Origin of the sequence: Streptomyces sp. CB00316 (assembly GCF_001905595.1) — a bacterium.
Classification (GTDB): Bacteria; Actinomycetota; Actinomycetes; order Streptomycetales; family Streptomycetaceae; genus Streptomyces.
Genome location: NZ_LIXI01000009.1, coordinates 280785 through 336999, shown reverse-complemented (window position 1 = coordinate 336999; position 56215 = coordinate 280785). Strand labels below are relative to the sequence as shown.

The window sequence follows — 56215 nt, the reverse complement described above, 5'->3', positions numbered from 1 at the left end:
TGTTCTGGGTGATCGAGACGACCTGCGGCATGGCCCGGTGCTCGTCGTCCCAGCCGTACGCCTGCCGGTCGATGAGCTCGGGGGTGAGCTTGCCGTCCGGCGTGGGTACGGTGAGGAGCTTCAGGCCGCCCATCCGCTCGGGCGCCCCGCCTTCGTCCACGTTGATGTGGGCGGACTCGGCGCAGATGACCGCTCCCCAGCGGTCGGTGAGCGCCTGGAGGGCGACCACGTTGGCTCCTGTGCCGTTGAAGACCGGGAAGGCCTCCGCGGTAGGGCCGAAGTGGCTGTGCATGACGCGCTGGAGGTGGCCGGTGTAGTCGTCCTCGCCGTAGGCGACCTGGTGGCCGCCGTTGGCGAGAGCGATGGCCGCGAGGACCTCGGGGTGCGCGCCGGCGTAGTTGTCGCTGGCGAACCCGCGCACCTGCGGGTCGTGGTGGCGTCGGGCGTCGGTCCTCACGTTTGCGGGGTCAGCCACAGGCGCTTTCCGTTCACTTCGAGGGCGGGCTCGTCCCAGACGCCGGCGATGGCCTCGGCCAGCTCCTTGACGTCGGTGAAGCCCGCGAACTTCGCATTCGGGCGCTCGGCGCGCATCGCGTCGTTCACCAGTGCCTTGACCACCAGGATCGCAGCCGCTGCCGCGGGCCCGTCCTCGCCCCCCGCCTTGCGGAAGGCGTCCCCGAGCGCGAGGGTCCAGGCCTCGGCCGCGGCCTTGGAGGCGGAGTATGCGGCGTTGCCCGCGGTGGGCTTGCCGGCGCCGGCGGCGCTGATCAGCAGGTAGCGGCCCTTGTCGCTGCGCTGGAGAGGTTCCTGGAAGGCGAGCGAGGTGGACTGGACGGTGCGGATCAGCAACTTCTCCAGGGCATCCCAGTCGGCGAGGCTGGTCTCCTGGAAGCTGGGGCTGCCACGCCAGCCGCCGACGAGGTGGACCAGGCCGTCGATCCGGCCGAACTCGGCCTCGGTCCGCTTGGCCCAGTCCCTGGCGGCGTCGAGGTCGAACAGGTCGACGGTCTCCCCGGTGACGGTCGCTCCGCCGTGGGCGTAGCGGGCGGCGTCCACCGCCTCGGCGAGCCGCTCCGGGTTGGCGTCGCAGCCGACGACGGTCGCGCCGGCCTCCGCGAGGCGCAGCAGCGTCGCGCGGCCCGCGGGCCCCGCCGCTCCGGCGACCGCGATCACAGCACCTTCGAGCACACCCGTCCCCTCACCCCTACCGATTCCGTTCATGGCCACCGCCTCCTCGGGAGATGCGTTCACGCGGCTGCCTGATCGGCGCTCGCGGCGGTAATTCCCTTGGTGGAGGCAATCACGTGCTTCAGCTTCTTGGCGAGCGCCTCATAGAACATGCTCAGGGGAAACTCGTCCGGAAGCACGTCGTCGACGAGCTTGCGAGGGGGTTGTGTGAGGTCCAGGGCGTCGGGGCCCTTGGCCCAGGTGGATCCGGGGTGCGGGGCGAGGTACTCGGAGACGAGGTCGTACGCGGCGAACCAGTGGACCAGCTTGGGGCGGTCGATGCCGTCGCGGTAGAGGGTCTCGATCTCGGCGCAGAGCTGGTTGGTGACCTGCGGGGCAAGCTCCCAGTCGATCTTCAGCGTGTTGTCGGTCCAGCGGACGACGTCGTGCTTGTGGAGGTAGGCGAAGAGCAGCTGGCCGCCGAGGCCGTCGTAGTTGCGGACGCGCTCGCCGGTGACGGGGAAGCGGAACATCCGGTCGAAGAGGACCGCGTACTGGACGTCACGGCCGTGCGGGTTGCCCTCGGCCTCCAGCTTCACGGCCTCCTTGAAGGCGGTGAGGTCGCAGCGCAGCTCCTCCAGGCCGTACATCCAGAACGGCTGGCGCTGCTTGATCATGAACGGGTCGAAGGGCAGGTCGCCGTGGCTGTGGGTGCGGTCGTGGACCATGTCCCACAGGACGAAGGCCTGCTCGCAGCGGCTCTGGTCGCCGATCATCTCGCGGATGTCCTCGGGCAGCTCCAGGCCGAGCAGTTCGACGGAGGCCTCGGTGACGCGGCGGAAGCGGGCGGCCTCGCGGTCGCAGAAGATGCCGCCCCAGGTGAAGCGCTCGGGGGCCTCGCGCACGGCGATGGTCTCCGGGAAGAGCACCGCGGAGTTGGTGTCGTAACCGGCGGTGAAGTCCTCGAAGGTGATCCCGCAGAAGAGCGGGTTGTCGTAGCGGGTGGCCTCGAGGTCGGCGAGCCACTCGGGCCAGACCATCTTCAGCACGACGGCTTCCAGGTTGCGGTCCGGGTTGCCGTTCTGCGTGTACATCGCGAAGACGACCAGGTGCTGGAGGCCGTCGACGCGGTTGCGCGCGGGCTGGAAGGCGAGCAGCGAGTCCAGGAAGTCGGGGACACGGAAGCCGTCGGCGGCCCAGCGGCGCAGGTCGGTGACGAGCGCACGGTGGTAGGCGGCGTCGTGCGGCAGCAGCGGGGAGAGCTCCTCCACCGCGCCGATCACGCGCTCGACGACGCGCTCGACGGTCGCCGGGGACGGGGCGCCCTCGGCCTCGAAGTCGATGGAGCCGTCCTTGGACTGCCAGGGGCGCATCTCCTCGACGGCATCCCTGAGCGCGGGCCACGCCGGGTGCTCGACCACCCGCGGGGCAGTAGCTATCGCGCCGTCGGCGACATCGTGCACAAGAATTTCCGTCATAACACTTCCTCCACGGGAGAACCTCGCGTGGAGCCACCGTAGCCGCGCAGGGTTACTTCACACAAGTGAAGCCCTGAAAATTATCCTGCCGACCCCCTATGGTCACCGCTGTTTTTCCTGTCATACGCCGGGAAGGCGCACAGTTACGTCAGTCCTTGCTCCGTCCGGCCCAGCGGGCCCGCACGGCGGCAGACATCCGCGGCCCCGGCCGTTACCCTCACCGGTGCCGTGATGCCGTATCCCCGTCCGTATCTCCGTACGGGCAGGAGCAGTTGGCGGGCAGCCGCCGACGGGAACGAGGTCGCCTTGTCCTTTCGCACCCTGGGTCATCGTGGAGTGATGGGCGTCGAGCCCGAGAACACCCTGCGCTCGTTCGTCCGCGCGGAGGAGGCGGGGATGGACGCCATCGAGCTGGATCTCCACCTCAGCAAGGACGGCGCGCTCGCCGTGATGCACGACGCCGCCGTGGACCGTACGACCGACGGCACCGGGCCGATCGCCGGAAAGACCCTGGCGGAGCTGCGTGAGCTCGACGCGGGGAAGGGTGAGCGGATCCCGGTCTTCGAAGAGGTCCTGGACGCGGTGAAGGCGCCGCTCCAGGCCGAGATCAAGGACGTGGCGGCGGCCCGGGCGCTGGCGGAGGTGATCCTGGCGCGGGATCTGGTGGGGCGGGTGGAGGTCTCCTCGTTCCACGACGAGGCCGTCACCGAGATCGCCCGGCTGGTGCCGGGGGTACGGACGGTCCTCGTCGCCAGCCGCTGGGGCGGGGACATCGTGGAGCGGGCCGAGGCGGCGGGCGCGGCGACGCTGGCACTGAACATCCGCCGGCTCACGCTGGAGGTCGTGGAGCAGGCGCACGCGAAGAGCGTCACGGTGATCGGCTGGGTGGTGAACACCCAGGACCACCTGCGTTTGGCCCGGGCGCTGAACCTGGACGGCGCGACCACCGACTTCCCCGAGATCCGCCGCACGGGCCGCTTCACCGCCTGAGCCCCCGTGGTGTGCGCCCAGGGTCTTGCGTTTGGATCAGGCCGCGAGCCCGGCATGATCCGAACGAGAGGCCCTAGCGGTCCTCGATGTTCTTGACCAGGAGCTCGAAGGCCAGGTCGTCGCGTTGCGGGATGCCGAAACGCTCGTCGCCGTACGGGAACGGCGTGAGCTGCCCCGTACGCCGGTAGCCGCGCCGCTCGTACCAGGCGATCAGGTCCTCGCGCGCCGAGATCACCGTCATGTGCATCTCGGCCACGCCCCAGCTCTCCCGGGCCGTGCGCTCCGCCTCGGCGATGATCACCTTGCCCAGGCCGCCGCCCTGGGCGCCGGGGCGGACCGCGAACATCCCGAAGTACGCCGCATCGCCGCGGTGTTCGAGCTGGCAGCAGGCGATCAGTCCGCCGTCGCGCTCGACCGCCAGCAGGCGGCCCGCGGGAGCGTTGATGACCGCGCGCACGCCCTCCTCGTCGGTCCGCTGCCCCTCCAGAAGATCGGCCTCCGTGGTCCAGCCGGTGCGGCTGGAGTCGCCGCGGTAGGCGGACTCGATGAGCGCCACCAGCGCCGGTGCGTCCGCGTCGGTCGCGTCGCGGAAGGTCAGGCGGGCCGAGCCGGGGGGCGTGGCGGTGTCCATGGGGGAACGCTCCGTTCTCTGCTGCTCTCTGCGTGCCTCGCACGTGCGGGTCGAGAGTAACGCGACCCGGAGCGCCCCTTCCGGGCCCCGGCACACCCCCCTTCACTTCCCTGCGCGCCGGGTTCGTCGGCCGGGGCCTGGGCATCGACCAGAGCGGTGCCGTACGTCGCTGTGCGTCCATGGGGGGAGGTTCGCGTGCACGGAGGAATCCTGGCCGGCTGGCTGATGGTGGCGTTGTGCGGGGTGAGCGGTGCCTACTGCCTGGTGCGCGCCCGCACCGGCACCCCTCAGGAGTGCGGCAACGCGCGCGGCGAGGCGCTGATGGGTTTCGGCATGGCGGTGATGGCGGTCCCCGCCGCGGTGCTGACGCCCCCGGAGTGGGCCTGGGCGGTCTACGGGGCGGTGTTCGGCGCCGCCGCTCTGCGGGCGCTCCGGTCCGCGCCGCGCGGTGCCCACCATCTGCACCACCTGGTGGGATCGCTGGCGATGGTCTACATGGCCGTGACGATGGCTCCGGGGGCGGCGGGCGCGGGCGGGCACGCCGGGCACGGGGCGGCGGCGGGAGGCCCGGGGGGCGTCCCGCCGCTGACGGGGGTGCTGCTCCTCTACTACGCGCTGTACGTGCTGCGCTCCGCCGGGCACCTCGTACCGGCGGCAACGGGCGGGGCGAGCTTCGCGGGCGGCAGCGCGGAGGGGGTCGTACGCGGCGGCGGGGGCGGTGTCGGGGGCGGCGCGGCGGGCGGGGGACCGAGCTGACGACGGCCTGCCGGCTCACGATGGGCATCGCCATGTTCGCCATGCTTCTCACCCTGTGAGACAGATCGCGAGACAGAGGGCTCCCGAACCGTGGTCTGCGTCACTTGCCGGGCACAGCCGTACCCGTGGATCGCCCGCCCCTCATAGGCTGGCGCCATGCTGGTCTCCCTCGCGCTGCTGCTGCTCGGTGCACTGACCGCTCTGGTGACCCCGCGCCTGATGGCCCGGGCCCGGTGGCCGGAGCGGGAGCCGGTGGTGGCGCTGTGGGTGTGGCAGTGCGTGGTTGCCGGGGTACTCGTGTCGTTCGCGCTCTCCATGACCTTCAGCGCGGCCGCCGCCTGGCAGGCGGTGCGCGGCCATGTCTTCGCCCCCGCTCCGCACGCCGTGGTCGAGGCGTACGCCCTGGCCGCGTACGGACCCTGGTCGGCGGTCATCGCGGTGCTGCTGGCCCTGGGCGGCCTGTGGAGCGGCGCGATGCTCCTGCGGGAGATCCGGCGCGCGCGGCGGCGGCGCAGGCAGCGCCGGGCGGAACTGCTGGTCCGCTCCCCGCTGCTGCCGGGCGAGGAGCCCCGCGCCGAGCGTCTCGTGGTGCTGGAGGGTGAGCGCCCGGACGCCTGGTGGCTGCCCGGTTCGGCGCCCCAGCTGGTCATCACCACCGCCGCTCTCGGACGACTGAAGGGCCGTCAGCTGGATGCCGTGCTCGCCCATGAGCAGGGCCACGCGCAGGCCCGGCACGACTGGCTGCTGCACTGCTCCTCGGCGCTGGCCATCGGCTTCCCGCAGATCCCGGTGTTCGCCGCGTTCCGCGACGAGATGCACCGGCTCGTCGAGCTGGCGGCCGACGACGTGGCCTCACGCCGCTTCGGCCGGCTGACGACCGCGCTCGCCCTCGTCGGGCTCAACGAGGACCGCGGGGTCTTCGGCCCCTGCCCCACCCCGGACGCCCAAGTCCCGCTGCGCGTCAACCGGTTGCTGGCCCCGGTCGACCGGCTGACGGCGGGCCGCCGGCTGCGCCTGACGGCGGCGGCCGCACTGGTCCCGGTCGTCCCGCTCGTGGTGGCCTTCGTTCCGGGACTCCGCGCTCTGGGTTAGCCACCCGGCGGTGATGTCCGCGAGGATCACCCCATGCACTCCCCCCACATCACCCGGACGGACCGCTCCCCCCTCCCTGCGGCCGCCCTGACCGCGGGAACCGCGGGCCTCGCCCTGTTCGCGGTGCTCCTCGCCCTGGTCGCGGCACAGTGGTCGCCCCTGATGGCTCTGGACCGTACGGTCGCCGATTCCCTGCACCGGCACGCGGTGGCCGAGCCGGGACTGGTCCGCGCCAACCGGGTGCTGACGGACTGGTTCTGGGACCCTTGGACGATGCGTGCGCTGGTCGCGGTGGCCGTGGTGGCCCTGTGGTGGCGTGGGGCGCGGCCGCTCGCCCTCTGGGTGGCCGCGGCCAGCCTGTTCGGCTCCCTCCTGCAGCAGGGCCTGAAGGCCGCCGTGGACCGCGAGCGCCCCCGCTGGCCGGACCCGGTGGACTCGGCCCACTTCGCGGCCTTCCCCTCCGGGCACGCCATGACGGCGGTGGTGGGCTGCGGGCTGCTCCTGTGGCTGCTGCGGCTGTACGGAGCGGGGCCGGCGCTGTGGGCCGGTGCGGTGGCCGTGGCGGTGGTCTCGGTGATCGGGGTGGCGGTGACCCGGGTGTACCTGGGAGTGCACTGGCTGACCGATGTGGTGGGCGGGGCGCTGCTGGGGGTGGCGGTGGTGGCGCTCGCCGTCGCCGGATACGCCTGGAGCGGGTCCAGCCGGGCGCCGGAGGCCGGAGTGTGACCGATGTCCCGCCCCGAACCCCGTTGTGTGAGGGATATCCCGTCCCGCAGGGGGTCGAATCATCGGATCGGGGCCGTAGCCTTGTATGCATGTCCCCGATGTCGTCGTCGTCCGTTTCCACGCGCTCCGCCACAGAGGTCAACGCGGACATCCGCGGCCTGTGGCAGCGCTCGGGCGGCTATTTGTCCCCGCAGGACGAGGCGGAGTACCAGCGTCTCCTCGTGGAGTGGGCCGCCGCGACCGGCGGCAACGCCCGTACCGCCGTCTGAGCCCGGGACCGGAGCCGCTCTCCGGGAAACACACCTGATTCCGGCGATCCCCCGCGTCGCCGGATCCAGGCGCGGCATACAGCATGTCCCGGCCCGGCTCATCGGTCAATGAATAATCTGCGGCGCCCGCACGCACGCGCGGGGCCGACGCCCGCCGGGCGGGAAGAACCGCCCGGCGCACGCCGGCCCTGTGAGTGCGGGACGGACCGAAGAACTCCTCCTGCCGACGGATCAGCGGGCGAAGTAGTCCGGCTGCGTCTGCACGTTGAGCTCGTCCATCTTGACCCGGTCCGCCGGGTCGGTGCGCCGGTCGTTCAGCTTCAGCACGTCGAAGCCCTTGGCGATGTCGCTGGAGTAGATGTAGCCGTTGTAGTAGTACGCCGACCAGGGGCCGGCCGTGGTGACCCGGTCGAGCGTGACCGGGCCGCGCTCGAAGAAGGCGATCTCCTTCGGCTCGGCCGAGTCGGTGAAGTCCCAGACGGAGAGGCCGCCCTGGTACCAGGCCTGGACCATGAGGTCGCGGCCCTTCACCGGGATGATCGAGCCGTTGTGGGCCACACATACCTCGACGTCGGCCTGGTGGCGGTCGATCTTGAAGTAGCTGCGGAAGACCAGCTTGCGCTCGTCACCCTTGCCCACGATGTCGTAGATGCCGTCGGCACCCCGCTTGGGCCCGATCTCCTCGTTGCAGGTGGCCGCGCCGCCGCCACCGAGTTCGTCGGTGAAGACGACCTTGTTCGCACCCTGGTTGAAGGTGGCCGAGTGCCAGAACGCGAAGTTCACGTTGTCCTGGACCCGGTCGATGATCTTCGGGCGCTCCGGGTCCTTGATGGAGAACAGCAGGCCGTCACCCATGCAGGCACCGGCGGCCAGGTCCTTGGAGGGCAGGACCGTGATGTCGTGGCAGCCCGTCGTCTTGGAGACGCCCGGGTTCTGGGGCGCTCCCGGGTTGCCGCCGTCCGGGAAGAGGTTCGAGAAGCTGACGAGCTTGGCCTTCTGCGGCTTCTTGACCGGCACCTTGATGATGGAGATGCCGTCGTGCGGCGGCTGGCAGTCGGGGAACGCCTCGTTCGGCGAGTACGAGGAGACGTAGATGTAGATGTTCTTCTTGCCGTCCGGCACGAGGGTGTGGGTGTGCGAGCCGCAGGCGGTCTCGACAGCCGCGATGTACCGGGGGTGGCGCTTGTCGCTGATGTCGAAGATCTTCATGCCCTCCCAGGAGGACTTCTCCGTGGCGGGCTGGGTGACGCTGGAGCAGGAGTCGTCGCTGCGCGAGGAGTCGGTGGACAGGAACAGCAGGTTCCCGGAGACCGAGATGTCGTTCTGCGCGCCGGGGCAGAGGACCTCGGAGACCGTCTTCGGCTTCTTCGGGTTGCTGATGTCGTAGATGACGAAGCCGTCGTAGTTGCCGACGTAGGCGTACTTGCCCTGGAACGCGAGGTCGGTGTTGGTGCCCTTCAGGGCGCCCTTCGGGACGTTCGCCAGGTGTTTGATGTTCGAGCTGTGGACGATCTCGTCCACGCCGGGTATGTCACCGCCGCGGATCGCGGCGCGGGCCTCGGCCTGCTGACTGGTGGTCACGGAGCCACGTTCGACCGGGGCGTCGCCCGGATCGGGCGTCGCGGCTGCGGGTGCGGCTGTCAGCAGCGCGGCGAAGAGCCCGGCCGCGGCTGCTGCCACGCCCAGACGTCTGCGCCGCACGCGGGTGGTGTGCAACGAGATCACTGCGTCCTCCCTTGTATCCGTTCGGGGTTCGAACGGTTCACGGACCCCGGCAGTATCGTCCCTCACATGTACACATCAACAGATGGCAACAGAGACGTAATGAAGTTTTTGATCTTTGCCCCCGCGGAAGCGTGCTAGGAACGGTCTGCAACACACCTATCTGGCACAGGAGGTCGCCGTGTTGATTCACCGTCCGTCCGCCCGGCCCCGCGCAACCGTCCTCGCGGCAGCGGTGATTGCCGCCGCTCTCGCCCTGGGCGGCTGCGACGGCGACGGCGGCGACACGAAACCGGCCGCGGGCAAGGACGCAGGTCCGGGGGTGGTGGCACCCGGCAGACCGGGCGAGCCCGCCCGGACGCTCACCGCCGAGGAGGCGGCGAGGGAGGCGGGCAGGGACACCGCGAACTCCGCCGACTTCCGCTATGCGCAGATGATGATCGAGCACCACTCCCAGGCCCTCGTGATGACCGAACTCGCCCCGGAACGGGCCTCCGCCACAGCCGTGAAGAGGCTGGCCGAGCGCATATCCGCAGGCCAGAAGCCGGAGATCGGCGCGATGGAAGGTTGGCTGAAAAGGAACGGTGGCGAGGACCGCAAACAGCCCCACGACCATGCCGGGATGCCTGGTATGGCGACCGAGGCGCAGCTGAAGGAGTTGCGCGCGGCGAAGGGCAATGCCTTCGACGATCTCTTCCTGGAGCTGATGATCACCCACCACCAGGGGGCGATCACCATGGCCACGGAGGCGCTCTCCGAGGGGAACGACGTGATCGTCGAGGAGATGGCGAGCGATGTCGTCGCCCAGCAGACGGTGGAGATCAACCGGATGCGCACGCTGATGACGTGAGCGACGTACATCCCGCACTGGAGTGATCCGGCCGCCGGACCGAGTGACCTGACCGCGGGCCTCCCGCGTTCCGGCCGTCGGTGCGATGCTGGAAAGCACCCTTCGGGAAGAGGTGCGCCGTGCTCCGTGTCGCCGTCGTCGGTTCCGGCCCCAGCGGGGTCTACACCGCCCAGGCCCTGCTGAACCAGTCGCTCGTGCCGGAGGTCCGCGTGCACGTCCTGGACCGACTGCCCACCCCGTACGGCCTGGTGCGGTACGGGGTCGCCCCCGACCACGAGAAGATCAAGTCGCTCCAGAACAGCCTGCGGGCGGTCCTGGAGGACGAGCGGGTCACGTTCGTCGGCCATGTGCAGATCGGCGGGGTGGGCGGCGTCCCCCCGGCCCGTCTGGCGGAGCTGTACCACGCGGTCGTCTACTGCGTCGGGGCCGCCGCCGACCGCCCGCTGGCGGTACCGGGCGAGGATCTTCCGGGGAGCTGGTCCGCCACCCGGTTCGTCTCCTGGTACAGCGCCCACCCGGACATCGCCCCCGACGGCTTCGCCCTGGAAGCCCGCTCGGCCGTGGTGATCGGGGTCGGCAACGTGGCGGTCGACGTGGCCCGGATCCTGGCGCGCGGCGCGGACGAACTGCGCGCCACGGATGTGCCGAGGGCCGCGCTCGGGGCGCTCGCCGGCAGCCGGGTGCGCGAGGTGCACATCGCGGGCCGGCGCGGCCCCTCCCAGGCCCGGTTCACCACCAAGGAGCTGCGGGAGCTGGGGGCGCTGCCCGGGGCGCGGGTCGTCGTCGACCCGGCGGAGCTGGCCATGGACCCGGCGTACGCGGCCCAGGAGGGGCTGCCGTTGCCCGCGGTGGTGCGGCGGAACCTGGAAGTGCTGCGTGGCTGGTCGGCGCAGCGGGAGGCCTCGGTGTCCGATGCCGTACGCCGGATCCGGCTGCGGTTCTTCCTACGACCGGTCGAGCTGCTGGAGCGCGGCGGGCGGGTCGCCGGGGTACGGTTCGCGCGTACGGCTCCGGACGGTGCCGGGGGCGTGCAGGACACCGGTGCGTACGAGGACGTCGAGGCTCAGCTCGTGCTGCGGGCCGTCGGCTACCGCGGGGTGGAGCTGCCCGGCCTGCCCTTCGACCCGGTGCGCGGGACGGTGCCGCACGTGGCGGGGCGGGTCCTGCGGGACGGGGTGCCCTCGGCCGGGGAGTACGTGGCGGGGTGGATCAAGCGGGGGCCGACCGGGGTGATCGGTTCGAACCGGTCCTGCGCCAAGGAGACCGTCGCCTCGCTGATCGAGGACGCGCCCCTGCTCGCCCGCCGGTCGGCCGCGGAGGACCCGCTGGCCGTGCTGCGGGCGTGGGGGCTGCGGCCGGTGGAATGGGACGGCTGGCTGTCGATCGAGCGCGCGGAGGCGGCCCTGGGGCGTTCGCTGGGACGGGGTCCGGTGAAGATCCCCGACTGGCAGGGGCTGCTGGCGGCGGCGCGGGGCGAGGAGGAGTGAGAGCCCCCTGCTCCACTCCGGGCCCAGGCCCCCCGCCTTACTCCCGGGTCGCCACCACCAGGCGGGCGCGCGGGGAGCCGTCGGGGCGCTGCCCCAGGTCGGTCAGGGCCATCAGCCGCACGCTGAATCCGGCGTCGGTGAGGTCGTCGAGCACGTCGGAGAGCCGGAACGTGCGGTAGTACATGATGAACTTCGGGCGCCACAGGGCGTTGCGCACCCGCATCGCCGCGTCGAAGCCGAGGAGCGACCAGTAGGCGCGCGACCCCACGGCCGGCGGGGCGCCGATCGGGAAGACGAACCGGCCGCCCGGTCGGAGCGACCCGTACACCTCGGCGAAGAGACCGAAGCGGTCCGCGGGCAGGAAGTGGCCGAACGCGCCGATGCTCAGGGCCAGATCGAAGGCCGGGGCGAACGGGAGCGCCAGGGCGTCGGCCCGCACCCAGTCGACCGTCGGTCCGGCGTCCCTGGGCGAAAGCGCCGCACGGGCCTCGGCGAGCATCCCCGCGCTGAAGTCGACCCCGGCCACCCGCTCCCGGCACACCTGCCGCAGCACGCCCACGCCCGCGCCGGTCCCGCAGCAGACGTCGAGGCCGGTGCCGAAGGGGCCGAGCGGCTCCAGCGCCCGGGTGACGCTTTCGAGGACCCGGTCCGGGGTCCGGTAGGGCGTGTGGTCGAACTTCGGGGCGAGGAGGTCGTAGCCGCGCTCGGTCGACGAGAGCGCCTGGACGGCCAGCTCGCGGAGGGTGGGTCCTTGTTTGGTGACCATCGCGGCCAGCCTAGCGAGGCGGCGGGCGGGCCGGAGGCCGGAGTCGCCGCTCCTGGCGGCAGGATGGCGACCGGACCTGCGGGTGGAGGCTTCAGCGGTCGTCGGGCAGCCGGCGCCTGAGGGTGATCGCGGTGTTGACGTCGTAACTCTGGTTCCAGGTACGGCCCGCGCCGGACCTCCAGGTGACGTGGGTCGTGGACCCGTCGGTGCGTACGCCGTCCACGGTCATGGCCTTCTCGCCGTCCCGCACGTCACCGCGGCGCAGTTCGCCCGCCGGAACCGTGACCGGTCCCTCGTCGGACGCGTTCTCCGTCTCCTCGGCCGCCCGGACCAGCGCGGCCGCCAGCTCCCGGGCGGCGGCCGGGGTGCACGACCAGCGCAGCTCGCCCACCGGGGGCGTCAGCGTCACGGAGACACGGGGATCGGGTCCGGCTTCCCCCGGGGCCACCATCACCGGCACGTCGTGACCGTCGGCGTCCGTGATCCCGCTGCGCATCGTCTGCTCCTCGTGCCCGGTCCGGTGATATGTGCCGCTCCAGCATCTCAGCTGAGCCGCGGACCGCTGACCAGCGGAATTCGATTGTGCCGGACTCCGGTCGCCCGTAGCTTCACCCCCTGTGAATCCTTTGCTGCGTACCGACCGCCTGTTGCTCACCCCGTACACGCCCGCCGACGAGGAGGAGTTCGTCGCCCTGTTCCAGGACGCCTCGGTCTCCCGGTGGATGGGCGACGGGCCTTCCACGGAGGCCGAGGACCGGGCTCTCTTCGGCCGGATCTTCACCAAGGTCTACGCCGAGAACCGCTTCGAGGTCTGGGCGGTCAGGGTCGGCGGCGAGCTCGTGGGGCACGCCGAGATCAAGCCGACCGAGGCCTCCGGCGGGCACGAGATCATCTACGCGCTCGCCCCCGGCGCCTGGGGCCGTGGCCTCGGTACGGAGCTGGCGCTCGCTCTCGTCGGGCACGGGTTCGGCACCCTCGGACTGGCCGAGGTGCACGCGACCGTGGCCGCCGAGAACGCCGCCTCGCTGGCCGTGCTGGGCCGGATCGGCTTCGTCCACGTCGGGGACATCCAGGAGGACGACGGCAGCACCACGTGGCTGCTGACCTGCCCGCGTGGGTCCGCGCCCGCCGAGCGCGCGGCGCGGGCCGCACAGGCTCCGACCGGGGGCAGCGCGACGGCGGCGCCGTAGGCGTCCGGGCCGGCGAGCGGTGCGGCGAGCGGTGCGGGCGGCAGCGTGAGGTGCCGGGGGTGAACCGGACGAGCGCCCCGGGCGCCAGGGGTGTCCGCCGGAATGACCGGACGCGCCGGGAGCGTCCCCGGGCCACTGTCAGTGGTCGGGTGCAGACTGTCTCCCATCCGGCACAACGGCGTATCGGGAGGTCTCCGCCATGACCGAAGTACTCCTCACCGTGGGCACCCGCAAAGGTCTCTTCATCGGCCGCAGGCGCGAGGGGAACTGGAAGATCGAAGGGCCGCACTTCAACGCGCAGGCGATCTATTCGGTGGCCGTCGACACCCGTGGGGCCACGCCCCGGCTGCTGGCGGGCGGTGACAGCGCGCACTGGGGGCCGTCCGTCTTCCACTCCGACGACCTGGGCGAGAGCTGGGTCGAGCCGCGGCTTCCCGCGGTGAAGTTCCCCGAGTTCACCGGGGCGTCGCTGGAGCGGGTCTGGCAGTTGCAGCCGGCCGGTCCCGAGGCCCCGGACGTGGTCTACGCGGGCACCGAGCCGGCCGCGCTGTTCCGCTCCGAGGACCGGGGCGAGTCCTTCGAGCTGGTCCGCCCGCTCTGGGAGCACCCGACGCGCTCGAAGTGGGTGCCGGGCGGCGGCGGGGAGGGGCTGCACACCATCCTGACCGACCGCCGGGACGCCCGTGCGGTGACGGTCGCGGTCTCGACAGCGGGCGTGTTCCGGACGAAGGACGGCGGGGAGAGCTGGGCCCCGGCGAACAGGGGCGTCTCAGCGGTGTTCCTGCCGGACCCGGACCCGGAGTTCGGCCAGTGCGTCCACAAGGTCGCCCGGGACGCCTCCGATCCGGACCGCCTCTACCTCCAGAACCACTGGGGCGTCTTCCGCAGCGACGACGGAGGTGACAGCTGGAGCGACATCGGCGCGGGCCTGCCCTCCGACTTCGGGTTCGCCGCCGTGGCGCACCCGCACCGCGGCGACACGGCGTACGTCTTCCCGATCAACGCCGACGCCGACCGGGTCCCGGCGGAGCACCGCTGCCGCGTCTTCCGGACGACCGACGCGGGGCGCACCTGGCAGCCGCTCACGGCGGGCCTGCCGGGCGAGGAGCACTACGGCACGGTGCTGCGCGACGCGCTCTGCACGGACGACGCGGATCCCGCCGGGATCTACTTCGGCAACCGCAACGGCGAGTTGTACGCCAGCGCGGACGACGGCGACAGCTGGCAGCAGCTCGCCTCGCACCTGCCGGACGTGCTCTGCGTCAGGGCGGTGACTCTCGGCTGAGTGGCCGGGCAGGGCCGGGGGCCCCCGGCCGGCGGCAGTTGATCGGAGTGGTCGTATCACCAGTAGAGTGCGGCGCGTGGCAGCACGACCGTTGAAAGAGATCATCGAGCCGGGGTGGGCCGACGCCCTCGAACCCGTCGCCGAACGCATCGCCGCTATGGGCGACTTCCTCCGCGCGGAGATCGCCGCGGGTCGTACGTATCTGCCCTCCGGGGCCAACGTACTGCGGGCGTTCCAGCAGCCGTTCGAGGAGGTGCGGGTCCTCGTCGTCGGCCAGGATCCGTATCCGACGCCCGGGCACGCGATCGGGCTGAGCTTCGCCGTGGCGCCCGATGTCCGCCCGCTGCCGGGCAGCCTGGAGAACATCTTCCGGGAGCTGCACGCGGACCTCGGCCTGGCGCGGCCGTCCAACGGCGATCTCACTCCGTGGACCCGGCAGGGGGTGCTGCTGCTGAACAGGGCGCTGACCACCGCGCCGCGGCGACCCGCCGCGCACCGGGGCAAGGGCTGGGAAGAGGTGACCGAGCAGGCGATCAAGGCTCTGGTGGCCCGGGGCACGCCGCTGGTGTCGGTCCTGTGGGGGCGTGACGCCCGCAACCTCCGCCCGCAGCTGGGCGACTTCCCCGCCATCGAGTCCTCGCACCCCTCGCCCATGTCGGCCGACCGCGGGTTCTTCGGCTCGCGTCCGTTCAGCCGCGTCAACGAGCTGCTGGAGCGCCAGGGGGCGCAGCCGGTCGACTGGCGTCTGCCGTGACCCACTCCCGGCCCTCTGCGGCCACCCCTGGGACGTATGTCATCGGGGTCGACTCCGGCGGGTCGGGGCTGCGGGTGGCGCTCGGCCGGGTGGACACGGACGGGCCGCTGTTCACGGCCGTTGGCGCCGTGCCGGTGCGGACGGGGGCCGGGGGGATCGACGCGGCCCATCTGCTGGAACAACTGCTGCCCGCGGTGGCGGGGCTGCTGGAGCGGGCAGCCCGAAGTGACGGCGGGCGTACGGGGGATGGCCCCGCGACGGTCGCCGCCCTGGCGGTCGGGGCCGCCGGAATGGCCACGCTCGGCGGGCGGTTGCGGGCGGAGCTCCCGGGCGCGCTCGCGGCGGCGCTGGGCGTACGCCGGATGGCGCTGGCCGCGGACGCGGTGACGGCGTACGCGGGCGCGGTGGGTCAGCGCCCCGGGGCGGTCGTCGCGGGCGGCACGGGCATGATCGCCCTCGGCACGGACCTCACGTCGTGGCACCGGGCCGACGGCTGGGGTCATCTTCTGGGTGACAGTGGCGGCGGTGCGTGGATCGGCCGGGCAGGGCTCGAAGCGGCGATGCGTGCCCATGACGGGCGGCGCGGCGGCTCCCCCGCCCTGCTGGCCCGGCTGCACGCCGTGTTCGGAGCTGCCGAGGATCTGCCGGGGCTGCTCTACCCGCGCTCCGACCGCCCGGCCGTGCTCGCCTCCTTCGCCCCCGAGGTGGCGGCGTGCGCCGGAGCGGACGAGGTCGCGGCGGGCATTCTGCGGGAGGCGGCCGGCCATATCGCCGAAGCGGCGGCGGCCGTCTGTCCGACTGCCGGCCCGCAGGGCGACGAGGACCGCGAAGTGGCCCTGACCGGCGGGCTGTTCCGGATGGGTGAGCCCCTGCTCGGACCGGTGCGCGAGGAGCTGGCGCGGCTGGATCCGCAGGCCCGGGTGACCAACGGGACGGGCGATCCGCTGACCGGCGCACTCCGGATCGCGCGCGCCCTGGCCCTGGACGATCTGCGGCTGCCGCACCACCCGACGATGCTGTTCGTTCCGGCCGGGGACGGGCCCCTCGGACACGTGGGAGCGGAGGCACGGAACGGTGAGCCGGAGCCCGGCGGCGTACCGGCGGACGGGCCGGTGAGCGGGGCGCTGGACAGACCGACAGACAAGGACACTTCGCCAGTACGCCACTCATCGGACATAAGCGGATAGTTAACGCTCGACCGGACCCTCCCCGAACAGAGGAGCATCCAAAACCAGTAGCATGCGGCGCCATGAGCACCCCCACTGGGCCCGCTTCCGGCCTGCCTGTACGAATGCCGCGACCTCGCCAGTCCGGACGGCACCGCCGCCCGGAGCCCGTGGTCGCACCTGACGGCGCTGCCGCGCTCGTTCTCGCCGTTCCCGGTACCCCCTCCCCGGCCACGCGCAGTCTGGCCGAAGAGGTGATCAGCATCGCCCGTTCCGAGCTGCCCGGCCTCAACGCCCGGATCGGCTATCTCGACGGTGACGATGCCGAGTACCCCACTCTGGCCACCGTTCTCGCCCACTGCGCCGCCGAGCGCGTCCAGCGCTACGAGCAGGCCGTAGCCCTCGGCCGGGAGGCCGCCGAGCCCACCGGTCCTGCCGCCGTCGTGGTCCCGCTGCTCGCGGGTCCCGACAGCGCGCCGATCCGGCGGATACGGCAGGCCGTGATGGACAGCGGCACGCAGGTGGAGCTGACCGACGTGCTCGGTCCGCACCCGCTGCTCGCCGAGGCCCTGCACGTCCGGCTCTCGGAGGCCGGGCTGGCGCGTGCCGACCGCGCGAGGCTGTTCACCGTCGCCACCGCCGCCGACGGCATCGTGCTCGCCACGGTGGGCGGCGAGGAGGCCGTACGGGCCGCCGGGATCACCGGCATGCTGCTGGCCGCCCGGCTCGCCGTGCCGGTGATGGCCGCCGCGCTGGACGTGGAAGGTTCGGTCGCCTCGATCGCGCAGCAGCTCCAGGGCTCCGGCTCCGCGCAGCTCGCGCTGGCGCCGTACCTGGTGGGTCCGGAGGTCGACCCCGGCCTGCTGGACGCCGCCGCCAAGGAGGCGGGGTGCGCGACCGCCGAGCCGCTGGGCGCCTACCCGGCGATCGGCAAGCTCGTGCTGTCGCTGTATGCCACGGCGCTGGGCATCACGCCCGCGACCCCGCAGGGCGCCCAGGTGCACTGACCCGGGTCGACGGAAGCGGCACGGACGCACGGAAGCCGCGGCCCGGACCGACGGATCTGCATCGATCCTCCGGTCCGGGCCGCGGCTTTCCTGCTGCCTCTCCGGCCCCCGGTCAGCCGAGGACGACGCAGGAGACCGCCGGGACCTCGACGGAGCCCGCGTGCTGCGGGATGCCGGTCTCCGCGTCCACGGCGAACCAGCTGACGTTCCCGGAGCGCTCGTTCGCGGCGTACAGCCACTGGCCGCTCGGGTCGAGGGTGAGGTCGCGGGGCCAACGCCCGCCGCAGCCGACGGTGGCCACCAGGGCGGCCTTCTCGCCGGTCTCGTCGAGGGTCAGGACCGAGATGCTGTCGTGGCCCCGGTTGGCGGTCCACAGGAAGCGCCCGTCGTGTGCGACGACCACCTCGGACGGATAGGCCCGTACTGGGCCGTCGGCGGACCCGGGACCGCTGCCGGGCCCGGGCTCGGTCTCGGTCAGCACCGCAACCTCCCCCAGCGGCTCCGGACGGCCCTCCTCCGCATCCCAGCGGCAGACGGTGAGGGTCGTCACCAGTTCGTTCAGGACGTAGGCGTAGCGGCCCGAGGGGTGGAAGGCCAGGTGGCGCGGCCCGGTGCCCGGGCGAAGCGACGTCTCGCCGTGCGGCTTCAGGGCGCCGGTGGCCGGGTCCAGCGCGCCGACCCGCACCGAGTCTGTGCCGAGGTCCACGCTGACCACCCAGCGACCGGAGGGGTCGGGCAGCACCTGGTGGGCGTGCGGGCCCTCCTGGCGTTCGCCGTCGGGGCCGCTGCCCTCGTGCTGGACGACCGAGGACGCCTCGCCGAGCGATCCGTCGGCGAGGACGGGCAGGGCGGTGACGCTGCCGGATCCGTAGTTGGCGGTGACCAGGTGGCCCGCGGCGAGCGCGAGGTGGGTGGGACCGTCGGCGTCGACCGGCCGTACAGGGCCCAGGAGGGCCGGTACGTCGCCACTGACGTCGAAGGCGGCCGCCGAGCCCGGAGCGCTCTCGCCGACCGCGTACAGGGCCTCTCCGCCCGGTCCCAGCGCGAGGAACGAGGGGTCCGTCACGGCGTCCGACGAGCCGAGCACCGTCAGCGCCCCGGTGTCGCGGTCCACCTCCGCGACGGTGACGCCCAAGCCACCCGCCGAGGTGAACGACCCCATGAATGCCCGCCCGGTGCTGCTGCCGCCCATCGCACTACCCCACTTCACCGTCGCCGTGATCTTCCGACCGACGGTAGCAGGCGGCCCGGTCGCAGGTCTGGACCAATTCGCAGGACGGTCGGGCGGGGCACAGGACGGTCCCACAACGACGTGGGCGCGCAGGCCGGGCTCAGGCGGCGATCGGCGCCCGGGGCGGGCTGTGCAGGGGCGTGGCGAGGTCGGCCAGTGCCCGCTCCAGGCCGTGCAGATGGGCCAGGGCGGGGTGATCCACGGCGGCGCCCGGCTGCACACCACCCGCGCGCTCCGCCCCTCGCGCCTGTCGGCTCTCCTGGCGCAGGAGCTCCTCCACCGCCTCCTCCACCCGGGAGCAGGCCGCCGAGAGCCGGGCGTCGTGCGAGGCGGCCGGGTCCGCGGCGATGGAGGCCAGGCCGCGCACCTCGCGTACGCAGTCGTCGAGCAGGGCCAGCACCTGCCGCGCCCGCGCCTTACGGGCCTTCAGCGGACTCAGGGGATGCACCAGCGGAGCGAGCGAGAGCCGGACCCGGCCGAGCAGCACCTCGAGTTCGGCGACCCGGGGGGCGGGGTCGGCGCTCAGGGAGCCGGCGAGGCGCTCGGCGGCCTCGGCCGTGCAGGCGTGGACGCACCGCAGGGCCTTGCGGATCCACGCGTCGGTGACGGCGTGGGTCGTGACGGGCAGGACCACCAGCACGGCCAGCACCGCGCCGAGCGCGCCCACGGCCGTCTCGGCGACCCGGAGCCAGAGCAGGGAGGCGTCCAGGACGCCCAGGGCGCCGTAGAGCACGCCGACCATGACGGTCACGAAGAACATCATCCAGCTGTACGAGACCGCCGCTGTGTAGAAGATCCCGAAGACGGACACCGCGACGATGGCGGCCGTCGGCACCCCGGCGCCGTCGAGGGGGATGGCGACGTGGAATCCGGCGGCGATACCGATCACGGTCCCCAGCACCCGGCGGAAGCCGCGTACGAGGGTCTCACCACGCGAGGTGGTGTTGACGAAGACCCACCAGGTGGCGCCGACCGCCCAGTACCAGCGCTGGTCGGAGAGCACCTGCCCCAGACCCAGCGCGAAGGCGCCGCCCAGAGTGGCCTGGACCGCCTGCCGGGTGGTGATACGGGCCAGTCCGCGGCCCTCCGGAGGGGCGGGCACGGCCACGACGGGCAGCCGCCGCTCGTAGCACCAGAAGCCGAAGCGGACGGTGGAGGAGACACCGAGGGACAGCAGGACGGCGGCGTACAACTCGGGCAGCTGCCCCGGCACCGTGTGCAGGAACTGTGCGGCGAAGAAGGTCATGAACGCGAAGACGCCCAGCGAGTGCCCGCGCGGCCCCCAGCGCCGGGCGTAGACGCCCGCACCCATGACCGCGAGGAAGACCAGGTCGCGGGCGGCGGGCTGGTCGTGCAGCACGGCGGCGACGGCGAGGACCGGGAGCCCGGCGACGGGGAGCAGCGCGGTCGTGACGGCCTGCTGCCGCACCGTGGCGTCCGTGACCGTGAAGAGGGCCAGCAGCGCCGCGAGACCGCCGGTGATGGCGGCGACGAGCGAGTGCCCGACGAGCCCGCACAGCGCGACCGCGAGCCCGATCCCGATGACGGCCCGGCTCGCGAACCGCAGCCGCACCCTCCCCGGGTCCGGTGCCACGAACACCCTCTTCAGCACACTGCTCCCCTTCCGCGTCTCCCGTGGGCTCCGCGCGCTCGGCATGAAAAAGGCGCCACGGAAGTCCGCGGCGCCATCGACAGGACCATAAGAGCATCCCGAGGCACTATGGATCAAACGGGGGCGGAATCCATGGGCCAATGGCACAGCCCTCTCCTGTCCCGGTGGGCCAGAAAGGGACCACTGGACCACCGGGACAGAGAGCGCCGCGAGACTGCCGCGAGCACGGCCCGCGCCGCCCACGCCCCTCCCCCGGGCCAGGCCCTACCTGAGGGCGCTCATGAAGAGGAGGGAGAAGACGGCGACAGGAACGGCGAGCGCCAGGACCTCAGCCGTCCGCAGCGTGCGGCCGAGAAACCTGGTGAGCGCGATCAGGGAAAGGAGCGCCCACGACATATTGATGACGAAAAGTACCAGGCGGAGGTTTTCCTCGACCAGACCACCGACAATCGATCCGGCCAGAGAAGCGAATACCACAATACCCACGGGAATCCACCCCAGAGGAAGAAGCGCAAGCCCTCTGCCTCGCGCACCGCCTTTCCGCGCTTTATGGTCGCGGACCTCCGCCACGATCATCAGCGCAACACTGAGGAAGGGCAGCAGCACGTAGACGAAAGTAGGCACTACGGATCCTCACTTCATTCCCGGTTTCCGGGGTGGCGATGAGGGATGCCCCACCGCCACCCGGCGAAAAGGCTCAAGACGCTTTTCTACTGCTTAGTGATCGATATCCTCCCATAGACCCACACCGTGAGTTTCACCCCGCGGTTGGGGAAGGAACTGAGCACGCGCTGGATGTTGACCGCGACCCAGGTCGCGACTCCGGCGAGAATTCCCATGACCGCCGCCAGAATTCCGGCGGACGCGGCACCGAACAGGGCAGCCGATACGCCCCAGGCGGTGGCCCCGCCGATGATGTTCCAGGAAGCCTTCCACGCCCGGACCCGGCTCAGTTTGATGGTGCACCGGCCGTGCCAGAAGGAACAGCTCCTGGAGTTCTTGTTGTACTTGGCCTGGACCTTCCTGCCTTCCAGGTCGTACAGGTTGACCGGGTCGGCGGGATAGCCGTACGCGTTCGCGCCGCCGCCGTGGACGGGGTCGGTCGTAGGAGATCACCCGGCCGAGCGCGTCGCTGGTGCGGCGGACGGTGGCGGTCCGGTTGCCGACGGTGGCCGCGGCGCCGTTCACCGGATCGTAGGTGACCGTGCGCGGCGGTACCGCTGCTCCGGTGCCGCCGGTCACCTTGGCCGAAGTCAGACGTCCTGCGGCGTCGTAGGTGCTCTCGGTAGTACGGGTGGTGCCGTAGGCGGTCTCGGTGACGATGGTGGGGTCGCCCCACCGGTCGTACTGGGTGGTGGAGACCGGCAGTTCGTCGGGCTGGCTGCCGCCTCCCGTGATCTTGGCTGCCGGGCCCGTGGTGCAGGCGAGGTCGGCCCACTCGGGGCGTCCCTGGCAGGTTCCGGTGCCGGTGGCGGACCAGTAGGTGGTCACGCGGGCCCCGGCGTCCGAGCCGTTGGACTTGGGCAGCGTCGTCTTGATCACGCGGCCCTGGGCGTCGTAGCTGGTGCTGTGGACCGGATTGAGGCCCGTGGGGTCGGTGACCGTGCCGGTCTGCAGCCCCTTGACCCAGTCGTAGCGGTTCGCGGTGGTACGCACGTCCCCGTCGGCCGGGTAGCCGTCGGCGAAGGCGCCGACCCGGGTGCTGGTGAGCTGGTCACTGACGACGGCGGTGCCGTCGGTGGGCCGGTTCTCGTCGTAGCGGTTGACGGTGTGGGTGCGGGCGGCGACCTGCGTGCCCACGGGCACATCGGGGCTGTCCGCGTCTCCGCCGAGCTGCTTCGTCAGGGTGACGAGGTGCACGGGGCCGTACTCCTCCAGGAACCGCTGGCCGTCGTCGGAGTAGACGGAGACCGTACCGAGAAGACGGGCGCGCTCGGCGGGCGAGTCGGCGAGGATGCCGAGTTCGGTCAGGGTGTTGACCTGGTAGTCCCCGGTGCCGAGGGCCAGTTCGAGGTTCGTGGCGTTGATGGCGAAGACGGTATTGCCGAAACGGTCGTGCTGGTTGACCGTCAGGTGCCGGCCGGGCAGACCCGTGTTGACCGTGCGGCCGGAGGCATTGGTGTAGGTGACGGTCGCCGTGTCGTAGTCGTCGACGGTGAGGCCGCCGCCCGCGTGGGAGCCGGGCACCCGGTCGGCCGGGAAGACCGCGGTGGCGTCAGTGGGCGCGTCGGCCTGTCCCCACTGCGCCGACCGTATCTGTCGGTGACGTACAACACGCTGCCCTCGGTGCCGACCCTGGTGGCCCCCGCCGACAAGGGCGCCACCAACGACACGACTCCGTCGCTTTCGGCGAAGGCGCTAGACGGTCGGCTGGCGCCTCCTGCCCCAAGGCGAAGACCTGGCCGGAACCGGCTACCAGAGTCGCCTGGCATGCCAGGGTGAGCCCCAGAACCACTGCGACCGGACGCCGGCGCCCCGCCGATGGCGGCGGGGAAAAGGGCCGCGCAGACAGGGCGCTACTGTTCCACCAGCGCCTGCGTAAGGATTTCGACACATCAACTCCTCATAGGCGGCAAGGTCCTTCACCTCGCCGCCACAAAAGCCTTACACAGTGCACACGGCACGTCACGCGCCTTTCCTCGGCGTCGGCGGGGCCGGGGTAGGGGCGTTCGGCAGTATTTGGTCGCATTGACCGACCGAGCCTCGGCACAAGCCCTCAGCAAGATCGACACGATTCGGTCAGATTGCCGACGTTGGAGCTGGCCGCAACTCGTAACCAATTCTTCACTAAGATTTCGGCGGCCCCGGCCGAGGAAATGAATCGGGCCACCCGCCCCTTACCTCCTTCACATGTAGGACACCTGCTGGGCCATCGGTACAGTCGAGACGGCATCGGACGGACCAGAAGGAGACCGAGGGACCATGGCCGTGGACGCTCTCGACACCCGGATCCTGCGGCTGCTGATCGAGCAGCCGCGCACCAGCGTGCGGGAGTACGCGCGCATCCTCGGGGTGGCCCGCGGCACCCTGCAGGCCCGACTCGACCGGCTGGAGCGGGAGGGGGTCATCACCGGCACCGGGCCGACCCTCTCCCCCGCGGCCCTCGGCCACCCCGTGCTCGCCTTCGTCCATCTGGAGGTCACCCAGGGGCATCTGGTGGAGGTCGGGGACGCGCTGGCGGCCGTCCCCGAGATCATCGAGGCGTTCTCGACCACCGGCGGCGGGGATCTGCTGACCCGGGTCGTGGCCCGGGACAACGGGCATCTGGAGGACGTGATCCAGCGGCTGATCCAGCTGCCGGGTGTGGTCCGGACCCGGACGGACGTGGCGCTGCGCGAGCGGGTGGCGCACCGGGTGCTGCCCCTGGTCGAATCCGTAGGGCGGGCGGTGGTCGGCCAGGCCCGCTGAGGCACCCGCCGAGTCCGCTGCGGCATGCTGGGAGCCATGATTCCGCGACCCGGCCTCCATGTGATCTTCGACCTCGACGGCACACTGGTGGACAGCGAACCGAACTACTACGAGGCGGGGCGCCGGCTGCTCGCCCGGTACGGGGTGAGCGACTTCAGCTGGGAGGACCACACCCGCTTCATCGGGATCGGCACCCGGGAGACCCTGACCGCCCTGCGCTCCGAGTACGGGATCGACGCCCCGGTGGACGAGCTACTCGCCGGGAAGAACGCGCTCTACCTGGAGCTGGCGGGAGCGTCCACCGAGGTGTTCGGGCAGATGCGGGCCTTCGTGGAGCGCCTGCACGCCGCCGAGGTTCCGATGGCTGTGGCCTCGGGCTCCTCCAGGGCCGCGATCGGGGCGGTGCTCGCGGTCACAGGGCTCGACGGGTACATCCCGCTGTACGTCTCCGCCGAGGAGGTCGCGCACGGGAAGCCGGAGCCCGACGTGTTCCTGGAGACGGCCCGGCGGATGGGGGTGGAGCCGGCGGAGTGCGTGGTGCTGGAGGACGCGCCGCCGGGGGCCGCGGCCGCCCGCGCGGCGGGGATGCGGTGCATCGCCGTCCCTTATGTTCCCGCGACCGCCTCCGACCCGGCGTTCAAGGCCGCGGATCTGCTGTTCGCGGAGGGCCAGCCGGCCTTCTCGGCGGAGGCCGCGTACGGCTGGCTGCGGGGCGAGGCCTGGCCGGGTGGCCGCTCCTGAACGTGCCGGGCCGTCAACCGCGCCTCGGCGGAGGGCCGTCGGGACATCGGCGGCTCCGCGGACCGATATCCTGAACATGTCGTTCACTCCGCCGTGCACGGTCCCTCAGGGGGCAGGCCGCCGCGCGATGGACCGGCAGTCGGAGCGGGCCACGATTCGAGTTAGGTGAACAGGTGCTGGTAGCTGGTCGGTACCGGTTGATATCCCCCATCGGCCGTGGCGGCATGGGCGAGGTGTGGCGCGCCGCGGACGAGGTGCTGGGACGCGCCGTGGCCGTGAAGCTGCTGCTGGGCGACCAGGCGGACGCCTCGTCGACCGCCCGGTTCCGGCTGGAGGCCCAGACCGCCGCCCGGCTGAGCCACCCGCACCTGGTGGCCGTCTTCGACTTCGGGGCCTGGGAGGACCGCTTCTTCCTGGTGATGGAGCTGGTCGAGGGGCAGAGCCTCGGTGATCTGCTCGCCGCCCAGGAGCGCGTCCATCCCGAGCAGGTCGCGCGGATCGCGGGGGAGGCGGCGGCCGGTCTCGCCGCCGCGCACCGCCAGGGCATCGTCCACCGGGACATCAAGCCGGGCAACCTGATGCTGGACGCGGACGGTTCGGTGAAGATCGGCGACTTCGGCATCGCCCAGTTCGTCGACGACCCGTCGACGGCGCTGACGACGGCCGGGCACATCGTGGGCACCAGCCTCTACCTGGCGCCCGAGCGGGCTCTGGGACGTACGGCGGACTCCGCGTCCGACATGTACTCGCTGGGCTGTGTCGTCTACCAACTGCTGCTCGGTCAGCCGCCGTTCAAGTCCGACACCGCGACCGCCACGCTGTACCAGCATGTCGACACCCCACCGGTCCCGCTGCGGCAGCGCGGTGTGGACATCTCGGCCGCCTTCGACTCGTATCTCCTCGGCCTGCTGGCCAAGAAGCCCGAGGAGCGGCCCACCGCGCAGCAGGTCTCCGACTGGTTCCGCACCGACGCCTGGCGCGGCCGCCCGGAGCCGCTCCCGATGCCGAAGCCCGCCTCCCGCCGGGCCGCCCCCTCCCCCACCCCTTCGCCGTCGGTCCCGGCCGCCCCCGTGGGCCCTGCGACGTACCGGCTGCCGCAGCCCACGGGGCGAAGGCGCTCCACCACGTCCCGCTCAACCCCGGCCCGCCGCCGCAGTACACGGGAGGCGATCCGCCGGCGTCCGAGGGTGGCGAGCGCCATCGCGGGGACGGCGACGTTCCTGGCGGCCGTCTATGTCGGGATGATCCTTTTCTCGCCGGACTCCAGCTCGGCCGGAACCCCCGCCCCCGGCCCCTCCTCCGGCCCGGCCTCGCAGGAGGTCCAGGACGGCGGAGAGCAGCCGGGAGAACAGGGGCAGCAGGAGGACGGCGAGCGGGACGAGCAGGACGACTGAGTCCCGCCCGCGGTCACCAGCGGCCGTGGACCTCCGCGCGGATGGACCGGTCGTACAGCTTCCGTACGGCGTCCAGCGTGGACTGCGGCAGCGGCGGCAGGGCGGCGGCCGCCGCGTTGGCGCGGGCCTGTTCCACCGAGCGTGCGCCGGGGATCACGCTGGTCACGCCCGGCTGCTGGATGATCCAGCGCAGCGCGGTCTGCGCGGGGGCGGCGCCCTCGGGAGCCAGTTCGGCGAACTCGGCCGCGGCCTCGATCCCCGTCGCGTAGTCGATGCCGGAGAACGTCTCGCCCTGGTCGAACGCCTCGCCGTGCCGGTTGTACGTACGGTGGTCGTCGGGGCCGAAGACCGTGTCCTTGGTGTACTTGCCGGAGAGCAGTCCGGAGGCGAGCGGGACGCGCGCGATGATGCCGACGCCCGTCGCGGCGGCCGCCGGAAGTACCTCGTCCAGGGGCTTGAGGCGGAACGGGTTGAGGATGATCTGCACGCTCGCGACGCCGGGGCGGGCGATGGCGGTCAGCGCCTCGGCGCAGGTCTCGACGCTCACCGCGTAGGCGGCGATCCGCTGCTCGTCGACCAGGGTGTCCAGGGCGTCGTAGACGGCGTCGGAGGAGTAGACGCCGCTGGGCGGGCAGTGCAGTTGTACGAGGTCGAGGGTGTCGGTACCGAGGTTGGCGCGGGAACGGTCGTTCCAGATACGGAAGTTGTCCAGGACGTAGTTCTCCGGCAGTTGGTCCGCGCGGCGGCCCATCTTGGTGGCGACGAAGACGTCCGCGTCGGGGCGGTTCTTGAGGTAGCGGCCGATGAGCTGTTCGCTGCGGCCGTCCCCGTACACGTCCGCGGTGTCGAAGAAGGTGACGCCGGAGTCGACGGCCGCGTCGAGGACGTCGAAGGCGTCGCTCTCCTCGACCTCACCCCAGTCGCCCCCGAGCTGCCAGGTTCCCAGTCCGACGGCCGAGACATCACGGCCGGTCCTGCCAAGTGTGCGCTGTTCCATGAGGATCATGCTATTCCGCTTCTCGCGTCGAAAGGATCGTCGAGAGGTGGGGGGCGTAGACGAGGATCGTGCGGAAGTCGTCGGCGGTGCCGTCATCTGAAGTCGACGTGGCCCGCCGTGCGGTTCGCTCCCGGCAGCGGCAGAGTGGAGATATCGGCCCGGTGGCACGGCTGAGCCACACCGGACAGCACGGCGCGACCGGGCATTGCGGGCGGAGGGAGCACGGCATGCGGAACGACGGCGTACCGCGGCCCCGTTTCGACGGCGTACCGCGTCCTCACTTCGTCGTGCAGATCCACGACGCGCGGCGCGTGCACTTCGACTTCCGCCTGGAGGTCGACGGCGTACTCAAGTCCTGGGCGGTCCCCCGCGGCCCCTCGGAGAACCCGAGCGACCGCCGCCTCGCCGTGGAGACGGAGGACCACCCTCTGGAGTACCGCGAGTTCGAGGGGGTCATCCCCCAGGGCGAGTCCGGCAGCGGCACGGTCATCGTCTGGGACCAGGGGACCTACGAACCGCTCGGCCACGACGGGGAGGGGGACACCGTCCCCTTCGCGAAGTCGCTCGCCCTCGGCCATGCCACGTTCTGGCTGCACGGCTCCAAACTGCACGGCGAGTTCGCGCTCACCCGCTTCCGGGTGGGCGACGAGCCGGAGAGCGGCGGCCAGGAGGCGTGGCTGCTGATCAAGGCCGACGACCGCCTCGCCGTACGCGACCGGCCCGGCTCACCGGACCCGTACCACGCCCGGTCCGCCCGTACGGGACGCACGCTGCGCCAGGTCGCGGTGGCGGCGGCCCGGGGGGACGGGGACTGAGACCCCCCGCGCCCGGGTCCGGGGTCCTCCACGTGCTCCCGCCGGAGTCCAGCAGCTCCGGCAGGGCCGGACCGTGGGCCCGCGCCGCCGGAACGCCCGGAGCGGGGGCGCACAGGGCGTCCAGCGCGGCGGCGTCCTCGGCCTCGGCGTCCTGCCCGCGCAGGGGGCCCGCCACGAGGACCAGGCGGACGGCCAGGGCATCGCGGCCCTCGTCGCGCAACCGGCGGCGTACGCGGTCCAGTTCGGGCGTACGGAGCAGGGGGCGGCCCGCCAACAGCTCGGGGCACTCGTGCGCTCGGCGAGGAGGCCGAGGCCGAGGCCGAGGCCGAGGCCGAGGCCGAGATGGCGTACGCGGGGATCGGGGTGGCGGACCAGACGGCCGAGCAGCTCAGGGGAGCAGGTCCGGGCGTCGAGGTGCCGGGCGAGGAGACCGGCGTCGGCGCGGGCGAGGGCGGCCTCGATCGGCTCCTGCGGGGGTGTGGTCACCCGGAGATCGTAAACACACGGTCCGTGGGGCGGTCCGGGCTGGCCGGGGGCCTGGTTCCGTCCCGGCCCCTCCTGGTCGATGATGTCGGTCGACCGGGGCCACCATCCCTGGGCAGAGCACCGGCCGTCCGTCGACAGGTGGAGAAGGGTTGTGATGCGGGATGTCAGCGGATCCGGCGGCGGACAGGCGCGCGGGCGAGGACGCCCAGGTGATCGTGGTGGGGGCGGGCCCGGCCGGCTCGTCGGCCGCGTACCACCTGGCCCGGGCGGGTGTGGACGTGATCCTGCTGGAGAAGGCCCGCTTCCCCCGGGAGAAGGTGTGCGGTGACGGCCTCACTCCGCGCGCGGTGCACCAGCTGATCCGGATGGGCGTCGACATCTCGGCGCCGGGCTGGACCCGTTCGCGCGGGATGCGCTGGGTGGCCGGGGAGCACCGGGTGCACATCGACTGGCCAGCGCTGGGCCGCTACCCGGACTTCGGGCTCTCCCGCAGCCGCCACGACTTCGACGACATCCTGGCGCACCACGCGGTGGCGGCCGGGGCCCGGCTGTACAGCGGCTGGAAGGCGGAGCGGCCGCTGACGGACCGGGCGGGCCGGGTCACGGGGGTCGGCGCGACCTCGGACGCGCCGGACGTCCCGGGGCCGGTGGACTTCCGCGCGCCGGTCGTCGTCGCCGCCGACGGGGCCTCCGCCCGGCTCGCCCTGGCGCTCGGCCTGGAGCGGGACCCCGGGCGGCAGATCGCCACGGCGGCCCGCCGCTACTACCGCAGCCCCGAGCGCTCGCAGGAGGAGTACCTGGAGCTCTGGGCCGACCTCCGCTTCCCCGACGAGGGGCCGTACCTCCCCGGGTACGGCTGGATCTTCCCGATGGGCGACGGCCGGGTCAACGTAGGCCTCGGGGCGCTCCCCCACCGCCGGCACGGAAAGGCGGACCTGCGGGCCACCCTGGACCAGTGGCTGGCCCGGACGCCGCAGGAGTGGGGGCTGCGCGAGGAGAACGCCGAGGGCCCGGTCCGGGGCGCCGCACTGCCCCTCGGCTTCAACCGCCATCCGCTGTACGCCCGCGGACTTCTGCTGGTCGGCGACGCCGGCGGCATGGTCAGCCCCTGGAACGGCGAGGGCATCGGCCAGGCCCTGGAGGCGGGCGAGGTCGCCGCGGAGGCGGCCGCACTCGCCCTGGCCCACCCCGAGGGCCCTCGCCGCGAACAGGTACTGCGCGGCTACCCGGTGGAGATGAACCGCCGCTGGGGCCGCCACTACCGCCTCGGCAACGCGGCCGCCGACGTGGTCTTCAGCCGCTCGGGGTTCCAGCCGGTGCTCAACCGGTACGTCATGAACTCGCCGTTCCTCCTGAACACCCTGGCCCGGCTGCTCACCGACCTCACGGACAAGCCCTCGCGCGATGCGATCGACCATGTCCTCAACACCGCGTTCCGCATCGTCCCGGCGCCGCGGCCGGGTCGCGTCCCGGGGCGGTTGAGGAGAGCAGGGCGGTGAGGTGGTCCCCGCTCCTCCGTGGAGCTCACGCGCGGCCTCCTCGATCGGATGATGCGCTCATGGGAATTCTTGTGCGACCGCCACCGTCCCTTCGGCAGACCGGACCCGGACCGCGCCGTCCGGTCGGCGGACCGGGCAGCGTACGGTTTCGTCGTCCGCCGCCCCCGTTATGTTTTTCGCGGTCCTGCAACGGGGCCGCTGGCCTCCGGGCCCGGCATGACTGTGTCCCCCTGTCGAACGGATGACCTGGGGGGTGGTGTCACCGGGCCCGGGAGGTGCCGTCGGAGACGCTGATGAGAGGTCCGGCCACCGCCCGGTCCGGCGCAACGCCAAACAGCTCGCGGGCGGCAGGTCTGTATAAGGTGGATGCGCGCGTACGACACCGAAGCCGAGGCCAGGCAGATTCAACTCCCCTGGAAGGGTGCAATGTTCGACACCGCCAACGTGGGCGTCTTCCTCGGCATGGACGTCGGCAAGAGCGCCCACCACGGGCACGGGCTCACCCCGGCCGACAAGAAGGTCTTCGACAAGGCCATGCCCAACAGCGAGCCGAAACTGCGGGCGGTCTTCGACAAACTGATTGCGAAGTTCGGCACTGTGCTGGTGATCGTGGACCAGCCCGCTTCCATCGGCGCCCTCCCGCTCACGGTTGCCCGCGACGCCGGCTGCAAGGTCGCCTACCTGCCCGGACTGGCGATGCGACGGATCGCCGATCTCTACTCGGGGAGGCCAAGACCGACGCGAAGGACGCCGCGGTGATCGCGGACGCGGCACGCACCATGCCGCACACCCTGCGCTCGCTCGAACTCACCGACGAGATCACCGCCGAGCTGACCGTGCTCGTCGGCTTCGACCAGGACCTCGCCGCCGAGGCCACCCGCACCTCCAACCGGATTCGCGGCCTGCTCACCCAGTTCCACCCCAGCCTGGAGCGCGTCCTGGGCCCCCGCCTCGACCACCAGGCCGTCACCTGGCTCCTGGAGCGCTACGGCTCCCCGGCCGCCCTGCGAAAAGCCGGCCGCCGCAGACTCGTCGAGCTCATCCGGCCCAAGGGCCCACGCATGGTCCAGCGGCTGATCGACGACGTCTTCGACGCCTTGGACGAGCAGACCGTCGTGGTCCCGGGGACCGGCACCCTCGACATCGTGATCCCCTCCCTGGCCGCCTCGCTGGCCGCCGTCCACACCCAGCGCCGGGCCCTGGAAGCCCAGATCAACGCCCTGCTGGAGGCGCACCCTCTTTCCCCGGTCCTGACGTCGATGCCCGGCGTCGGCGTCAGGACCGCCGCCGTCCTGCTGGTCACCGTCGGCGACGGCACCGGCTTCCCCACCGCCGCCCACCTCGCCTCCTACGCCGGCCTCGCCCCGGCCACGAAGTCGTCGGGCACCTCCATCCACGGCGAACACGCCCCACGGGGCGGAAACCGGCAGCTCAAACGCGCCATGCTCCTCTCCGCCTTCGCCTGCATGAACGCCGCCCCCGCCTCCCGCACCTACTACGACCGCCAGCGAGCCCGCGGCAAAACCCACACCCAGGCCCTCCTCCGCCTCGCCCGCCAACGCATCAGCGTCCTGTTCGCCATGCTCCGCGACGGCACCTTCTACGAACCCCGCACCCCCGAAGCAGCCGCCGCATGACCCTCGGCCTTACCTGTGGTCGCGGTGGGAAGCTGACTCCCCCGAAGGCCCCCCCATGAATTCGCCGCAGGGTATCGAAGCCCCTGACGCCCTGGTCGCGTCGTACACGAGGAACGGTGGCGAAGAGGAACGCACCTGGATCGCCCGGCTGCCCGCGCTGGTGGCGGAGCTGCTCGACCGATGGGAACTGGAGCGCGACGGCGGCACCGGGTCCGGCGAGGCCTCACTGGTGGTGCCGGTGCGCCGCACGGACGACACCCGCGCCGCGCTCAAACTCCAGATGCCCCGCGCGGAGACGACCGCCGCGCTGATCGGGCTGCGGGCGTGGAACGGCGACGGCATCGTGCGGCTGCTCGACCACGACCCGGAGAGCGGCGCCGTGCTGCTGGAACGCCTGGACGGCTCACGCACCCTGGCTTCCGTCGAGGACGACGACGTGGCCATGAGCACCTTGGCCGGACTCATGGCCCGGCTGCACTCCGTCCCGGCGCCCAAGGGCCTGCGCGGCCTCGGTGACGTCGCGCGCGACATGCTGGCGTCCGTGCCGGCGGCCGTCGCCGCCCTGCCGGACCCCGAGGACCAGCGGCGGCTGCACGGCTGGGCGTCAGCAGTCACCGAGTTGGCCGGCGAGCCCGGCGACCGGATGCTGCACTGGGACCTGCACTACGACAACGTGCTCGCCGCCGAGCGCGAGCCGTGGCTGGCCATCGACCCCGAACCCCTCGTCGGCGATCCGGGCTTCGACCTGTGGCCGGCGCTGGACACCGGCTGGGAGAAACTCCACGCCACCGGGGACGCTCCCCGGGTGGTGCGGCGCCGCTTCGACGTGCTGACCGAGGCGCTCGGACTGGACCGCCAGCGCGCGGTCGGCTGGACCCTGGCCCGGCTGCTGCAGAACACGCTGTGGGACATCGAGGACGGGCGGACCACCATCGACCCCTCCCAGACCGCCGTGGCCGAGGCGCTGCCCCGCCACTGAACACTTCACCACCGAGCGCGACACACCCCCAACCGCACCAAACCCAACATGGGCGCCTTGACCAAAGACATAGAGGCCCCCCACACACAGCCGCACGGCGGGCGGAGGGCGGACGGCGGACGACCACCGGAGGAACGGACCGATGACGGGCACCAGGATCACCGCGCGGGGGCTCAACCGCTCTACGCTCGCCCGGCAGTTGCTGCTGCGGCGCGAACCTCTGGACGCGGCCGAGGGCGTACGTCGCGCGGTCGCGCTCCAGGCCCAGCAGCCGGCCTCGCCGTACGTCGCGCTGTGGAACCGGCTCACCGCCTTCGACCCGACCGGACTCGACACGGCGTTCACGGACCACCGCGTGGTCAAGGCGACCATGATGCGGCTCACCCTCCACGCCGTGCACGCCGACGACCACCCGGCCTTCCGGGAGGCCATGCACCCGGTGGTGCGCGCCTCCCGGCTGGGCGGCCGCTTCACCGCGTCCGGGCTGACGGCGGCGGACGCCGACGCGCTGGTCCCCCGGCTGCTGGAGTTCGCGGACCGGCCCCGGACCACCGCGGAGTGCGAGGCCTGGCTGGGCGACCAGCTGGGGGGGACCGCCGAAGGCCGGGGCGTGGTGGGGGCTGCGGCAGTACACGCCGCTGCTCCACGCGCCCACCGCCCCGCCCTGGTCGTTCGGCCACCGCCCCTCGTACATCGCGCCCCGGACCGGACCCCTGCGTACGGATCCGGAGGCGTCGGCCGCGTCCCTGCGCACGCTGGTCCTGCGCTACCTCTCGGGGTTCGGACCCGCCACGGTCGCGGACGTGGCGCAGTTCGCCATGGTCACGCGGGCCAGGGCGCGGGCGGCGCTGGCGGACCTCGCCGGGCGACTGGAGCGGCTGGAGGGTCCGGACGGCGCGCAGTTGTTCGACCTGCCGGGGGCTCCGCGGCCGGACGGGGCGGAGCCGGCACCGCCCCGGCTGATGGCGATGTGGGACAGCGTCCTGCTGGCGTACGCGGATCGCGGCCGGGTCCTCCCGAACGCCTACCGCAGGACCGTGATCCGCGCGAACGGCGATGTGCTGCCGACGCTGCTGGTCGACGGGTACGTCGCCGGGGTGTGGCGCCCGGTCGCCGGGGGCATCGAGGCGACCGCGTTCCACCCCCTGCCCGACGAGGCCTGGGACGGGCTGGCCGCCGAGGCCCGGTCACTGGTGCGGTTCCTCGCCGACCGTGAACCGGAGGTCTACCGGCGCCACGGCCACTGGTGGAGCCGCCTCCCGGAGGCCACCGTGCGGGTGTTGCCCGGGGGGTGAGCTGTACGGGGCGGGGTCGCGCCGCTCGGGTCCGTCATGCCTGTTCCCGCGGTCGCCCGCACCACGCCGAACACCACTGTCCGCAAGGGCGGTTGTCCGGGGGAGCCTGATCCGAGAACCCGGGAACGGATGCTCTACAGCCCTGTAGATTGCCTTCTGCCGGCCCGTCAGGGATCCGGATGACGCCTCTTCCAGTCCGCCCCAGAGAAAGCAGCAGCCATGTTCGGGATCGGCGAGCTCACCATCCTCCTCCTGGTCATCGTGGCGGTGCTGGCCGTGAAACGACTCCCCGATCTCGTGCGGTCGGCCGGAAAGGCCGCGCGCATCCTCAAGAGCGAGAAGCAGGCGCTCAAGGACGAGGAGGGCGGCCCGTCCCAGCCCGCTCCCCGCGTGATCCGCGGGGAGACGAACGAGCGGGACACCACTCCCTGAGGCTTCCCCTCCGGGGCACCGTCGGGGCGCCGTCGGGGCGCCGTCGGGGCGCCGTCGGGGCGCCGTCGGGGCGCCGTCGGGGCGCGGAGAACGGCAAGGCCCTGGTGCCCGGTGTGGCCGGATTCCAGCGGGGGCATCGGGAACTCCCTTGCCGCCCCGCGCAGTTCTGCTGGCGGTCCCGCCCGGGGCCGACCGCCGTCGTGGCGGGAGGCGTTCAACGTCAAGACAGTGGCCGATCTGGCCAACTTGAAGTACGCCCGCTGGGCCCAGGCACTCGCCGCGTTGGACACCGGCTCGTCCTGATCCGCCGGGCCCGGCCCGCCGGAGCGATCCGGCGGGCCGGGCCGCAGGGGTCACAGCGGCGTCGTCGCCGCCTCCAGGACGAGGAAGAGCGCGACGGCCGCGTTGAGCGCGGAGAGCGCGGAGACGGTCGTCCCGGCGGCGGCGACGAACGCGGCGGCCCCGGCCGGGGTGAGTGCGGGCGGCCAGCCCCGGTCCGGTGGCACCGGGCCCAGCAGCGCGGCCACCCGGCGCGGCACCGGGCCCGCGGCGGCGAAGCCCGCCACGCCGGCGGCCCGGGGTCCGGGGCCGGAGATGAGCGCCGCCTTGCCGACCGCACGGGCCGTCAGCCGGCGGTCGCCCGTGACCCGGGCCGCCTCCTCGTCCGCCCAGCGCTCGGTGGAGTAGACGAGGGCCGCCTGAAGGGGTCGCAGCAGCGGGTTGACGCACCCGGCCAGCCGGGTCGCGAGCAGCAGTCGGTGGTGGCGGCCGTCCAGGTGGGCGCGTTCGTGGGCGAGCAGCGCCCGGCGCTCCGCCGGGTCCAGGGCGGCGAGCATGGCGGAGGAGACCACGACCCGGCCCGGCGAGCCGGGCAGTGCGTAGGCGTACGGCACGTCGTCGGGGAGTACGGCGAGGTCGCCGCCGCCCGGCAGGCCGGCGAGGGTGCGATGGGCGCGGGCGCGGAAGCGGTAGTGGCGGTGGACGGTGAACCCGCAGGCCATCGTGACGGCGACGAGCGCCAGGATGGAGGCCTTGCCCGCGAAGGCGTCGTGCGGGACGGCGTCCCGTACCTCCTCGTCGGACCAGCCGTCGGGCAGCGGGTTGCCGGGCAACTGCGCGGTGCCGACCACCACCAGCAGCCCGAGACAGACCAGGCTGCAGGAGGCGAGGATCACGGCGACGGTGGTCAGCAGGCGTGCGGCTCTCCGTGGATGCAGGTGCTGCTCGGCCAGCCGCGCGATCGGCAGCGCGGTCAGGGGCAGGACCAGGGGCAGATACACGAAGACGCCCATCGTCAGCCCTCCGGCCGGTCCGTCGGCGCAGCCCCGGGTCCACCGGGTCCACCGGGTCCATCAAGGCCGCTTCCGGGGCCGCTCCCGGGCTCGCTCTCCGCGAGCAGCGAGCGCAGCAGCTCCTCGTCGTCCGCCGACAGGACGGAGACGAAGCTGGAGAGCACGGCATCCCGGTCGCTCTGCCTGTCGAGGAGGCGGCGCATCCGCAGCGCGGCGAGGCCGGCCTCGTTCGCCACGGGCTGCCACAGGACAGGGCGCCCCCGACCGGTCCGGGTGACGGCCTGCTTGGCGTGCAGGCGGGTGAGAATGGTGATGACAGTGCTGTACGACAGGCCGCTGCCGAGCCGTCGCAGCACCCAGGCGGCGGTCACCGGTTCGGTCGCCTCGCCCAGCACGGACAGCACCTGGGCCTCCAGCTCGCCCTGGCCCCGCCTGCGGGCGGGCGTTTCCCGTTCGCCACTGGCTCCTTCGGAGTCCACCGTCCGGCCCCCCTCTCGTTCCGCTTCGCTCTGCCACCCGGTCCCTGCCGTTCATCTGCCGGGCGACCGGGAAATCGTATCCAGCCACCGGCCCTCCGGTGACACCTCCGACGCCTTCCCACCTGGCCCGGAAAATCTACAGTGTTGTAGATTTTACGGTGGTGCCGCAGAGTGTCCGCACCGTCACCACACAAAGGGAGAACACCATGGGCGTGAGTCTGGCCAAGGGCGGAAATGTCTCGCTGACCAAGGAGGCTCCGGGGCTGACCGCGATCCTCGTCGGCCTCGGCTGGGACGTCCGCACGACCACCGGCACCGACTACGACCTCGACGCGAGCGCGTTGCTCTGCGACGAGTCGGGCAAGGTCCTCTCCGACGCGCACTTCGTCTTCTACAACAACCTCAAGAGCCCGGACGGTTCGGTCGAGCACACCGGCGACAACCTCACCGGCGAGGGCGAGGGGGACGACGAGATCGTCAAGGTCGACCTCTCCGCGGTGCCGGGTACCGTCGCCAAGATCGTGTTCCCCGTCTCGATCCACGAGGCGGAGGGCCGCGGCCAGAGCTTCGGCCAGGTCCGCAACGCCTACATCCGTGTGGTGAACCAGGCGGGCGGCGCGGAGATCGCCCGTTACGACCTCAGCGAGGACGCCTCCACCGAGACGGCGATGGTCTTCGGCGAGCTGTACCGGCACGGCGCCGAGTGGAAGTTCCGTGCGGTCGGGCAGGGTTACGCCTCCGGGCTGAGCGGCATCGTCGCCGACTTCGGCGTGGGTCTCTGACCCCGCTCCACCGCCCGGACACACTCACCTCACCGAAACCAGCGAAGGCGAGAAGCATGACGATCAACCTCTCCAAGGGCCAGCAGGTCAGCCTCACCAAGTCCGGCGGCGGCGAACTCGGCGTCGTACGGATGGGGCTGGGCTGGAAGTCCGCGCCCCGCAAGGGCTTTCTGGCCCGGCTGACCGCCCGCGACATCGACCTGGACGCCTCGGCCGTGCTCTTCGCGGGCAAGGACCCGCAGGACGTGGTCTTCTTCCAGCACCTCACCAGCGACGACGGTTCGGTCCAGCACACCGGTGACAACCGGGTCGGCGGTGCGGGCGAGGGCGGTGACGACGAGTCCATCGTCGTCGACCTGCGGCGGGTGCCCGTCCACGTCGACCAGATCATCTTCACGGTGAACTCGTTCACCGGCCAGACCTTCGAGGAGGTCGAGGCCGCCTTCTGCCGTCTGGTCGACGAGAGCACCGGCCAGGAGCTCGCGCGGTACACGCTGACCGGCGGCGGGCGGCACACCGCGCAGATCATGGCCAAGGTCCAGCGGGCCGGTTCGGGGTGGCAGATGACCGCCATCGGCGCCGCGGCCGACGGGCGTACGTTCCAGGACCTGATGCCCGCCGTCGCCCAGCACCTGTGACAACCACGCCGTGACCACGGCCCGGAGGGCCGCGGGGACCCTATGGCCCTGCGGCCCCCGCGCCGCGGGCGCCCCACAGCGACACAGCGACACAGCGATCGAGGGACAGTATGGGCAGGCCTTCCCCACTCGGGGACGAGGACAGATCCGACTACGCGGAAGTGGTCGACGAGGTGCTCGCCTCGACGGAGATCCAGCGGCTGCTGGAGGAATCCGGCGTCAGCTCCGGCCAGTTGCGGATCCGGGCCCTGGCCTCGGTGGCGCGTACGGCTCCGGCCGCCGCGGCGGAGTACCGGGCGTACGCGGCCCTGCGGCGCGCTTCGCACGGCCGGCGCGTCGACGGTGGCCCCGGTCCCCTGTCGGGTCCGGGGCACCAGGAGCGGCCGGGCGCCGGTGCCCTGGCGGTCCTCGGGGTGCTGACCCCGATCCTGGCCGCCGTCGCCGCGGCGACCTTCCTCCTGCTGGGGTACGGGCTCCGGCTGACCGACAGCATGGCGGCCCTGGCCGACACCCTCGTCCGGGTCGGCTGGGTCAGTCTGGCCATCGCGGCGGCCACCTCCCTGATCAGCCTCGCCGCCGTCTACCGCACCGCCGCCCTCCGGTCGGCGCCCGGCTCACCGCCCCGGGTGAACCGTTCGGCCGACCTGGACCACGCCCGGGAGACCTGGCGCACCGCCCTGCGGGACAAGGCGATCCGCCCGTACCTGCTCGGCGAACTCACCGAGGCGGGACCAGGGGCGGCGCCCGGCGGCCCGCGCTTCACCCCGCCTGCCTTCGCGGGCCCCGACTTCACCGGCCCGGGCTTCTCGGGGCCCGGTCACGGCACTCCTGGCACCGGATCACCCCAGCTGCCCGACACCCGGCGCTGAGGCGCGCGAGCGGTGGCGGGCCGCATCGACGAGGGCGGCCATGACGCGGGGGTCGTCGCCCATCTCCGGGTGCCACTGGACCCCGAGCACCAGGCTCTCGTGGTCCGGGAGTTCCAGCGCCTCCACCGTTCCGTCGGGGGCGTGGGCGGAGGCGATCAGGCCGTCGCCCAGGCGGTCGACGGCCTGGTGGTGGTAGGCGGGCACCGTGGTCTGCTCCGGGACGGCCGCCGCGTACGCCGTACCGGGCACGGGGTCCACCGGGTGGCCGCCGAAGACCGCGTGGCCGCCGGTGTGGCCGTCCAGGTGCTGGTGCAGGGTGCCGCCGAGGGCGACGTTCAGCAGCTGCATGCCCCGGCAGATGCCCAGCAGGGGGACGTGCAGCTCGATCGCGGCCTCGATCAGGGCCAGTTCCCAGGCGTCACGCTCGCGGGCCGGAGGTCCCGTACGGGGATCGGGAGCGGCACCGTAACGGGCCGGCTCGACGTCCGCTCCCCCGGCGATCACCACCCCGTCCAGGGCGGCCACGGTCTCCCGGGCCGCGTCCGCCGCCTCGTCCGGCGGCAGCAGCACCGCCAGTCCGCCCGCCGCCCGGACCAGGCGGGGGTAGGCGGCGGGCAGAAGCACCGCGGGCATCTCCCAGACACCCCAGCGGGCCGGGTCCTGGTAGGTGCTGATGCCGATGACGGGCCGGGACATGGACGGCTCCTTCAGCTGTCTCATTACGGATCGACGAGGGTGCGGGGGCGGTCAGCCGCGCTTGAGTTCGGCCTCCGCCGCCGCGAGTGCGGCGAACTCCTCCTCCGGGGCCGCCGCGACCAGCCGGTGGCGGCTGTAGAAGGCGAAGTAGGCGAGCGCCACCGCGTACACACCGAGCGCGATGAACGCCGCGTCCCGGTCCACCAGGAAGGTCGCCACCAGCGCCGAGCATGCCAGAACGAAGGCGACACCCGAGGTGCGCGCGCCGCCGGGGGTGCGGTACGGCCGGGGCAGGTCCGGCTCGCGGCGGCGCAGCACGATGTGGGACAGGGCCATCAGGGCGTAGCTGATGGTGGCCCCGAAGACGGCGACGTTCAGCATCCGGCCGCCGTTTCCGCTCCAGGCGGCCAGGGTGAAGCCGATGACGCCGGGGATCAGCAGGCCGAGGTAGGGGGACTTGCGGCGGTTGGTGAGCGAGAGGAAGCGCGGCAGGTAGCCGGCCCGGGAGAGGGCGAAGAGCTGGCGGGAGCCGGCGAAGATGAGCGAGAAGAAGGAGGCCACCAGGCCCGCGAGGCCCGCGTAGTTCACGAACCGGCTCAGGGCGGTCGGCTCTCCGCTGCCCTGCAGGGCGACCACGAGCGGGTTCCCGGCCTCCTTGATGGCGTTGGCGCCCTGGGCCCCGGTGGCGGAGACGAAGGTGATGAGGGCCAGGAAGACCAGTACGGCGAGCGAGATGGTCAGCGCCTTCGGCATCGAGCGGACCGGGTCCTTGGCCTCCTCAGCGGCGAGCGGTACGCCTTCCACCCCGAGGAAGAACCACATGCCGAACGGGAACGCCGCCCATATGCCGAGGAGCCCGTACGGCAGCCAGGAGCTGGAGCCGAAGGCGGCGGGGTCGGCCGGGATGTCGTTGAGGCGGGCCGCGTCGAACTCGGTGAACGCGCCGACGGCGAAGATCAGCAGGGCGGCGACCGCGATGGCGGTCACGACCAGGCTGAAGCGGAGGGCCTCGCCGACGCCCCAGAGGTGGATGCCGATGAAGATCGCGAAGCAGGCGAGGTAGACCGGCCAGCCGGAGGTCAGCCCGAACAGGCCGAGCGATTCGACGTAGTCGCCGATGAAGAGGGAGATGGCGGCGGGGGCGAGGATGTACTCGATGAGGATGGCGGTGCCGGTGAGGAAGCCGCCCCAGGTGCCGAGCGCGCGCCGGGCGAAGCCGTAACCCCCGCCCGCGGTCGGCAGGATGGCGGAGAGTTCGGCCAGCGCGAAGACCAGACAGGCGTACATGACGCCCATCAGGACCATGGCCACGGCGAGTCCGCCGAAGCCGCCCTCGGAGAGGCCGATGTTCCAGCCCGAGAAGTCGCCGGAAACGACGTAGGCGACGCCGAGGCCGGTCAGCAGCAGCCAGCCCGCGCTGCCTCGCCTCAGGGTCCGGCGGCGCAGGTACGCGGCCGAGCCGGTCACCCCCGGGCTCGTGGAATCGGGTGGTCCTGCGGGTGTCTCAGTTCCCTGAGCCATGAGGCGCTCCAGATGTCTGTCGACGTCGTCGATGGAACTGCTTCGATCAAAGGTTCGTCGGCACACCTTTGTGGAACGGCGGCGCGAAAGGCAAGGGGCCTGCGTTAAAGAGTGGTTACGGATGCATCCCGGGGGCCGCCCGGGCCGGTCCCCGCAGACCTCAGGCCAGGAAGCCCCGCAGCAGCGCCGCCGTACCGGCGCAGTGTTCGCGCATCATCTCGCGCGCCGCCTCGGCGTCCCGGTCGAGTACGGCCTCGACCACGGCCGCGTGCTGCTGCTGGGAGTGCTCCAGGTTGCGCACCAGGAGCGGGATGCAGTCCAGGAGTTCGTTGAGGGTGGCCCGTACGGAGGCGTACTGCGCCGCGAGCGAGCGGGAGCCGGAGAGTTCGGCGAGGGTGAGGTGGAGCAGGGTGTCCTGGCGGCGGTAGTCCTCCAGGCGGGCGCCCTGGGTGGCTTCGAGGGCCGCCCGCAGCCGAGCGGCCCCGCCGTCCGCGAGCCCGTCGGCGCAGAGCCCGGCGGCCCCGGTCTCCAGCACCTCGCGGAAGCGCAGGGTGTCCTCCACGTCGACGGCCGCCACCCGGCGCCGCAGTTCGTCGCTGCCGTCGGCCGCGGCGGCACGCGGCAGGACGAACGTTCCGCCGTAGCGGCCGCGCCGGCTCTCCACCATGCCCTGGTCCTGGAGGACCTTGAGCACCTCGCGCAGGGTCACCCGGCTGACCCCCAGGTGCTGGGCGAGCTCACGCTCGGCGGGCAGCCGGTCGCCGGGCGGGACGAGGCCGAGGCGCAGTAGCTGCAGGACCTGCTCCAGGGTCTCCTCGAAGCCGTTGCCGGCGCGGACGGGGCGCAGGACGGAGGCCGGCGGCGCGGAGCCGGACTCCGCGGCCTCCCCGCCCGCCGCCTCCTCGCGGGCGGCCTCCGGGGCGGCGCCCACCGCCTCCGGACGGGTGCCGTCGGTTCTCCTTGTGGTGACCACTCGCGGATCCCCTTCCCAATCAATGGTTCTCTGTCATACCTTAAGCCTCCCGGTTCACCCAAGGAGGAATCCCGTGGCAGACCGCACACCCCCGCTCACCGTCGACGAGCTCCGCTCACGCGTCGCGGACGGGTCGATAGACACCGTGGTGCTGGCCTTCCCCGATATGCAGGGCCGGCTCCAGGGGAAGCGGTTCGCAGCCGGGTTCTTCCTCGACGAGGTGCTGGAGCACGGTACCGAGGGCTGCAACTACCTGCTGGCCGTGGACACCGAGATGCGGACCGTCGACGGATACGCGATGTCGTCGTGGGAGAACGGCTACGGTGACTTCGGCATGGTCCCCGACCCCGCCACGCTCCGCCCGGTCCCCTGGCACGAGGGCACCGCCCTCCTGATCGCCGACCTCGCCTGGCACGACGGCAGCCCGGTCGTCGCGGCGCCGCGCCAGATCCTGCGCCGCCAGCTGGACCGGCTGGCCTCGCTCGGCTACACGGCGCAGGTCGGCACGGAGTTGGAGTTCATCGTCTTCCGGGACAGTTACGAGGAGGCCTGGGACCGCGACTACCGCGGGCTGACCCCGGCCAACCAGTACAACATCGACTACTCCATCCTCGGCACCGGCCGGATCGAGCCGCTGCTGCGCCGCATCCGCAACGAGATGCAGCAGGCGGGGCTGACCGTCGAGTCCGCCAAGGGTGAGTGCAATCCCGGCCAGCACGAGATCGTCTTCCGTTACGACGAGGCGCTGACCACCTGCGACCAGCACGCCGTCTACAAGACGGGCGCCAAGGAGATCGCGGCTCAGGAGGGTGTCTCGCTGACCTTCATGGCCAAGTACGACGAGCGAGAGGGCAACTCCTGCCACATCCACCTCTCGCTCACCGACGAGAACGGCGAGAACGTGATGGCCGGCGACGGACCGGACGGCATGTCCGAGCTGATGCGCCACTTCCTGGCCGGCCAGCTCGCCGCCCTGCGCGACTTCTCCCTCCTCTACGCGCCCAACATCAACTCCTACAAGCGCTTCCAGCCCGGCTCCTTCGCCCCCACCGCCGTCGCCTGGGGCGTCGACAACCGCACCTGCGCCCTGCGGGTCGTCGGCCACGGCCGCTCGATGCGCTTCGAGAACCGGCTGCCCGGCGGCGACGTCAACCCGCACCTCGCCGTCGCCGGGCTGGTCGCGGCCGGTCTGTACGGGGTGGAGCACCGGCTGCCGTTGCCTCAGGCGTGTACGGGCAACGCCTACACCGCCGCGTACGACCAGGTGCCGACGACCCTGCGCGAAGCGGCCGAGCTGTGGGAGGCCAGCCCCATCGCGAAGGAGGCGTTCGGCGAGGAGGTCGTCGCGCACTACCTGAACATGGCGAAGGTCGAACTCACCGCGTACGACTCAGCGGTGACCGACTGGGAGCTGCGCCGCTCCTTCGAACGCCTCTGACCATCCCCTGCTTCCCGATCGAGGTCCGTACGTGTCCCAGTCCACCCTGGACGTCCTGAACCCGGCGACCGCCGAGGTCATCGCCACCGTGCCCGCCGCCTCCGCCGCCGACGTGGACACGGCCGTCCACCGCGCCGCCGCCGCGCAGCGCCCCTGGGCCGCCGCCGCGCCCGCCGACCGGGCCAGGCTGTTGCGCCGCTTCGCCACCACCGTCGACGAACACATCGAGGAACTGGCCCAGTTGGAGGTCCGGGAGGCCGGACACACCATCGGCAACGCCCGCTGGGAGGCGGGCAACGTCCGCGACCTCCTCGACTACAGTGCGGGCGGTGCGGAGCGGCTGCTCGGCCGGCAGATCCCGGTGGCGGGCGGCATCGACTTCACCATCCTGGAGCCGCTCGGCGTCATCGGCGTCATCGCGCCCTGGAACTTCCCGATGCCCATCGCCGCTTGGGGCCTGGCCCCGGCGCTCGCCGCGGGCAACGCCGTCCTCCTCAAGCCGGCCGAGACAACCCCGCTGACCGCTCTGCGGCTGGCCGAACTCGCCCTGGAGGCAGGCCTTCCCGAGGGGCTGTTCCAGGTACTGCCCGGTGAGGGCCCGGTGGCCGGGAGCGCCCTGGTGGAGCACCCGGGCGTCGCGAAGATCGTGTTCACCGGCTCCACCCGGACAGGCAAGCACATCATGACCCGGTGCGCGGAGCGCGTGAAGCGCCTCACTCTCGAACTCGGCGGCAAGAGCCCGAACATCGTCTTCGCCGACGCCGATGTGGAGGCAGCGGCGGCGGCCACCCCGATGTCCTTCCTCGACAACGCGGGCCAGGACTGCTGCGCCCGGACCCGGATCCTGGTGGAGCGGCCGGTGTACGACCGGTTCCTGGAGCTGCTCGTCCCGGCCGTCGCCGCCGTGGTGGTGGGTGACCCGGCGGACGGGAAGACGCAGATGGGCCCGCTGATCTCGGCCCTCCAGCTGGACCGGGTGCGGGGCTTCGTCGACGGGGACCGGGGCACCGACGGCGTACGGGCGATCCTCGGCAACGCCCCTGAGGGGCCCGGGTTCTGGTATCCGCCGACCGTGCTCGCCGGGGTGGCGGCCGACGCTCCGGTGGCCGTCGAGGAGGTCTTCGGGCCGGTCGCGGTGGTGCTGCCGTTCGACGGCGAGGAGGAGGCCCTGCGCCTCGCCAACGCCACCGACTACGGGCTGGCCGGGTCGGTCTGGTCCCGGGACGTCGGGCGCGCGCTCCGCGTCGGACAGGGGCTCCACGCGGGCAATCTCTCCGTCAACTCGCATTCCAGCGTGCGCTATTCGACCCCCTTCGGCGGCTACAAGCAGTCGGGGCTTGGCCGTGAGCTCGGGCCCGACGCCCTGGCCGCCTTCACCGAAACCAAGAACATCTTCATCAGCACGGAGGCCTGAGCACCATGACCGACACTTCCCCTGTCTGCCGCCGCCTGGTCGGCCGCACCGCCGTCGTCACCGGAGCCGGCAGCGGCATCGGCCTGGCCACCGTCCGGCGGCTGGCCGCCGAGGGCGCCCACGTCGTCTGCGCCGATGTGGACGAGGTGAGCGGCAAGGCCGCCGCCGAGGAGGCGGGCGGGCTCTTCGTCCGTACCGACGTCACCGACGCCGAGGAGGTCGACGCGCTCTTCAAGGCGGCGTTCGACGCCTACGGTTCGGTCGACATCGCGTTCAACAACGCGGGGATCTCACCGCCCGACGACGACTCCATCCTGGAGACCGGCCTCGATGCCTGGCGCCGGGTGCAGGAGGTCAACCTGACCTCCGTCTACCTCTGCTGCAAGGCAGCCATCCCGTACATGCGCGCCCAGGGCAAAGGCTCCATCATCAACACGGCTTCGTTCGTGGCCCGGATGGGGGCGGCGACCTCGCAGATCTCGTACACCGCGTCCAAGGGCGGGGTGCTGGCGATGTCGCGTGAGCTGGGGGTGCAGTTCGCGCGCGACGGCATCCGCGTCAACGCGCTGTGCCCGGGGCCGGTCAACACCCCGCTGCTCCAGGAGCTGTTCGCCAAGGACCCGGAGCGGGCCGCGCGGCGGCTGGTGCACATCCCGGTCGGCCGTTTCGCCGAGCCGACCGAGATCGCCGCCGCCGTGGCGTTCCTGGCGAGTGACGACTCCTCGTTCGTCAACGCGACGGACTTCCTGGTGGACGGCGGTATCGCCGGGGCGTACGTCACCCCGGTCTAGCACCCGCACGCGCAGGGGGCCGTCAATGCGCCCCCTGCGCCGGCTCTCCCCTGAGCCGCTGCGAACGGAGGACCAGCAGCATCTCGAAGCGCTGGTCGGGGTCGTCGATCGCGTCGCCCCACAGGTCGCGGATCTGGCGCAGCCGGTAGCGCGCCGTCTGCGGGTGGATGCCGAGCCGCTGGGCCACCTCGGGCGCGCCGCCGGGCGTCTCGATCCAGGCGAGAAGGGTCTCGGCCAGCCGCTTCGCCGCGGTCGGGCCGAGGCCGTCCAGCGGGGCGAGGCAGCGGCGGGCGGCCGCGTCGATCAGCTCCCGGGACGGCAGGAGGACCAGCTCCTCCGTGCGCTCGGTGCAGTGCAGCACCTCACCCTGCGGCAACAGGTTCTTCTTGATCAGCTGGACCGCGGTCTCCGCCCAGCGCAGCGAGGTCGCCGCCCCGGCCAACGGCACCGACGGGCCGATCGCGCCGGACCAGCCGGCGGTGGCCCGGCGCAGGGTGTCCGCCCGGCCCGCCGTCTCCGGGTCGGGGATGACGATGCGCGGCTGCTCGCTCTCCATCTCCAGCAGGATCCCCTGGCCCACCGCCGGGGCCACGGCCTCCCGGGCGGGGCGCATCAGCACGCCCACCGCGATGGTCTTTGGCAGCTCCCAGCCGACGCGGGCCGCCCGCTCGGCGAGCGTCCTGGCCGAGTCGCCACGGGGCTCCACCAGGAGCAGGTCGATCAGCTGGCGCTGGAGGCGCAGCCGCTCGCTGGCGCGGCGGGCCGCCGCCTCGGCGTAGCCCAGGACCGACTGTTCCACGAGGCCGTCCAGATACTCGAATCCCGATTCGGCCAGTTCGTACATGGCGGGCGCGGCGATGTCGACCTGCTGGCCGATCTCGGCGAACCTGCGCCAGGTGAGCCGGACCCCGAGCCGGTAGACGGCCTGGAGGGAGTCGAGGCTGCGGCCGTGCAGCCCCTCGCCCCGGCCGAACTCCTGGAACACCTCCGGCGGCACCCTGGGGTCGGCCGCGCCGGAGGCGAGGTGGCGTACGAAGCCCTCGATGGCGCGGCGGATGCCGACCAGGGCCATCGGCTCGCCGGACTCGTCCTCGACGAGCTGGAGGTAGGGGTAGTCCTGCCGGATCTCGGTGAGGATCTGCTGGGCGATCTCCGGTGCCTCGGCCAGGGCGATGGAGGAGAACCGCTCCACCTTCGACCGGGGCACCTCCTGCCAGGCACGAGGCGTCACGAGCCGGCCGGACCGGTGTCGTAACTGATCAGCGGCGTGTTCGGCTGCTCGGGCGTGGCGTCGAGCAGGGCCACGATGCCGAAGGCGGCACCGAAGGCGAGCGCTGCGGCCACCAGGGTGGTCGCAGCGGCGGCGATGAGTCTGCGCATGATCGGGTCAGCTCCTTGCTGGAGTCGATCCCTGCTCCGTGGTGGCCGGGCCCCTCCGGCTGGCACACAGTGTCGACAGTCCATTGACATCCCGTCAAGGGCTTGCTTACTGTTCACGCCAATCAAGGGCTGACCGGCCCGGGGCCCGTGCACCTCCCGCGAAGAGATTCGACCCAGGAGTGCCCGGATGCGCCGCAATGCTTCACCTCTGTCACTATTTCTGCTGGGTGCGGGGGTCTTTCTGCTCGTTCTCGCGCCCCTGCTCGTCTGGTATGTCCAGCCGCAGGCGAAGCGCACCCCCGTAGATATCGATACGACCACGGTCTTCACCGGGACCGGCAGCTACTTCGACACCTCGAAGGTCGAGACGGTCGAGGGCAAGGAGATCACGATCACCCGCCAGGTGCGCGGGGACGTGGCCGACAGTGTCAAGAGCGGCAACGCCGTGTGGGACGTCTCCACCTCCGTCGACCACGAGGGGACCCTGCCCGCCTCCGACCCGCGCGACGCCCTCCAGTGGACCATGGAGCGCTGGGTGACCGACCGGACCACCAATGAGCCGGTCCACTGCTGCGGGGAGACGCCGACCTTCGACGGGGAGGCGTATCTGAAGTTCCCCTTCGATGTCGAAAGACGTGCTTACCGCTGGTGGGACGGCACCCTCGGCGGCGTCGTCCGGCTCGACTACGCCGGCAGGAAGAAGGTGCAGGGGTACGAGGGGTACGTGTTCAAGGGCACGGTCGAGCCGACCCGAACCGGCGTGCGCCAGGTGCCGGGCGTGCTCGTCGGCAGGCCCCGTACGCCGCAGATCCTCGCCGAGGAGTGGTACTCCAACAGCGGCATCGAGCTGGTCGTGGACCGGCGCACCGGGCGCATCATGAACGCGGCGATCGGCCCGAAGAAGACACTGCGCGCGCCGGGCTCGTCGAAGGACGCCGTCACGCTGCTGGAGAGCAAGCGGGTCGAGTTCACCAAGGAGACCCAGCTCAAGCAGGTCGAGCTGGCGTCGGCGGACAGCGACCGGCTGGCGCTGCTCTCCGGGACCGCGCCGGCCGGGGCGGTCGGGCTGGGTCTCGTCCTCGCGACCGTGGGCACCGTGCTCGTCGTCCGGGGGCGCAGAACGGAGCCGGAGGCCCCGAACACTCACATGATGACGAACTCGCCCACCTGAGTTACCGGCAAGTTGTCGCATCGGTGAGTAGCCGGGGGCGTAGCCGTACCGAAAACTGTCTATCCCCACCACAGCACGGCCCCCGGTCTCTCATCCCTTGTTCGCGCGCCCCACAGCCGCGTTCTCCACTTCCGTACCCGAATCCGCTCGTCCCGCTCCCGTGACGCCCCGGCCCCTCCCCTTTCCTTCCGTCCCTCTCCATCCCTTCTCCGTGTTCTTCAAGCCCCCGCCCCGAGTCCCCCGCCCCCCGAGCCGAGTTGGAGCACCCATGCCCCAGCACGTACCTCCCCCGCTGCTTCCCGCAGCCGCGCCACAGGGTCAGGGCCAGGTCTCCCCCAGGGTTTCCGCCTCCCCGAGACGCATCGTCTTCCTCGCCCACCGCGACCTGGGCAACCCGGCCGCGGGCGGCTCCGAGCTGCTCATCGACCAGCTCGCCCTCGGCCTCACCGAACGGGGCCACGACGTCACCCTCCTCTGCGGCGGACAGGCCGCGCGCCGGCCCTACCGGGTCGTCTCCGCGGGCTCCCAGCTGGGGCACTACCTCAGCGCGCGCTCCGCGTTCGCCCGGCAGGTCGGCAGCTGCGACCTGCTGATCGAGGTCTGCAACGGCATGCCGTACCTGGCGCCCCTGTGGCACCGCGGTCCGACCGTGTGCCTGGTCAACCACGTCCACACCGATCTGTGGGAGATGCGGTTCCCGGCGCCGGTGGCCCGCGCCGGGCGTCAGCTCGAACACTGGGCCCTGTCCCGGGCCTACCGGGAGCATCTGATGATCGCCGTCTCGCCGTCCACCGCGGGCGCCCTGCGCGAGCTGGGTGTTCCGGACGAGCGGATCCGGCTGGTGAACAACGGCGTCCAGGATCCGCTGCCGCAGAGCGAGCGGTCCGCGACCCCGCTCTTCCTGGCGCTCGGCCGGCTGGTCGACTACAAGCGCATCGATCTGCTGCTCCAGCTCTGGGAGCGGGTGCGGCCGGTCACCGGCGGCCGGCTCGTGATCGTCGGTGACGGTCCCGAGCGGGAGAAGCTGGAGCGGCTCGCCGGCCCCGACGTCGAGTTCGCCGGGCACGTGTCCGAGGCGGAGAAGCACCGGCTTCTGTGCGCGTCCTGGATGCTGCTGCACCCGGCGGCCGTCGAGGGGTGGGGGCTGGTCGTCACGGAGGCCGGGACCCGGTCGACCCCGACGCTCGGCTTCGACGTCCCCGGACTGCGCGACTCCGTCGAGGACGGGGTCACGGGCATCCTCGCCCGGGGCGAGTCGTCCTTCGCCGCGGCCTGGTGCGCGCTGGCGCTCGACGAGGAGCGCCGCGAGGCGATGGGCAAGGCGGCTCGCGAGCGGGCCGCCGCCTACCGGTGGAGCAGCAGTGTGACCCAGCTGGAGGCCGTGGCCGCCGAGGCGATCAGCGGTACGCGGTCCTGGTCGGCGGGTGCCCGCTCGTGAAAGACCCGTCCTTCCGCCGCTCCCTCACCCTGTTCCGCGCCTTCATGCGCGAAGAGGATGACCCGGCCACCGTCTACACCCTGCTGGCCAGGGACGCGGCGGACCAGGTCGAGCGGTACGTACCGCTGAAAGGGAAGGTCGTCGTCGACGTCGGCGGCGGCGACGGCTACTTCACCCGCGAGTTCCGGCGGCGCGGCGCGCAGAGCTATCTCTTCGAGCCGGACCCCGGCGCGCTGCGCACCAGGCCCGCCCAGGGGCCGCGGAACACGGTCGTCGCCGACGGCTACCTGCTGCCCCTGGCGGACGGGGCGGCCGATGTCGCCTTCTCCTCCAATGTGCTGGAGCACGTCGCGGACCCGCACACCTTCATCAGCGAGATGGCGCGCGTCACCCGCCCCGGCGGGCTGATCTACGTCTCGTTCACCAACTGGTACTCGCCGTGGGGCGGCCACGAGTGGGCCCCCTGGCACTACGCCGGCGCCGAGCGCGCCCGCGCACGCTACGAGCGGCGCACGGGCCACCCGGCCAAGCACCGCCTCGGCGAGAACCTCTTCAGGATCGGCGTCGGCCCGACACTGCGCCATGTGCGGGGCCGCACCGACGTGGACGTGGTGTCCGCGCGGTCGCGGTACTGGCCGGTCCTGCCCGAACTTGTTACCCGGGTGCCCGGACTGCGGGAATTCGCCACCTGGAACCTCCTCCTCATTCTCCGGCGGTGTTCATGACCAGCGCAGTCCACCTCCCACCCCACCAGTCCCCGGACGGCGGCGACCCGCCACCCGGCAGACCGGTCGACGACCCGGCGGCGCCCCGTTCGCGGCGCTGGCTGCTGGGGTTCTGGGCCACGGTGTTCGTGGCGTTCCTGGCGGTGTCACCGGGACGCATGACGTTCGACACCAAGCTCGGGGTCGTCGTGGATCCCGGGCGGTTCCTCAGCGACCTGGGCGAGCTGTGGCACAGCCGGTCCGGCTTCGGCGGGATCACCGACCAGTACATCGGCTACCTCGTGCCGATGCTGCCGTACTACGGCCTGGCCGACCTGCTGCGGGTGCCGACCTGGCTCGCGGAGCGGCTCTGGCTCTCGCTGATCGTGGCGGCCGCCTTCTGGGGCGCGCTGCGGCTGGCGGAGCGGCTGCGGGTGGGCTCCTCGGCCACCCGGCTGCTCGGCGCGCTCGTGTACGCGCTGTGGCCGACGTACACCATCGTCGTCGGCTCGACCTCGGCCGCCGCCCTGCCCGGCGCGCTGCTGCCGTGGGTGCTGCTGCCGCTGACGGACCCGCGGCTCGCGCCCCGTATCGCCGCCGCCCGTTCCGCGCTGCTGATCCCGCTCATGGGCGGGGTGAACGCGGCGTCCACGCTGGCCTCGCTGCTGCCCGTCGGGCTCTACCTGCTGTCCCGGCCGGCCGGTCCGCGCAAGCGGGCACTGCTGCTCTGGTGGATCCCGGGCGTGATCCTCGCGACCGCCTGGTGGATCGTTCCGCTGCTGCTGCTGGGCACCTTCGGTGAGAACTTCATGCCGTACGTGGAGTCGTCGTTCACCACGACGACGACCATGTCGGCGACCGAGGTGCTGCGTGGCGCGGGCAACTGGGTCGGCTATCTGAACTTCGGCGAGCCGTGGCTGCCCGCCGGGTGGACCGTCGCCACGGCGACCGCCACCATCCTGGGCTCGGCGCTGGCCGCCGCCCTGGGTCTGGCCGGTCTGGCGCGGCGCGATCTGCCGGAGCGCCGCTGGCTGGTGCTGACCGTGCTGTCCGTCGCGCTCGTCACGCTCGCCGGGTACGGCGGTGCGCTGGGCGGTCTCTTCCACGGGACCGTGCAGGAGTGGCTGGACACCTGGCTGGTGCCGTTCCGGAACATCTACAAGTTCCAGACGGGTCTGGCCCTCGCCCTGGCGCTCGGCCTGGCGCACATCGCCGCCGTGGCCTCGCTGCGGCTCGGCCGCGACGAGCGGGTGCCGGTGCGGGCGCGCCGGCTGGCGCCGGTGATCGCCGCCGTGCTCGTGCTGCCGGGTCTGGCCTGGCCGTACGTCAACGGGTCGATCCTGCAGCCGGGTTCGTTCAAGGAGATCCCGGACCACTGGTCGAAAGCCGCGGGCTGGCTGAAGGAGAACTCGGCGAACGACCGGGCCCTGGTCGTTCCCGCCACCGCGCACGGCATCTACACCTGGGGCTCCACCATCGACCAGCCGCTGGACGTGCTGGCCGACACGCCGTACGCCCAGCGCGACTACGTCCCCTTCGGCACGCCGGGCAACCGGCGGGCGATGGACGCCGTCGAACAGGCGCTGACGTCCGGGGGGCAGGTGCCCGGTCTGAGCGAGTACCTGAACCGGGCGGGTCTGCACTACGTCGTGGTCCGCAACGACCTGGATCCGGACCAGCTGGGGTACGTCCCCACCACCACGGTCAAGCGCACGCTGGAGGCGTCCGGCTACAAGAGGGTCACCGGCTTCGGTCCGGTGATGACCGGTGGCCGCATAGCCAACGACACCCCTGTGCAGATCGAGGGTCTCTACCCGCGCCAGGAGGCGGTGGAGATCTACGAGCCGCCCACCGGCACCGAGCGTCCCGGCCGGGCGGGCATCGCCCCGGTCTCCTCGACCGCCGTCGTCAGCGGCGGGCCGGAGTCGCTGCTGCCGCTCTCCGCGAGCGGCGCCCTGGACGGCCGGCCCACCGTGCTGGCCGGTGACGCCCACCCGGGCGTGGGGAAGCCGTCGCTCTACGCGGCGGGCGACGGACTGCGCCGGGCCGACACCCGGTTCGGCCTGGTCAACACCAATACGTCCCACACCTATACGGCCGACGAGCGCAACGCGCCGGAGTCGGAGCAGGACCCGGGCGCCGCGCCGCGGCAGATCCTGCCGACCGAGGGGAAGGAGCACCAGACCACGGCGGTGCTGCGGGGCGCGAAGTCGGTGAGCGCGTCGTCCATCGGCAACTGGCTGTTCCATCTGCCGCAGTACGACCCGGCCAACGCCTTCGACGGCAATCCGGACACCGCCTGGGCGGAGGGCTCCGCCGCCTCCCCCAAGGGCGAGTGGGTGCGGATCGACTTCTCCGGTACGCAGGAGATCCCGGGATCGTTGCAGCTCACCCCGCTGCCCAGCAACGGTGTGCGGGCGGCGGCGACCGAGGTGCGGGTCGAGACGGACCGCGGCTCGAAGGACAGCCCGATCCGCCCCGACGGCTCCCCGCAGGAGGTGGCCGCGCCCGCCGGGCCGGCCTCGTGGCTGAAGGTGACGATCCTCAAGTCCCAGCAGGGACGCCCCGGTCTCACCGGCGCCGGGTTCACCGACATCGCCGTCCCCGGGGTGCAGGTCACCCGGATGCTGGAGCTGCCCTCCGACGCACCGCGTGAGGGCGCCGACGCGACGGTCTACTCACTGAAGCGCGGCAGCGACCCGGGCGGGCTCTCCGCCGTGGCCGCGGAGACCGGGCTGCACCGCCAGTTCACGGCGGGTCAGGCCGGCCGGTACACGGTCGCCGCGAGCGCGGTGCCCGTGCCGGGCGAGGCGCTGGACAAGCTGCTGTTCGACCTGACGGGCAAGCGCGACAAGATCCTGGTCAGCGCCGACTCGACGGCCCGCCTCGGCACCAATCTCAGCGCGCGCAACCTGACGGACGGCGACCTCACCACCGCGTGGATCGCGGGCGACCGCCCCGTACTCCATCTGTCGTGGCCGGAGAAGACCCAGATCGGCGAGATCGTGTTCGCGGCGGCCGGCGGGATCTCCACCCGGCCCGAGCAGGTCCAGATCAGCTCGCCGGACGGCACGGCGGTGGCGGCGGTGGACGAGAACGGCATGGCCCGCTTCTCGCCCATCACCACCGACAAGATGGACATCACCATCTCGCGCCAGGCACCGCTCACCGTGCACAACCCGTTCGCCGGAGGCCAGTTGCAGCTGCCGGTCGGACTGAGCGAGGTCTACATCCCGGCGCTGGACAAGTTCCGCTCGCCGCAGCCCGCACCGGAGAAGAAGTTCAGCCTGCCCTGCGGTCAGGGGCCGGTCCTCTCCGTCGGCGGCACGCTGATGGAGACCAGGGCCGAGGGCCGGATCAGGGACCTGACACAGCGTCGACCCATCGCCGTCTCGCTCTGCTCCGAGCGGTCCGAGGTGGAGCTGAGCGCGTCGACCCACACCGTGGAGGCCGGTGACGCCGGTCCGCTCGCCATCACCGACGTCACGCTCTCCAACGGGGAGACGAAGGCCCCGGCGGCCACCGCCCGGACGGTCGACGTCAAGGAGAGTGACGGTGACCGGCGCACGCTGACGGTCGGCGCCGGAGAGGCCTCGTACCTCCAGCTCCACGAGAACCACAACAAGGGCTGGAAGGCCACGCTGGACGGCAAGGAGCTGACGCCGCTGCGGATCGACGGCTGGCAGCAGGCGTGGCTGGTCCCCGAGGGCGAGGGCGGAACGGTCACCCTGGAGTACGAGCCCGCGCTGATCTACCGGGCCGGGCTGATCGGGGCCGGGGTGCTGTTCCTGGTCCTGGTGGGACTCGCCTTCGTACGCCGCCGGGGCTCCGGTCCGACGGAGGGTTCGACCGAGCGTGACGAGCAGTCCGTGCCGCCGGCTCCCGGGCTGATCCTGGGCACCGTGGCGCTGACCCTGGTGGGCATCGTCATCGCGGGACCGGTCGCCCTGGTGGTGCCCGTGCTCGCCGTACTCGCCCACTTCCGCCCGTCGTTGCTGGCGCCGGTCGCCTTCGCGGCGATGGCCGGGGCAGGGGTTGTCGTGGCCGTCAGCACCGGGGAGTACACCGCCGTAGGAAAGGGTGCCTTCGGGGCGGTGCCTCAACTCCTCGCGCTGATCGCCCTGTTCGCCGCACTGGTCACGGTCGGGTCCGTCCCGAGCCGGGGCAGGCGACGGGCCGGCCGGGGTGCCGAACCCGCGGCCGCGACGGCCGGCGACGGGGACCCGACGATCCCGCAGCAGCAGGTGGCGCCACCGTCCGGCCGGACCCTCTCCGCCGACGCCAAGAGGCCGCACACCGACCCGCCCGCGCGCGGTCCGGGCGGCCCGACCGCTCCGCCCGGCAGCGGAGGACCCACCGGATGACCGCCACGCACCCCGCCCGGCCGTACGCGGCCGGGCGGCTGCCCCGGGTACCGTTCCCCGTCGTCGACGAGGTGGACCGGCACTGCGCGCAGGACGCCGAGCCGAGCACCGTACACATCGAGGTCCATCTGCCCGGCCGGGTCGAGGAGGACCGGCTGCGCGCCGCGTTCGCCGCGTCGCTGGCGCGGTTCCCGCGGGCGCTGATGCGGGAGCGGCCGCGCGGACCGCTCGCGCGGCGGTACGAGTGGGAGCTGACGGCGGCCCCGGACCGGGACCCGGTCACCTTCCTGCCGGCCGCGTCCGGGGCGCTCGACCGGGCGCGGGCGGCGTCCCTCGCCGTCGCCCCGCCGCTCACCGTCTCACCTCCGCTGCGGGTCGAGGTGGTCGAGGAGCCGGACAGGGAGGGGTGTGTGCTGGTGTTCACCGTGCACCACACCGCGCTCGACGGGCCCGCCTGTCTGCGCCTGGCGGCGACGGCCGCCGAGATCTACAGCGGTCGGCCCCTCCCCCCGCCGTCCGCCCCGGCCCGCCCGGCCGCCGCACCACCGCCCCGTCACTCCGGGCCGTCCGCCCTCAGCCGGCCGGCCCGGGTGGCGGCGGGCACCCCTGGGACGGTGCCGGGCAACGGGTTGCTGCTGGCCGAACTGCCGGTGCCGCGGCGGGAGTCGGGCGCGCCCTACACGGTGAACGACCAGCTGATGGTGGCCACCGCCCTGACGGTGGCCGACTGGAACCGGCGGCAGGGGGCGGCCGAGCGGCCGCTGCGGATCACCATGCCGGTCGACGACCGGCCCCGGGGACCCGAGATGCCGATCGGCAACGGCACCCGGCTGGTGGAGGTCGGCTTCGACGCCTCGGAGGTGGTGGCCGGCCGGGACATCGCCGGGCTGCTGCGCCTGACCGCCGAGCGGACCCGGGCCCTGAAGGGGCAGCCGCGTCCGCAACTGGGCCGCTCGACCTCCCTGTTGACCACCCCTCTGCTGCCGGTCGCCGTGCGTGCGGCGTACACCCGGGGGCTGCGGGTGCTGGCGGGGCCGTGGACGTCGACGACGCTGCTCAGCAACGTCGGCCGGATCCCGTACCCGTTGGACTTCGGCGACGCGGGGAGCTCCCGCGCTCTGTGGATCTCCGCGCCTGCCCGGATGCCGAGGGGGCTGACGTTCACCACCGCGTCGACGAACGGCCGCCTGCACCTGGCCCTGCGCTGGTCGCGGACCCTGCTGGGGGACGAGGACGGCGAGGCGCTGCTCGGCCTGTTCACCCGTCATCTGGCCGCGACGTCCTCGGAGGCTCCGTGACCGGCACCGTGCCCCTTCCGCCGGGGGCCGACGCCCCTGTCTCCGCTCCCCCGCCCGGGCTGCGGGACTTCTACGAGAACCCGGCCGTCCCCGTGGCGTCCGGCGACGGGCGCAGCAGACGCCAGGCGCGGCTGCTGGCCGCCGCCCTGGGCGGGCGGACCGGCCAGGTCATCGTGGACGTCGGGTGCGGCGACGGGACGGCCGCCGCCACCGCCGCGCCGATCCTCACCGGGCACCGGCTGATCGGCGTCGACTGGTCGCAGGACGCGCTGCGCCGGGCCCGTCCCCGGATGGGTTCGGTGGTCCGGGGCGAGCTGGAGCACGGCGGGCTGCCGCTCGCCGACGGGTGCGCGGACGCGGTGCTGTTCAGCGAGATCCTGGAGCACCTCGTCGACCCGGACCAGGCGCTGGACGAGCTGCGGCGCATCCTGAAGCCGGGCGGCCACCTGATGCTGTCCACCCCGAACCTGGCCGCCTGGTACAACCGGGCGCTGCTGCTGGCCGGGGTGCAGCCGGTGTTCTCCGAGGTCAGCCTGCGCGGGATCCACGGCCGCCCCGGCTCGGAGGTGGTGGGCCATCTGCGCCTCTACACCGCCCGGGCGCTGCGCTCCTTCCTGACGGCCTCCGGCTTCGAGGACGTGAAGATCACAGGCGCCCCCTTCCACGGGGTGCCGCGACCGCTGCGGCTGGTGGACAGGGCCGCGTGCGCGGTACCGGGTGCGGCGTCCATCCTGCTGGCCCACGCGCGGCGGCGATAGCGCGATGTGGTGGGGTGTGGGGGCCGCGCTGGTGGCCAACCTGCTGTACAGCGTGGGGTTCGTGGTGGAGAAGCGGGCCCTGGGCGATCTGCCCGAGCTCTCCGCGGGCAAGCCGCTGCGCCTGATCCTCGTCCTGCTCACCAGCCCGCTGTGGATCCTGGGCGCGCTGTCACTGGCGGCCGGTTTCGCGGCCCAGCTGATCGTCTACCGCGCGCTGCCGATCGCGGCGGCGCAGGGCATCTTCGTCTCCGGCCTGGTGCTGCTGCTCCTGCTCTCCTCGATCGTCCTCGGCGAGGAGTCGACCGGGCGCGAACGGTACGCCCTGGGCGGCGTCCTGGTGGCGTTGC

The 56215-nt window shown here is 72.5% G+C and carries 51 protein-coding genes and 3 pseudogenes (2 of these 54 only partly in view); 35 read left to right on the top strand and 19 right to left on the bottom strand.

From position 1 onward, the window contains the following. The 3 genes in view from AMK21_RS25370 to AMK21_RS25360 are tightly spaced (at most 26 nt apart) and all read right to left on the bottom strand, a layout consistent with a single transcriptional unit that may run on beyond the window. A protein-coding gene (locus AMK21_RS25370) for a threonine aldolase family protein (protein WP_176145359.1) crosses the window boundary here: on the bottom strand, window positions 1–457 show its 5' end (the start). It extends 605 nt beyond the left edge of the window; 457 of the gene's 1062 nt are visible here — the first part of the coding sequence; its start codon is at window positions 455–457; the stop codon falls past the left edge of the window. Further along, window positions 454–1221, bottom strand: coding sequence for an SDR family NAD(P)-dependent oxidoreductase (locus AMK21_RS25365; protein ID WP_073881473.1), 768 nt, complete (start codon window positions 1219–1221; stop codon window positions 454–456). Before AMK21_RS25365 ends, AMK21_RS25370 begins: the two co-directional genes overlap by 4 nt. 26 nt (window positions 1222–1247) lie before the next feature. Beyond that, complete coding sequence (locus tag AMK21_RS25360) at window positions 1248–2645, bottom strand: DUF6421 family protein (protein WP_073881472.1); 1398 nt, start codon at window positions 2643–2645, stop codon at window positions 1248–1250. A 306-nt stretch (window positions 2646–2951) separates the two neighbouring features. Here AMK21_RS25360 and AMK21_RS25355 point away from each other — a divergent pair, with 306 nt between their 5' ends. Next, entirely contained in the window at window positions 2952–3635 is a 684-nt protein-coding gene (locus tag AMK21_RS25355) for a glycerophosphodiester phosphodiesterase (protein ID WP_073881471.1), read from the top strand. A 73-nt stretch (window positions 3636–3708) separates the two neighbouring features. Here the strand turns inward: AMK21_RS25355 and AMK21_RS25350 are convergent, their stop codons facing one another. Beyond that, window positions 3709–4266, bottom strand: a complete 558-nt coding sequence (locus AMK21_RS25350) for a GNAT family N-acetyltransferase (protein ID WP_073881470.1) — start codon at window positions 4264–4266, stop codon at window positions 3709–3711. Between the two features lie 195 nt (window positions 4267–4461). Here AMK21_RS25350 and AMK21_RS25345 point away from each other — a divergent pair. The 4 genes and pseudogenes from AMK21_RS25345 (at window position 4462) to AMK21_RS25330 (ending at window position 7109) form a co-directional block, all read left to right on the top strand. Then, window positions 4462–5081: pseudogene (locus tag AMK21_RS25345) on the top strand (DUF5134 domain-containing protein). Window positions 5082–5178: 97 nt separating this feature from the next. Beyond that, a complete protein-coding gene (locus tag AMK21_RS25340; protein WP_073881469.1) occupies window positions 5179–6114 on the top strand; it encodes a M56 family metallopeptidase in 936 nt (311 codons plus the stop codon). A 33-nt stretch (window positions 6115–6147) separates the two neighbouring features. Further along, complete coding sequence (locus tag AMK21_RS25335; RefSeq protein ID WP_073881468.1) at window positions 6148–6840, top strand: phosphatase PAP2 family protein; 693 nt, start codon at window positions 6148–6150, stop codon at window positions 6838–6840. Window positions 6841–6929: 89 nt separating this feature from the next. After that, complete coding sequence (locus AMK21_RS25330; RefSeq protein WP_026242188.1) at window positions 6930–7109, top strand: hypothetical protein; 180 nt, start codon at window positions 6930–6932, stop codon at window positions 7107–7109. Between the two features lie 231 nt (window positions 7110–7340). Here the strand turns inward: AMK21_RS25330 and AMK21_RS25325 are convergent, their stop codons facing one another. Further along, on the bottom strand, window positions 7341–8834 hold the full coding sequence (locus AMK21_RS25325) for an LVIVD repeat-containing protein (RefSeq protein ID WP_073881467.1): 1494 nt from the start codon (window positions 8832–8834) through the stop codon (window positions 7341–7343). Window positions 8835–8994: 160 nt separating this feature from the next. Between AMK21_RS25325 and AMK21_RS25320 the strand changes: the two genes are divergently transcribed. Both AMK21_RS25320 and AMK21_RS25315 read left to right on the top strand, forming a co-directional pair. Continuing rightward, window positions 8995–9681 carry a DUF305 domain-containing protein gene (locus AMK21_RS25320; RefSeq protein ID WP_199863284.1) on the top strand — a complete coding sequence of 229 codons (687 nt, stop codon included), beginning with the start codon at window positions 8995–8997 and terminating at the stop codon, window positions 9679–9681. Between the two features lie 119 nt (window positions 9682–9800). After that, window positions 9801–11168, top strand: a complete 1368-nt coding sequence (locus AMK21_RS25315; protein WP_073881465.1) for an FAD-dependent oxidoreductase — start codon at window positions 9801–9803, stop codon at window positions 11166–11168. Window positions 11169–11205: 37 nt separating this feature from the next. Here AMK21_RS25315 and AMK21_RS25310 read toward each other — a convergent pair whose 3' ends face one another. Then, window positions 11206–11934: a class I SAM-dependent methyltransferase gene (locus AMK21_RS25310; protein ID WP_073881464.1), complete on the bottom strand. Its 729-nt coding sequence runs from the start codon at window positions 11932–11934 to the stop codon at window positions 11206–11208. A 91-nt stretch (window positions 11935–12025) separates the two neighbouring features. After that, complete coding sequence (locus AMK21_RS25305; protein ID WP_073881463.1) at window positions 12026–12430, bottom strand: hypothetical protein; 405 nt, start codon at window positions 12428–12430, stop codon at window positions 12026–12028. Window positions 12431–12551: 121 nt separating this feature from the next. Between AMK21_RS25305 and AMK21_RS25300 the strand changes: the two genes are divergently transcribed. The 5 genes from AMK21_RS25300 to AMK21_RS25280 all read left to right on the top strand — a co-directional run bounded on the left by AMK21_RS25300 (window position 12552) and on the right by AMK21_RS25280 (window position 17336). After that, complete coding sequence (locus AMK21_RS25300; protein WP_073881462.1) at window positions 12552–13124, top strand: GNAT family N-acetyltransferase; 573 nt, start codon at window positions 12552–12554, stop codon at window positions 13122–13124. Window positions 13125–13323: 199 nt separating this feature from the next. Beyond that, entirely contained in the window at window positions 13324–14409 is a 1086-nt protein-coding gene (locus AMK21_RS25295) for a WD40/YVTN/BNR-like repeat-containing protein (protein WP_073881461.1), read from the top strand. Window positions 14410–14485: 76 nt separating this feature from the next. Beyond that, window positions 14486–15163, top strand: coding sequence for a uracil-DNA glycosylase (locus tag AMK21_RS25290; RefSeq protein ID WP_073881460.1), 678 nt, complete (start codon window positions 14486–14488; stop codon window positions 15161–15163). Next, the gene (locus tag AMK21_RS25285) at window positions 15160–16350 is read left to right on the top strand and encodes an N-acetylglucosamine kinase (RefSeq protein WP_073881459.1); all 1191 of its coding nucleotides are present in this window, start codon (window positions 15160–15162) and stop codon (window positions 16348–16350) included. Before AMK21_RS25290 ends, AMK21_RS25285 begins: the two co-directional genes overlap by 4 nt. A 62-nt stretch (window positions 16351–16412) precedes the next feature. Next, a complete protein-coding gene (locus AMK21_RS25280) occupies window positions 16413–17336 on the top strand; it encodes a sirohydrochlorin chelatase (protein ID WP_079181248.1) in 924 nt (307 codons plus the stop codon). Window positions 17337–17448: 112 nt separating this feature from the next. Here AMK21_RS25280 and AMK21_RS25275 read toward each other — a convergent pair whose 3' ends face one another. From AMK21_RS25275 to AMK21_RS25260, 4 genes are all read right to left on the bottom strand, one after another. After that, window positions 17449–18528, bottom strand: a complete 1080-nt coding sequence (locus AMK21_RS25275) for a lactonase family protein (RefSeq protein ID WP_073881457.1) — start codon at window positions 18526–18528, stop codon at window positions 17449–17451. A 139-nt stretch (window positions 18529–18667) separates the two neighbouring features. Further along, the gene (locus AMK21_RS25270) at window positions 18668–20179 is read right to left on the bottom strand and encodes an FUSC family protein (protein ID WP_073881456.1); all 1512 of its coding nucleotides are present in this window, start codon (window positions 20177–20179) and stop codon (window positions 18668–18670) included. A 264-nt stretch (window positions 20180–20443) separates the two neighbouring features. Beyond that, a complete protein-coding gene (locus AMK21_RS25265) occupies window positions 20444–20803 on the bottom strand; it encodes a hypothetical protein (protein WP_234422044.1) in 360 nt (119 codons plus the stop codon). A gap of 93 nt (window positions 20804–20896) precedes the next feature. Continuing rightward, window positions 20897–22366 (bottom strand): hypothetical protein, encoded by a 1470-nt coding sequence (locus AMK21_RS25260; RefSeq protein ID WP_073881455.1) that lies wholly within the window; start codon window positions 22364–22366, stop codon window positions 20897–20899. A gap of 735 nt (window positions 22367–23101) precedes the next feature. Between AMK21_RS25260 and AMK21_RS25255 the strand changes: the two genes are divergently transcribed. From AMK21_RS25255 to AMK21_RS25245, 3 genes are all read left to right on the top strand, one after another. After that, window positions 23102–23587 (top strand): Lrp/AsnC family transcriptional regulator, encoded by a 486-nt coding sequence (locus tag AMK21_RS25255; RefSeq protein ID WP_073881454.1) that lies wholly within the window; start codon window positions 23102–23104, stop codon window positions 23585–23587. Window positions 23588–23611: 24 nt separating this feature from the next. After that, window positions 23612–24328 (top strand): HAD family hydrolase, encoded by a 717-nt coding sequence (locus tag AMK21_RS25250; RefSeq protein WP_073881453.1) that lies wholly within the window; start codon window positions 23612–23614, stop codon window positions 24326–24328. A 224-nt stretch (window positions 24329–24552) separates the two neighbouring features. Continuing rightward, window positions 24553–25722 (top strand): serine/threonine-protein kinase, encoded by a 1170-nt coding sequence (locus tag AMK21_RS25245; RefSeq protein ID WP_234422048.1) that lies wholly within the window; start codon window positions 24553–24555, stop codon window positions 25720–25722. A 13-nt stretch (window positions 25723–25735) separates the two neighbouring features. Here the strand turns inward: AMK21_RS25245 and AMK21_RS25240 are convergent, their stop codons facing one another. Further along, window positions 25736–26728 carry an aldo/keto reductase gene (locus tag AMK21_RS25240; RefSeq protein ID WP_079181247.1) on the bottom strand — a complete coding sequence of 331 codons (993 nt, stop codon included), beginning with the start codon at window positions 26726–26728 and terminating at the stop codon, window positions 25736–25738. A 218-nt stretch (window positions 26729–26946) separates the two neighbouring features. On the opposite strand from AMK21_RS25240, the gene AMK21_RS25235 reads away from it, so the two are divergent. The 7 genes and pseudogenes from AMK21_RS25235 (at window position 26947) to AMK21_RS37190 (ending at window position 34165) form a co-directional block, all read left to right on the top strand. Further along, the gene (locus AMK21_RS25235; RefSeq protein WP_073881451.1) at window positions 26947–27534 is read left to right on the top strand and encodes a DNA polymerase ligase N-terminal domain-containing protein; all 588 of its coding nucleotides are present in this window, start codon (window positions 26947–26949) and stop codon (window positions 27532–27534) included. 647 nt (window positions 27535–28181) lie between these two features. Beyond that, entirely contained in the window at window positions 28182–29519 is a 1338-nt protein-coding gene (locus AMK21_RS25225) for a geranylgeranyl reductase family protein (protein WP_073881449.1), read from the top strand. A 426-nt stretch (window positions 29520–29945) separates the two neighbouring features. After that, a pseudogene (locus tag AMK21_RS25220) lies at window positions 29946–31156 on the top strand (IS110 family transposase). 55 nt (window positions 31157–31211) lie between these two features. Further along, window positions 31212–32135, top strand: coding sequence for an aminoglycoside phosphotransferase family protein (locus tag AMK21_RS25215; RefSeq protein ID WP_073881448.1), 924 nt, complete (start codon window positions 31212–31214; stop codon window positions 32133–32135). Between the two features lie 142 nt (window positions 32136–32277). Further along, window positions 32278–33430 (top strand): annotated as a pseudogene (locus tag AMK21_RS25210) (winged helix DNA-binding domain-containing protein). A gap of 219 nt (window positions 33431–33649) precedes the next feature. Next, window positions 33650–33862: a twin-arginine translocase TatA/TatE family subunit gene (locus tag AMK21_RS25205; protein WP_073881447.1), complete on the top strand. Its 213-nt coding sequence runs from the start codon at window positions 33650–33652 to the stop codon at window positions 33860–33862. Between the two features lie 111 nt (window positions 33863–33973). After that, window positions 33974–34165, top strand: a complete 192-nt coding sequence (locus tag AMK21_RS37190) for a hypothetical protein (protein WP_073881446.1) — start codon at window positions 33974–33976, stop codon at window positions 34163–34165. 50 nt (window positions 34166–34215) lie between these two features. On the opposite strand, the gene AMK21_RS25195 is transcribed toward AMK21_RS37190, so the two are convergent. Beyond that, window positions 34216–35154, bottom strand: coding sequence for a M56 family metallopeptidase (locus tag AMK21_RS25195; protein WP_073881445.1), 939 nt, complete (start codon window positions 35152–35154; stop codon window positions 34216–34218). Between the two features lie 2 nt (window positions 35155–35156). Further along, on the bottom strand, window positions 35157–35633 hold the full coding sequence (locus tag AMK21_RS25190) for a BlaI/MecI/CopY family transcriptional regulator (protein WP_073881444.1): 477 nt from the start codon (window positions 35631–35633) through the stop codon (window positions 35157–35159). Between the two features lie 206 nt (window positions 35634–35839). Here AMK21_RS25190 and AMK21_RS25185 point away from each other — a divergent pair, with 206 nt between their 5' ends. The 3 genes from AMK21_RS25185 (at window position 35840) to AMK21_RS25175 (ending at window position 37922) form a co-directional block, all read left to right on the top strand. Beyond that, window positions 35840–36415, top strand: coding sequence for a TerD family protein (locus AMK21_RS25185; RefSeq protein ID WP_030570747.1), 576 nt, complete (start codon window positions 35840–35842; stop codon window positions 36413–36415). A gap of 56 nt (window positions 36416–36471) precedes the next feature. After that, complete coding sequence (locus AMK21_RS25180) at window positions 36472–37053, top strand: TerD family protein (protein ID WP_026242192.1); 582 nt, start codon at window positions 36472–36474, stop codon at window positions 37051–37053. A 110-nt stretch (window positions 37054–37163) separates the two neighbouring features. After that, window positions 37164–37922 carry a hypothetical protein gene (locus AMK21_RS25175; protein ID WP_073881443.1) on the top strand — a complete coding sequence of 253 codons (759 nt, stop codon included), beginning with the start codon at window positions 37164–37166 and terminating at the stop codon, window positions 37920–37922. Here AMK21_RS25175 and AMK21_RS25170 read toward each other — a convergent pair. The 3 genes from AMK21_RS25170 to AMK21_RS25160 form a co-directional block, all read right to left on the bottom strand. Beyond that, a complete protein-coding gene (locus AMK21_RS25170) occupies window positions 37893–38618 on the bottom strand; it encodes a gamma-glutamyl-gamma-aminobutyrate hydrolase family protein (RefSeq protein WP_073881442.1) in 726 nt (241 codons plus the stop codon). The genes AMK21_RS25175 and AMK21_RS25170 overlap by 30 nt on opposite strands. Before the next feature lie 51 nt (window positions 38619–38669). Continuing rightward, the gene (gene eat, locus AMK21_RS25165) at window positions 38670–40139 is read right to left on the bottom strand and encodes an ethanolamine permease (protein ID WP_073881441.1); all 1470 of its coding nucleotides are present in this window, start codon (window positions 40137–40139) and stop codon (window positions 38670–38672) included. Window positions 40140–40299: 160 nt separating this feature from the next. Continuing rightward, window positions 40300–41112, bottom strand: a complete 813-nt coding sequence (locus tag AMK21_RS25160; RefSeq protein WP_234422043.1) for a FadR/GntR family transcriptional regulator — start codon at window positions 41110–41112, stop codon at window positions 40300–40302. A 73-nt stretch (window positions 41113–41185) separates the two neighbouring features. On the opposite strand from AMK21_RS25160, the gene AMK21_RS25155 reads away from it, so the two are divergent. The 3 genes from AMK21_RS25155 to AMK21_RS25145 are packed head-to-tail and all read left to right on the top strand — an operon-like array spanning window position 41186 to window position 44755. Next, complete coding sequence (locus AMK21_RS25155) at window positions 41186–42550, top strand: glutamine synthetase family protein (protein ID WP_073881439.1); 1365 nt, start codon at window positions 41186–41188, stop codon at window positions 42548–42550. 31 nt (window positions 42551–42581) lie between these two features. Then, a complete protein-coding gene (locus AMK21_RS25150) occupies window positions 42582–43964 on the top strand; it encodes an aldehyde dehydrogenase family protein (RefSeq protein ID WP_073881438.1) in 1383 nt (460 codons plus the stop codon). 5 nt (window positions 43965–43969) lie between these two features. Further along, a complete protein-coding gene (locus tag AMK21_RS25145) occupies window positions 43970–44755 on the top strand; it encodes a 3-oxoacyl-ACP reductase (protein ID WP_073881437.1) in 786 nt (261 codons plus the stop codon). 22 nt (window positions 44756–44777) lie between these two features. On the opposite strand, the gene AMK21_RS25140 is transcribed toward AMK21_RS25145, so the two are convergent. After that, window positions 44778–45986: a helix-turn-helix domain-containing protein gene (locus tag AMK21_RS25140; protein WP_073881436.1), complete on the bottom strand. Its 1209-nt coding sequence runs from the start codon at window positions 45984–45986 to the stop codon at window positions 44778–44780. Continuing rightward, window positions 45983–46135 carry a hypothetical protein gene (locus tag AMK21_RS35545; RefSeq protein WP_199863281.1) on the bottom strand — a complete coding sequence of 51 codons (153 nt, stop codon included), beginning with the start codon at window positions 46133–46135 and terminating at the stop codon, window positions 45983–45985. The genes AMK21_RS25140 and AMK21_RS35545 overlap by 4 nt, the downstream gene beginning before the upstream one ends. 187 nt (window positions 46136–46322) lie before the next feature. On the opposite strand from AMK21_RS35545, the gene AMK21_RS25135 reads away from it, so the two are divergent. The 7 genes from AMK21_RS25135 to AMK21_RS25105 form a co-directional block, all read left to right on the top strand. Next, window positions 46323–47306, top strand: coding sequence for a DUF3068 domain-containing protein (locus tag AMK21_RS25135; protein WP_073881435.1), 984 nt, complete (start codon window positions 46323–46325; stop codon window positions 47304–47306). 268 nt (window positions 47307–47574) lie between these two features. Next, the gene (locus tag AMK21_RS25130; RefSeq protein WP_073881434.1) at window positions 47575–48744 is read left to right on the top strand and encodes a glycosyltransferase family 4 protein; all 1170 of its coding nucleotides are present in this window, start codon (window positions 47575–47577) and stop codon (window positions 48742–48744) included. Further along, window positions 48741–49469: a class I SAM-dependent methyltransferase gene (locus AMK21_RS25125; RefSeq protein WP_073881433.1), complete on the top strand. Its 729-nt coding sequence runs from the start codon at window positions 48741–48743 to the stop codon at window positions 49467–49469. Before AMK21_RS25130 ends, AMK21_RS25125 begins: the two co-directional genes overlap by 4 nt. Beyond that, window positions 49466–53812: an alpha-(1->3)-arabinofuranosyltransferase domain-containing protein gene (locus AMK21_RS25120; protein WP_073881432.1), complete on the top strand. Its 4347-nt coding sequence runs from the start codon at window positions 49466–49468 to the stop codon at window positions 53810–53812. Before AMK21_RS25125 ends, AMK21_RS25120 begins: the two co-directional genes overlap by 4 nt. Beyond that, the gene (locus AMK21_RS25115) at window positions 53809–55110 is read left to right on the top strand and encodes a condensation protein (RefSeq protein ID WP_073881431.1); all 1302 of its coding nucleotides are present in this window, start codon (window positions 53809–53811) and stop codon (window positions 55108–55110) included. Before AMK21_RS25120 ends, AMK21_RS25115 begins: the two co-directional genes overlap by 4 nt. After that, complete coding sequence (locus tag AMK21_RS25110; RefSeq protein WP_079181246.1) at window positions 55107–55868, top strand: class I SAM-dependent methyltransferase; 762 nt, start codon at window positions 55107–55109, stop codon at window positions 55866–55868. Before AMK21_RS25115 ends, AMK21_RS25110 begins: the two co-directional genes overlap by 4 nt. A gap of 4 nt (window positions 55869–55872) precedes the next feature. After that, a protein-coding gene (locus AMK21_RS25105; protein WP_073881430.1) for a hypothetical protein crosses the window boundary here: on the top strand, window positions 55873–56215 show its beginning. Its footprint extends 551 nt past the window's final position; only the first 343 of its 894 coding nucleotides appear in the window; the start codon lies at window positions 55873–55875; its stop codon lies off the right edge, out of view.

What these genes read in the sequence shown, in the direction of transcription:
- AMK21_RS25335 (WP_073881468.1), top strand. Translation starts at nt 6,148, where the DNA reads ATGCACTCCCCCCACATCACCCGGACGGACCGCTCCCCCCTCCCTGCG.
- AMK21_RS25310 (WP_073881464.1), bottom strand. Translation starts at nt 11,934, where the DNA reads ATGGTCACCAAACAAGGACCCACCCTCCGCGAGCTGGCCGTCCAGGCG.
- AMK21_RS25225 (WP_073881449.1), top strand. Translation starts at nt 28,182, where the DNA reads ATGTCAGCGGATCCGGCGGCGGACAGGCGCGCGGGCGAGGACGCCCAG.
- AMK21_RS25305 (WP_073881463.1), bottom strand. Translation starts at nt 12,430, where the DNA reads ATGCGCAGCGGGATCACGGACGCCGACGGTCACGACGTGCCGGTGATG.
- AMK21_RS25245 (WP_234422048.1), top strand. Translation starts at nt 24,553, where the DNA reads ATGGGCGAGGTGTGGCGCGCCGCGGACGAGGTGCTGGGACGCGCCGTG.
- AMK21_RS25360 (WP_073881472.1), bottom strand. Translation starts at nt 2,645, where the DNA reads ATGACGGAAATTCTTGTGCACGATGTCGCCGACGGCGCGATAGCTACT.
- AMK21_RS25145 (WP_073881437.1), top strand. Translation starts at nt 43,970, where the DNA reads ATGACCGACACTTCCCCTGTCTGCCGCCGCCTGGTCGGCCGCACCGCC.
- AMK21_RS25195 (WP_073881445.1), bottom strand. Translation starts at nt 35,154, where the DNA reads ATGGGCGTCTTCGTGTATCTGCCCCTGGTCCTGCCCCTGACCGCGCTG.
- AMK21_RS25185 (WP_030570747.1), top strand. Translation starts at nt 35,840, where the DNA reads ATGGGCGTGAGTCTGGCCAAGGGCGGAAATGTCTCGCTGACCAAGGAG.
- AMK21_RS25180 (WP_026242192.1), top strand. Translation starts at nt 36,472, where the DNA reads ATGACGATCAACCTCTCCAAGGGCCAGCAGGTCAGCCTCACCAAGTCC.
- AMK21_RS25365 (WP_073881473.1), bottom strand. Translation starts at nt 1,221, where the DNA reads ATGAACGGAATCGGTAGGGGTGAGGGGACGGGTGTGCTCGAAGGTGCT.
- AMK21_RS25280 (WP_079181248.1), top strand. Translation starts at nt 16,413, where the DNA reads ATGAGCACCCCCACTGGGCCCGCTTCCGGCCTGCCTGTACGAATGCCG.
- AMK21_RS25130 (WP_073881434.1), top strand. Translation starts at nt 47,575, where the DNA reads ATGCCCCAGCACGTACCTCCCCCGCTGCTTCCCGCAGCCGCGCCACAG.
- AMK21_RS25275 (WP_073881457.1), bottom strand. Translation starts at nt 18,528, where the DNA reads ATGGGCGGCAGCAGCACCGGGCGGGCATTCATGGGGTCGTTCACCTCG.
- AMK21_RS25205 (WP_073881447.1), top strand. Translation starts at nt 33,650, where the DNA reads ATGTTCGGGATCGGCGAGCTCACCATCCTCCTCCTGGTCATCGTGGCG.
- AMK21_RS25295 (WP_073881461.1), top strand. Translation starts at nt 13,324, where the DNA reads ATGACCGAAGTACTCCTCACCGTGGGCACCCGCAAAGGTCTCTTCATC.
- AMK21_RS25115 (WP_073881431.1), top strand. Translation starts at nt 53,809, where the DNA reads ATGACCGCCACGCACCCCGCCCGGCCGTACGCGGCCGGGCGGCTGCCC.
- AMK21_RS25135 (WP_073881435.1), top strand. Translation starts at nt 46,323, where the DNA reads ATGCGCCGCAATGCTTCACCTCTGTCACTATTTCTGCTGGGTGCGGGG.
- AMK21_RS25170 (WP_073881442.1), bottom strand. Translation starts at nt 38,618, where the DNA reads ATGTCCCGGCCCGTCATCGGCATCAGCACCTACCAGGACCCGGCCCGC.
- AMK21_RS25330 (WP_026242188.1), top strand. Translation starts at nt 6,930, where the DNA reads ATGTCCCCGATGTCGTCGTCGTCCGTTTCCACGCGCTCCGCCACAGAG.
- AMK21_RS35545 (WP_199863281.1), bottom strand. Translation starts at nt 46,135, where the DNA reads ATGCGCAGACTCATCGCCGCCGCTGCGACCACCCTGGTGGCCGCAGCG.
- AMK21_RS25175 (WP_073881443.1), top strand. Translation starts at nt 37,164, where the DNA reads ATGGGCAGGCCTTCCCCACTCGGGGACGAGGACAGATCCGACTACGCG.
- AMK21_RS25250 (WP_073881453.1), top strand. Translation starts at nt 23,612, where the DNA reads ATGCTGGGAGCCATGATTCCGCGACCCGGCCTCCATGTGATCTTCGAC.
- AMK21_RS25340 (WP_073881469.1), top strand. Translation starts at nt 5,179, where the DNA reads ATGCTGGTCTCCCTCGCGCTGCTGCTGCTCGGTGCACTGACCGCTCTG.
- AMK21_RS25235 (WP_073881451.1), top strand. Translation starts at nt 26,947, where the DNA reads ATGCGGAACGACGGCGTACCGCGGCCCCGTTTCGACGGCGTACCGCGT.
- AMK21_RS25255 (WP_073881454.1), top strand. Translation starts at nt 23,102, where the DNA reads ATGGCCGTGGACGCTCTCGACACCCGGATCCTGCGGCTGCTGATCGAG.
- eat (WP_073881441.1), bottom strand. Translation starts at nt 40,139, where the DNA reads ATGGCTCAGGGAACTGAGACACCCGCAGGACCACCCGATTCCACGAGC.
- AMK21_RS25215 (WP_073881448.1), top strand. Translation starts at nt 31,212, where the DNA reads ATGAATTCGCCGCAGGGTATCGAAGCCCCTGACGCCCTGGTCGCGTCG.
- AMK21_RS25350 (WP_073881470.1), bottom strand. Translation starts at nt 4,266, where the DNA reads ATGGACACCGCCACGCCCCCCGGCTCGGCCCGCCTGACCTTCCGCGAC.
- AMK21_RS25120 (WP_073881432.1), top strand. Translation starts at nt 49,466, where the DNA reads ATGACCAGCGCAGTCCACCTCCCACCCCACCAGTCCCCGGACGGCGGC.
- AMK21_RS25240 (WP_079181247.1), bottom strand. Translation starts at nt 26,728, where the DNA reads ATGATCCTCATGGAACAGCGCACACTTGGCAGGACCGGCCGTGATGTC.